General features: G+C 60.4%; 50 protein-coding genes. 24 read left to right on the forward strand and 26 right to left on the reverse strand.

All coding sequences use genetic code 11. From position 1 onward, the window contains the following. Positions 1 to 34 precede the first annotated feature (34 nt). The 5 genes from AC6CHO_RS00005 to AC6CHO_RS00025 all read right to left on the reverse strand — a co-directional run bounded on the left by AC6CHO_RS00005 (position 35) and on the right by AC6CHO_RS00025 (position 4,735). Positions 35 to 379: a metal-sulfur cluster assembly factor gene (locus AC6CHO_RS00005; RefSeq protein WP_060701823.1), complete on the reverse strand. Its 345-nt coding sequence runs from the start codon at positions 377 to 379 to the stop codon at positions 35 to 37. A 10-nt stretch (positions 380 to 389) separates the two neighbouring features. Further along, positions 390 to 1,148: a Fe-S cluster assembly ATPase SufC gene (gene sufC, locus AC6CHO_RS00010; protein ID WP_060701824.1), complete on the reverse strand. Its 759-nt coding sequence runs from the start codon at positions 1,146 to 1,148 to the stop codon at positions 390 to 392. A 61-nt stretch (positions 1,149 to 1,209) separates the two neighbouring features. After that, positions 1,210 to 2,490 carry a Fe-S cluster assembly protein SufD gene (sufD, locus tag AC6CHO_RS00015; RefSeq protein WP_498213051.1) on the reverse strand — a complete coding sequence of 427 codons (1,281 nt, stop codon included), beginning with the start codon at positions 2,488 to 2,490 and terminating at the stop codon, positions 1,210 to 1,212. 2 nt (positions 2,491 to 2,492) lie between these two features. Beyond that, on the reverse strand, positions 2,493 to 3,953 hold the full coding sequence (gene sufB, locus AC6CHO_RS00020) for a Fe-S cluster assembly protein SufB (RefSeq protein ID WP_060701825.1): 1,461 nt from the start codon (positions 3,951 to 3,953) through the stop codon (positions 2,493 to 2,495). After that, complete coding sequence (locus AC6CHO_RS00025) at positions 3,950 to 4,735, reverse strand: helix-turn-helix transcriptional regulator (RefSeq protein ID WP_444663536.1); 786 nt, start codon at positions 4,733 to 4,735, stop codon at positions 3,950 to 3,952. The genes sufB and AC6CHO_RS00025 overlap by 4 nt, the downstream gene beginning before the upstream one ends. Before the next feature lie 189 nt (positions 4,736 to 4,924). On the opposite strand from AC6CHO_RS00025, the gene AC6CHO_RS00030 reads away from it, so the two are divergent. From AC6CHO_RS00030 to AC6CHO_RS00040, 3 genes are read left to right on the forward strand one after another with little or no spacing between them, the layout of a single operon-like run. Further along, positions 4,925 to 5,881, forward strand: a complete 957-nt coding sequence (locus AC6CHO_RS00030) for an ABC transporter ATP-binding protein (protein WP_498213053.1) — start codon at positions 4,925 to 4,927, stop codon at positions 5,879 to 5,881. Further along, positions 5,878 to 6,639 (forward strand): ABC transporter permease, encoded by a 762-nt coding sequence (locus AC6CHO_RS00035; RefSeq protein ID WP_444663532.1) that lies wholly within the window; start codon positions 5,878 to 5,880, stop codon positions 6,637 to 6,639. The genes AC6CHO_RS00030 and AC6CHO_RS00035 overlap by 4 nt, the downstream gene beginning before the upstream one ends. A 30-nt stretch (positions 6,640 to 6,669) precedes the next feature. Then, complete coding sequence (locus tag AC6CHO_RS00040) at positions 6,670 to 7,608, forward strand: COX15/CtaA family protein (RefSeq protein ID WP_498213054.1); 939 nt, start codon at positions 6,670 to 6,672, stop codon at positions 7,606 to 7,608. A gap of 479 nt (positions 7,609 to 8,087) precedes the next feature. Here AC6CHO_RS00040 and AC6CHO_RS00045 read toward each other — a convergent pair whose 3' ends face one another. Further along, positions 8,088 to 9,035, reverse strand: coding sequence for a heme o synthase (locus AC6CHO_RS00045; RefSeq protein ID WP_498213778.1), 948 nt, complete (start codon positions 9,033 to 9,035; stop codon positions 8,088 to 8,090). Positions 9,036 to 9,820: 785 nt separating this feature from the next. Between AC6CHO_RS00045 and tkt the strand changes: the two genes are divergently transcribed. From tkt to AC6CHO_RS00115, 14 genes are all read left to right on the forward strand, one after another. Next, positions 9,821 to 11,935, forward strand: a complete 2,115-nt coding sequence (gene tkt / locus AC6CHO_RS00050) for a transketolase (RefSeq protein WP_146275290.1) — start codon at positions 9,821 to 9,823, stop codon at positions 11,933 to 11,935. A gap of 18 nt (positions 11,936 to 11,953) precedes the next feature. Further along, the gene (gene tal, locus AC6CHO_RS00055; protein ID WP_498213056.1) at positions 11,954 to 13,057 is read left to right on the forward strand and encodes a transaldolase; all 1,104 of its coding nucleotides are present in this window, start codon (positions 11,954 to 11,956) and stop codon (positions 13,055 to 13,057) included. After that, entirely contained in the window at positions 13,058 to 14,632 is a 1,575-nt protein-coding gene (locus AC6CHO_RS00060) for a phosphoglucose isomerase-related protein (protein ID WP_498213057.1), read from the forward strand. 7 nt (positions 14,633 to 14,639) lie between these two features. Beyond that, the gene (zwf, locus tag AC6CHO_RS00065; RefSeq protein WP_498213058.1) at positions 14,640 to 16,160 is read left to right on the forward strand and encodes a glucose-6-phosphate dehydrogenase; all 1,521 of its coding nucleotides are present in this window, start codon (positions 14,640 to 14,642) and stop codon (positions 16,158 to 16,160) included. Further along, positions 16,157 to 17,098: a glucose-6-phosphate dehydrogenase assembly protein OpcA gene (locus tag AC6CHO_RS00070; protein ID WP_498213059.1), complete on the forward strand. Its 942-nt coding sequence runs from the start codon at positions 16,157 to 16,159 to the stop codon at positions 17,096 to 17,098. The genes zwf and AC6CHO_RS00070 overlap by 4 nt, the downstream gene beginning before the upstream one ends. Beyond that, the gene (gene pgl, locus AC6CHO_RS00075; protein ID WP_498213060.1) at positions 17,088 to 17,828 is read left to right on the forward strand and encodes a 6-phosphogluconolactonase; all 741 of its coding nucleotides are present in this window, start codon (positions 17,088 to 17,090) and stop codon (positions 17,826 to 17,828) included. Before AC6CHO_RS00070 ends, pgl begins: the two co-directional genes overlap by 11 nt. Positions 17,829 to 17,908: 80 nt before the next feature. Then, entirely contained in the window at positions 17,909 to 18,895 is a 987-nt protein-coding gene (locus AC6CHO_RS00080) for an NAD(P)/FAD-dependent oxidoreductase (RefSeq protein ID WP_498213062.1), read from the forward strand. A 235-nt stretch (positions 18,896 to 19,130) separates the two neighbouring features. Beyond that, the gene (locus tag AC6CHO_RS00085) at positions 19,131 to 21,569 is read left to right on the forward strand and encodes a glycogen/starch/alpha-glucan phosphorylase (RefSeq protein ID WP_498213063.1); all 2,439 of its coding nucleotides are present in this window, start codon (positions 19,131 to 19,133) and stop codon (positions 21,567 to 21,569) included. Positions 21,570 to 21,679: 110 nt separating this feature from the next. Further along, entirely contained in the window at positions 21,680 to 23,866 is a 2,187-nt protein-coding gene (glgB, locus tag AC6CHO_RS00090) for a 1,4-alpha-glucan branching protein GlgB (protein WP_498213064.1), read from the forward strand. Then, positions 23,863 to 25,197 carry a glucose-1-phosphate adenylyltransferase gene (gene glgC / locus AC6CHO_RS00095; RefSeq protein ID WP_498213066.1) on the forward strand — a complete coding sequence of 445 codons (1,335 nt, stop codon included), beginning with the start codon at positions 23,863 to 23,865 and terminating at the stop codon, positions 25,195 to 25,197. Before glgB ends, glgC begins: the two co-directional genes overlap by 4 nt. 7 nt (positions 25,198 to 25,204) lie before the next feature. Then, positions 25,205 to 26,650 carry a glycogen synthase GlgA gene (gene glgA / locus AC6CHO_RS00100; RefSeq protein ID WP_498213067.1) on the forward strand — a complete coding sequence of 482 codons (1,446 nt, stop codon included), beginning with the start codon at positions 25,205 to 25,207 and terminating at the stop codon, positions 26,648 to 26,650. Continuing rightward, positions 26,650 to 28,746 (forward strand): glycogen debranching protein GlgX, encoded by a 2,097-nt coding sequence (gene glgX, locus AC6CHO_RS00105; RefSeq protein ID WP_498213068.1) that lies wholly within the window; start codon positions 26,650 to 26,652, stop codon positions 28,744 to 28,746. Before glgA ends, glgX begins: the two co-directional genes overlap by 1 nt. 304 nt (positions 28,747 to 29,050) lie before the next feature. Then, on the forward strand, positions 29,051 to 30,418 hold the full coding sequence (locus AC6CHO_RS00110; RefSeq protein WP_498213070.1) for a TrkH family potassium uptake protein: 1,368 nt from the start codon (positions 29,051 to 29,053) through the stop codon (positions 30,416 to 30,418). Beyond that, complete coding sequence (locus tag AC6CHO_RS00115; RefSeq protein WP_498213072.1) at positions 30,411 to 31,106, forward strand: potassium channel family protein; 696 nt, start codon at positions 30,411 to 30,413, stop codon at positions 31,104 to 31,106. The genes AC6CHO_RS00110 and AC6CHO_RS00115 overlap by 8 nt, the downstream gene beginning before the upstream one ends. 74 nt (positions 31,107 to 31,180) lie before the next feature. On the opposite strand, the gene secG is transcribed toward AC6CHO_RS00115, so the two are convergent. From secG to AC6CHO_RS00190, 15 genes are all read right to left on the reverse strand, one after another. After that, positions 31,181 to 31,432, reverse strand: coding sequence for a preprotein translocase subunit SecG (gene secG, locus AC6CHO_RS00120; protein WP_013349244.1), 252 nt, complete (start codon positions 31,430 to 31,432; stop codon positions 31,181 to 31,183). A gap of 22 nt (positions 31,433 to 31,454) precedes the next feature. Continuing rightward, positions 31,455 to 32,270, reverse strand: coding sequence for a triose-phosphate isomerase (gene tpiA / locus AC6CHO_RS00125; protein WP_444663502.1), 816 nt, complete (start codon positions 32,268 to 32,270; stop codon positions 31,455 to 31,457). A gap of 3 nt (positions 32,271 to 32,273) precedes the next feature. Then, positions 32,274 to 33,503 (reverse strand): phosphoglycerate kinase, encoded by a 1,230-nt coding sequence (locus AC6CHO_RS00130; protein ID WP_498213073.1) that lies wholly within the window; start codon positions 33,501 to 33,503, stop codon positions 32,274 to 32,276. A 16-nt stretch (positions 33,504 to 33,519) separates the two neighbouring features. Beyond that, positions 33,520 to 34,527 carry a type I glyceraldehyde-3-phosphate dehydrogenase gene (gap, locus tag AC6CHO_RS00135; RefSeq protein WP_060701847.1) on the reverse strand — a complete coding sequence of 336 codons (1,008 nt, stop codon included), beginning with the start codon at positions 34,525 to 34,527 and terminating at the stop codon, positions 33,520 to 33,522. 183 nt (positions 34,528 to 34,710) lie between these two features. Beyond that, complete coding sequence (locus tag AC6CHO_RS00140) at positions 34,711 to 35,340, reverse strand: superoxide dismutase (RefSeq protein WP_060701848.1); 630 nt, start codon at positions 35,338 to 35,340, stop codon at positions 34,711 to 34,713. A gap of 61 nt (positions 35,341 to 35,401) precedes the next feature. Further along, positions 35,402 to 36,382: a DNA-binding protein WhiA gene (whiA, locus tag AC6CHO_RS00145; protein ID WP_444663496.1), complete on the reverse strand. Its 981-nt coding sequence runs from the start codon at positions 36,380 to 36,382 to the stop codon at positions 35,402 to 35,404. A gap of 27 nt (positions 36,383 to 36,409) precedes the next feature. Beyond that, positions 36,410 to 37,432, reverse strand: coding sequence for a gluconeogenesis factor YvcK family protein (locus AC6CHO_RS00150; protein ID WP_498213075.1), 1,023 nt, complete (start codon positions 37,430 to 37,432; stop codon positions 36,410 to 36,412). A gap of 5 nt (positions 37,433 to 37,437) precedes the next feature. Then, positions 37,438 to 38,331 (reverse strand): RNase adapter RapZ, encoded by an 894-nt coding sequence (gene rapZ, locus AC6CHO_RS00155; protein ID WP_060701851.1) that lies wholly within the window; start codon positions 38,329 to 38,331, stop codon positions 37,438 to 37,440. Between the two features lie 9 nt (positions 38,332 to 38,340). Further along, a complete protein-coding gene (uvrC, locus tag AC6CHO_RS00160) occupies positions 38,341 to 40,287 on the reverse strand; it encodes an excinuclease ABC subunit UvrC (RefSeq protein ID WP_444663492.1) in 1,947 nt (648 codons plus the stop codon). Positions 40,288 to 40,290: 3 nt separating this feature from the next. Beyond that, positions 40,291 to 40,962 (reverse strand): lysophospholipid acyltransferase family protein, encoded by a 672-nt coding sequence (locus AC6CHO_RS00165; protein WP_444663491.1) that lies wholly within the window; start codon positions 40,960 to 40,962, stop codon positions 40,291 to 40,293. Continuing rightward, entirely contained in the window at positions 40,963 to 41,667 is a 705-nt protein-coding gene (locus AC6CHO_RS00170; protein ID WP_498213077.1) for an HAD hydrolase-like protein, read from the reverse strand. Between the two features lie 87 nt (positions 41,668 to 41,754). Then, positions 41,755 to 44,625, reverse strand: a complete 2,871-nt coding sequence (uvrA, locus tag AC6CHO_RS00175) for an excinuclease ABC subunit UvrA (protein ID WP_498213079.1) — start codon at positions 44,623 to 44,625, stop codon at positions 41,755 to 41,757. 107 nt (positions 44,626 to 44,732) lie between these two features. Further along, on the reverse strand, positions 44,733 to 45,590 hold the full coding sequence (locus tag AC6CHO_RS00180) for a hypothetical protein (protein ID WP_498213081.1): 858 nt from the start codon (positions 45,588 to 45,590) through the stop codon (positions 44,733 to 44,735). A 287-nt stretch (positions 45,591 to 45,877) separates the two neighbouring features. After that, positions 45,878 to 46,288: a hypothetical protein gene (locus AC6CHO_RS00185; protein ID WP_498213082.1), complete on the reverse strand. Its 411-nt coding sequence runs from the start codon at positions 46,286 to 46,288 to the stop codon at positions 45,878 to 45,880. Positions 46,289 to 46,410: 122 nt separating this feature from the next. After that, positions 46,411 to 46,788, reverse strand: coding sequence for a GntR family transcriptional regulator (locus AC6CHO_RS00190; RefSeq protein WP_146275308.1), 378 nt, complete (start codon positions 46,786 to 46,788; stop codon positions 46,411 to 46,413). Positions 46,789 to 46,871: 83 nt separating this feature from the next. Here AC6CHO_RS00190 and AC6CHO_RS00195 point away from each other — a divergent pair, with 83 nt between their 5' ends. Both AC6CHO_RS00195 and AC6CHO_RS00200 read left to right on the forward strand, forming a co-directional pair. After that, on the forward strand, positions 46,872 to 47,525 hold the full coding sequence (locus AC6CHO_RS00195; RefSeq protein WP_498213084.1) for an MBL fold metallo-hydrolase: 654 nt from the start codon (positions 46,872 to 46,874) through the stop codon (positions 47,523 to 47,525). A 55-nt stretch (positions 47,526 to 47,580) separates the two neighbouring features. Continuing rightward, positions 47,581 to 47,997 (forward strand): hypothetical protein, encoded by a 417-nt coding sequence (locus AC6CHO_RS00200; RefSeq protein WP_498213085.1) that lies wholly within the window; start codon positions 47,581 to 47,583, stop codon positions 47,995 to 47,997. Between the two features lie 70 nt (positions 47,998 to 48,067). Here the strand turns inward: AC6CHO_RS00200 and AC6CHO_RS00205 are convergent, their stop codons facing one another. After that, positions 48,068 to 48,859 carry a methyltransferase domain-containing protein gene (locus AC6CHO_RS00205; RefSeq protein ID WP_498213086.1) on the reverse strand — a complete coding sequence of 264 codons (792 nt, stop codon included), beginning with the start codon at positions 48,857 to 48,859 and terminating at the stop codon, positions 48,068 to 48,070. 77 nt (positions 48,860 to 48,936) lie between these two features. Here AC6CHO_RS00205 and AC6CHO_RS00210 point away from each other — a divergent pair, with 77 nt between their 5' ends. The 3 genes from AC6CHO_RS00210 (at position 48,937) to AC6CHO_RS00220 (ending at position 52,206) form a co-directional block, all read left to right on the forward strand. Further along, on the forward strand, positions 48,937 to 51,468 hold the full coding sequence (locus AC6CHO_RS00210) for a DEAD/DEAH box helicase (RefSeq protein ID WP_498213088.1): 2,532 nt from the start codon (positions 48,937 to 48,939) through the stop codon (positions 51,466 to 51,468). A gap of 4 nt (positions 51,469 to 51,472) precedes the next feature. Next, the gene (locus tag AC6CHO_RS00215) at positions 51,473 to 51,877 is read left to right on the forward strand and encodes an NUDIX domain-containing protein (protein WP_498213089.1); all 405 of its coding nucleotides are present in this window, start codon (positions 51,473 to 51,475) and stop codon (positions 51,875 to 51,877) included. Between the two features lie 134 nt (positions 51,878 to 52,011). Then, positions 52,012 to 52,206 carry a hypothetical protein gene (locus tag AC6CHO_RS00220; protein ID WP_171919689.1) on the forward strand — a complete coding sequence of 65 codons (195 nt, stop codon included), beginning with the start codon at positions 52,012 to 52,014 and terminating at the stop codon, positions 52,204 to 52,206. A 2-nt stretch (positions 52,207 to 52,208) separates the two neighbouring features. Here the strand turns inward: AC6CHO_RS00220 and AC6CHO_RS00225 are convergent, their stop codons facing one another. Further along, positions 52,209 to 53,150 (reverse strand): hypothetical protein, encoded by a 942-nt coding sequence (locus AC6CHO_RS00225; RefSeq protein WP_498213090.1) that lies wholly within the window; start codon positions 53,148 to 53,150, stop codon positions 52,209 to 52,211. 74 nt (positions 53,151 to 53,224) lie between these two features. Further along, on the reverse strand, positions 53,225 to 53,977 hold the full coding sequence (locus AC6CHO_RS00230; RefSeq protein ID WP_498213091.1) for a metal-dependent hydrolase: 753 nt from the start codon (positions 53,975 to 53,977) through the stop codon (positions 53,225 to 53,227). A gap of 62 nt (positions 53,978 to 54,039) precedes the next feature. Between AC6CHO_RS00230 and AC6CHO_RS00235 the strand changes: the two genes are divergently transcribed. Beyond that, the gene (locus tag AC6CHO_RS00235) at positions 54,040 to 54,525 is read left to right on the forward strand and encodes a GNAT family N-acetyltransferase (protein ID WP_498213093.1); all 486 of its coding nucleotides are present in this window, start codon (positions 54,040 to 54,042) and stop codon (positions 54,523 to 54,525) included. Next, positions 54,525 to 55,811, forward strand: a complete 1,287-nt coding sequence (locus AC6CHO_RS00240) for an alpha/beta fold hydrolase (protein ID WP_498213095.1) — start codon at positions 54,525 to 54,527, stop codon at positions 55,809 to 55,811. Before AC6CHO_RS00235 ends, AC6CHO_RS00240 begins: the two co-directional genes overlap by 1 nt. Before the next feature lie 63 nt (positions 55,812 to 55,874). Here the strand turns inward: AC6CHO_RS00240 and AC6CHO_RS00245 are convergent, their stop codons facing one another. Together AC6CHO_RS00245 and AC6CHO_RS00250 are read right to left on the reverse strand one after the other, a co-directional pair. Further along, positions 55,875 to 56,327 carry a MarR family winged helix-turn-helix transcriptional regulator gene (locus AC6CHO_RS00245; protein ID WP_498213096.1) on the reverse strand — a complete coding sequence of 151 codons (453 nt, stop codon included), beginning with the start codon at positions 56,325 to 56,327 and terminating at the stop codon, positions 55,875 to 55,877. A 99-nt stretch (positions 56,328 to 56,426) separates the two neighbouring features. After that, positions 56,427 to 57,467 carry a TerC/Alx family metal homeostasis membrane protein gene (locus AC6CHO_RS00250; protein WP_444663461.1) on the reverse strand — a complete coding sequence of 347 codons (1,041 nt, stop codon included), beginning with the start codon at positions 57,465 to 57,467 and terminating at the stop codon, positions 56,427 to 56,429. Positions 57,468 to 57,671 lie beyond the last annotated feature (204 nt).

Below are 57,671 nucleotides of genomic sequence, written 5' to 3' on the forward strand. Positions count from 1 at the left end.
GATGAAAGCGGCCTTTAGCGTTGATTCGTGGAGCTTAGATGTTGAAGCCGAGGGCTCGCATCTGATCGCGGCCATCGTCGGTAATGCGTTCCGGACCCCATGGCGGCATCCAGACCCAATTCAGGCGGTGGTCATCTACGACGCTCTCCAACGCCTTGGCTACCTGCTCCTCGATAATATCGGTGAGTGGGCAAGCCGCGGTGGTCAGGGTGAGGTCCAGCAGCAGTACGCCGTCTTCTGCGTACTTCAAGCCGTAGAGCAGCCCCAAGTCGACGATGTTGACGCCGAGCTCCGGGTCGATAACGTCCTTTAGCGCTTCCTCAACATCTTCCAGCGGAGTCGAGACGGCTCCCTGGCTTTGTTCGGTTGATTCACTCATGAAATTACCTTTAGGCCTTGACGTTCAGGTAGCGGTCGTAGCCTTCTTCTTCCAGGCGGTCAGCCAGTTCCGGGCCGCCCTGTTCAGCGACACGGCCGTCAACGAACACGTGCACGAACTCTGGCTTGATGTAGCGCAGGATGCGGGTGTAGTGGGTGATCAGCAAGGTACCCATGTCGTTCTCGGCCTGGGCGCGGTTAACGCCCTCGGAGACGACCTTCAGCGCGTCAACGTCCAAGCCGGAGTCGGTCTCGTCGAGAACCGCGAACTTTGGCTTGAACAATTCGAGCTGAAGGATCTCAACACGCTTCTTCTCGCCGCCCGAGAAACCTTCGTTGACGTTACGGCCAGCGAAGTCGGCATCGATCTTCAGCTTGCCCATGGCTTCCTTGACGTCCTTGGTCCAGGTGCGCAGCTTCGGAGCTTCTCCGTCGATTGCGGTCTTGGCGGTACGCAGGAAGTTGGTCATGGTTACACCCGGTACCTCAACTGGGTACTGCATAGCCAGGAACAGGCCGGCCTTGGCACGCTCGTCAACGCTCATCTCCAGAACGTCTTCACCATCGAGGGTGATGCTGCCGGAGGTGACGGTGTAGCGCGGGTGGCCAGCGATGGTCGAAGCCAAGGTCGACTTGCCCGAACCGTTGGGGCCCATGATTGCGTGGGTCTCGCCGGTGTTGATGGTGAGGGTTACACCCTTGAGAATTTCCTTCTCGCCCTGCTCGGTTTCAATCGAGACGTGCAGGTCCTTGATTTCCAGAGTAGACATACGTCGATCCGTTTCTTTCTAAAAAGCTCTGAGGCTAAAAAGCTGGTGAAGCGAGCACTACCTAGTTCTCGGTAGCAGCCAATTCTTCTTCGATGGTGTCGGTCAGTCGCTCCTGCAGAGCTTCGTCGCCGATTTGCTGAACGATCTCGTTCAGGAAGCCGCGGACTACCAAGCGGCGGGCGGTCTTTTCATCGATACCGCGAGCCATCAGGTAGAACAGGTGCTCATCGTCGAAACGACCGGTGGTCGATGCGTGTCCGGCACCATCAATCAGGCCGGTTTCGATTTCCAGGTTTGGAACCGAATCGGCGCGTGCACCGTCAGTCAGCACCAGGTTGCGGTTAGCTTCGTAGGAATCAGTGCCAACAGCGTCCTTCTGGATAAGCACATCGCCAACCCAGACGGTGTGTGCGTCCTTGCCCTGCAGCGCGCCCTTGTAGAGAACATTCGACTTGCAGTTGGCCACGGCGTGGTCAACGAACAAGCGGTGCTCCAGGTGCTGCCCCGCGTCGGCGAAGTACAGGCCGTACAGCTCGATTTCCGCGCGTTCGCCGGTGAAGCGAGCCGATGGGTTCACGCGAACCAGGTCGCCACCGAAGGAAACTACTATGTGCTTGAACGATGCGCCCTGGGCGACAAGAGCCTGCTGCGAGGACGCATGCACTGCGTCATCTTCCCAAGCCTGCAGGGACACGACGGTCAAGCGAGCGTTGGCACGAACGTCGAATTCAACGTTCTGGGCCAGTACTGCCGAACCAACATGGTCCAGGATCACGGTGGCTTCCGAGTTTTCCTCAGCCACAACGATAAGGTGCTGAGCTGCTGGAGCCATCGAATCACCGGTGATGCGAACGCTGGCGTTGGCGCCCTCGGCGTTCTTGGGAATGGTCAGCACCTGGGTCTCGGAAGCGAACTTCCAAGCGTTGGCCGAAACACGGTCATCCGGGGTGTGCGCAACGCCGTTCAGCGCGTCGTCTGCCGACACGACTGACAAAGTTGCGATGCCGTTGCCGGTCAACTCGACCTTGGGAGCTGCGCCAGTGAGCTCGTCACTGTGCAGGCCCTTCAGCCGCTTGAGCGGGGTGAAGCGCCAATCTTCTTCGCGACCGGTCAGCTTGGCGAAATCCTCAACGTTGGTGCTGGTCAAGCGACCGGCACGAGAGGAATCCGGCACGCCAACGCCGCCGCCATGGCTGTGCGCCTTGGCCGACGCTCCGCCCAGGGGCGAATTGTCATTGTCGTTGATCGGCGAAAGGTCTTCGCCCTCTTCGGTGAAACCAGGGATGGACGGAGCGCCAATGCGCACCTTCTCATCTGGGATATGGGTGGTGGTCTCCGACATTCTTAGCCGACCGATCCTTCCATCTGAAGTTCAATAAGGCGGTTCAGTTCGAGCGCGTATTCCATGGGGAGCTCACGGGCGATTGGCTCAACAAAGCCACGCACGATCATTGCCATCGCCTCGTCCTCGGCCATGCCGCGGGACATCAGGTAGAACAGCTGCTCTTCGGAAACGCGCGAGACGGTCGCCTCGTGGCCCATGGTCACGTCGTCCTCGCGAACGTCGATGTATGGGTAGGTGTCCGAGCGCGAGATCTGGTCAACCAGCAACGCGTCGCAGACCACCGAGTTCTTGGTGCCCTTGGCGCCTTCCTGAACCTGGACCAGGCCGCGGTAGGCCGAGCGCCCGCCGTTACGGGCCACCGACTTGGCCACAATGGCCGAGGAGGTGTTCGGAGCGATGTGAACCATCTTGGATCCGGTGTCCTGGTGCTGGCCTTCGCCGGCGAAGGCGATGGACAGGGTCTCGCCCTTGGCGCGTTCGCCAACGAGGTAAACCGCAGGGTACTTCATGGTGACCTTGGAACCGATGTTGCCATCGACCCATTCCATGGTTGCGCCCTCTTCACAGACGGCACGCTTGGTCACCAGGTTGTATACGTTGTTCGACCAGTTCTGGATGGTCGTGTAGCGAACGCGGGCGTCCTTCTTCACGATGATTTCCACAACCGCGGAGTGCAGCGAGTCCGACTGGTAGATCGGGGCGGTGCAACCTTCGATGTAGTGAACGTACGAGCCCTCATCGGCGATGATCAGGGTGCGCTCGAACTGGCCCATGTTTTCCGTGTTGATTCGGAAGTAGGCCTGCAGCGGGATCTCCACGTGTACGCCCTTGGGAACGTAGACGAAGGAACCGCCGGACCACACAGCGGTGTTCAGCGAAGCGAACTTGTTGTCGCCTGCTGGAATAACCGAGCCGAAGTACTCTTCGAAGATCTCCGGGTGTTCCTTCAAACCGGTGTCGGTGTCGAGGAAGATGACGCCCTGGGCTTCGAGGTCTTCGCGCAGCTGGTGGTAGACAACCTCGGACTCGTACTGGGCAGCCACGCCGGAAACCAGGCGCTGCTTTTCAGCCTCGGGAATACCCAGCTTGTCGTAGGTGTTCTTGATGTCTTCAGGAAGTTCATCCCACGTCGCAGCCTGCTTTTCAGTGGAGCGAACGAAGTACTTGATGTTATCGAAATCAATGCCCGAGAGGTCTGGACCCCAGGTTGGCATTGGCTTGCGATCGAAGTACTTCAGCGCCTTCTGGCGGCGCTCCAGCATCCATTCTGGCTCGGACTTGAGGGCGGAAATATTCGCCACAACGTCCTTGTCGACGCCGCGGCGAGCGTTTGCACCCGCGTCGTTCTTATCTGACCAGCCATATTCGTAATTGCCGATTCCGTGGAGTTCGGGGTTCTTCTCCAGAATTTCGGAAATTACACCTGGGTCGGCAGACTCCTGTGCAATCTGATCCGTCATCGCGGCCTCTCCTGCTTCGTGAACTGAATTCGAGTTCTCTTCTCGGCGCGCATTGGCGCCTTTCCACGTCCCACAGGGATGTGGGTCGTGCACACGTGTCCGCCGCCGGCCAAGGTCGACAATCGTCGAACATCGACACCCAGCAACCGGGCGAACATTTCAGTTTCGGTGTCGCAAAACACCGGAAACTCTCGTGCCAAGTCTTGTATCGGGCAGTGTCCCTGGCACAGCTGAACGCTGTGCATCAAGGCCGTTGCCACTTTCGTATCAACTTTTCGGGTGTACCCCACGAACCCATCGGAACTAAGCAAGTTGCTTAGCACTTCGGCTCGTGCTTCCAGCCCTTCAACCCCGGCCATCGCCTTGGCGTACCGGGTTTCCATTTCGGCGAATCGATTACGCGCGAACTTTCGGATCGCATCGTCACCGGCAGCATCGCCAAGCATCTTCAATGCATCGGTAGCAATTTCCAAATAGTCGTTGCCAAGCTTCGTCTGGCCGCGGTGCGAGAGCACGTAGCGACGAGACGGGCGCCCGGCGCCCGACTTCTGGTTTGCTACCAGTTTCACCTCAACGAGCCCTGATTTTGACAGCGCATCAAGGTGACGGCGAACCGCAGCTGGCGTGAAACCCAGCTTGTTGCCAAGCTCGGCGGCACTGACCGGCCCGTCCTCTAGTACTGCGTAAAGGACGCGATCGCGCGTGCGTTCCTCGGTATCCCCAACTGCACCAACCGTGTCGGCAGTGGAGCCACTAGGTGAGTCTAAATTTGATGAATACACAACACAATCATGCGTAAATTTTTGCGCCAGGTCTAGTAAGGAAGGACTTACTAAGGGAGAGCTTGCCCACTTATCGATCTACTCCTTATTAACCATTGGCACCTTTTTATTCTCCCGCTCACGCGCAACGGTGGCGAGTGTTGGTGACACAGTCCTCAAAAACAGGAGTTCGACATGTCGTAGAATGTTTTGGTGTCTTCCGTAACTCCCAGTCTCATCATCAATGAACTGGCCAAAGATTTAGGGCCAGTTCCCGCCTTGGACAACCGCATGCTGCGTGTCCTGGAGTCGGTGTCCCTGAAGGCTTATCCAGGCCAAGTCACCACTCTTCTCGGGGCCAATGGCGCCGGCAAATCGACAACCTTGGCCTGCGCCCAGGGCCTTCTGCAGCCAGAAGGCGGCACCATTGAGCTGCTGGGTCAAAACCCCTACGGCGACAACCCCGAACTTCGCTCGCGCGTCGGCGTCATGCTCCAAGATGGCGGATTGCCGCCATCGATGCGACCCGTCCCGCTCTTGCGGCACGTCGCATCCCTGTACCGAAACCCCATTGACATCGATGCGCTGATCACCCGCCTGGACCTCGAATCCTTTGGGACGCGCACCATCCGCCGGCTCTCCGGCGGCCAAAAGCAGCGGGTCGCACTGGCCCTGGCTCTCGCCGGGGACCCCGAAGTCGTCTTCCTCGATGAACCAAGCGCCGGCCTCGACCCGCAATCGCGCCAAGTCGTCTTCGACTTGATCGCCGAATTGCGCGACGCCGGCAAGGCCATCATCCTCACCACGCACCTTATGGATGACGCGCAGCGCCTCAGCGACTACGTGTACATCATCGACAAGGGCTGCACGGTAGCGCAGGGAACGGTGGCCGAACTGACCGCTCGTGCCGCCGAAGACCAGGATGCTCGCCCGATATCCTTCGCAGCTCCGGCCAACCTGGTTCTGCCCGAACCGCCAGCCGGGTTATATCTCTCAGAGACCTCAGCCGGTGAATATCGATTGGACGGTGTCAGCTCCCCCGATCACCTGCATTGGCTTACGAGCTGGTGGCTCCGAGAAGGCATCCTGCCATCACAACTGAGCCTGCAGTCACGAAGCCTCGAAGACGTATTCCTCGAATTCGCACAAAAGGAGGAACGCGCATGAGCGAACAAGTAACAGCAAGCAACGCCGTGTCGCCACTTAAACGCATTCTCATCCAAGGCAAGTATGAGTCTTTGCAAATGCTGAGCAACGGGGAACAGCTGATCCTCGCGGTGGTCATGCCGATGATCGCGCTAGTGGTACTCACGCTCACCGATCTTCTCGACGGAGTAGCTGAGCGAAGCATTGATGCTGCAGTTCCAGGTGTACTGGCATTGTGCGTGATTTCAACGGCGTTTACCGGCCAAGGAATTGGCACCGGATTTGATCGGCGCTACGGCGTACTGAAAATGTTCTCCACAACGCCATTGGGCAAGACTGGCCTGATTTTCGGCAAGGTCATTGCAGTGCTGACGGTCTTGCTGATTCAAGTCGTGCTCATTACGGTGGTCGCACTCTTCATGGGCTGGCAACCGAATCCTTGGGGCATTGCTCCCGCAATCCTCTTCCTGCTGCTCGGCGCGGCAGCATTTACCTCGCTCGGCCTGCTCATCGCGGGCACAGTCCGCCCAGAAGCGACGCTGGCCATTACCAACCTGGCCTGGATCCTCCTGGCCGGCGCAGGGGGCGTGCTGTATCCACTGAGCATGGCGCCAGCATGGATTCAGCCAACACTCAACGCTTTGCCATCAGCAGCGCTCGGAGATGCCATGCGCGAGGCACTAATCTCGGGCCACTTCAGCATCGCTGGACTTATTTTCCTGGTTCTCTGGTCGGCAGCTGGCTCATTTGCCGCCATCAAGCTCTTCAAATGGAACTAACCACAACACACATCCTCAAGGGAGATTTCCATGACTGCAGACCTGGCCACTAAAAGCTGGGCCGACAAGCTGCCAACGAAGGTCACCCGCCTTGTGCACGGCCTCGCGATTGCTTCGCTGATCTCCCAAGTGGGCATCATCGTGACCGGTGGCGCAGTTCGCCTCACCGAGTCCGGCCTCGGTTGCTCGCATTGGCCTAATTGTGTCCCCGGTTCCATGACGCCGGTTCCTGCGATGGGAATCCACGGCATCATCGAGTTCGGCAACCGCACTTTGACGTTTGTGCTCTTGGCGATCGCTATCGGGTTCCTGCTCTCGGTTTGGTCGATGCGGCGCACGCACTCGACCGTTTTCAAGCTGGGACTGGTTCTTCTGCTAGGCATTCCAGCGCAGGGTGTCATCGGTGGCATCACGGTATGGACCGGGCTGAACCCTTGGGTCGTGTCCTTGCACTTCCTGCTTTCTGGAACCCTGGTGATCTTGGCTACCTTGCTGGTCAACCGCACACGCACAGAAATCAAGGCCCAGGAGAATCCGCCAACGACCAAGACCATTCGCCAGACTGCGACTGCTGCGTGGATCTTCGGCATTCTGGCAGTCATCATGGGCACGATCGTCACCGGAACAGGACCGCATGCAGGTGACGCGACGACTCCGCGGCACATGTTTGATCCACTGCTGGTCACCCGCATGCACACCGCTCCGGTATACCTGCTGATCATCGCCACCGTCGCCTTGCTGGTTTTGGCCTACAAGACCGGTGGCAATGCCCGCTTGCGCGCATCCGCCTGGTGGCTCGTGGCCGTCATTCTTATCCAAGCAGCTATCGGATATACCCAGCACTTCACCGGACTGCCAATCGGTTTGGTACTACTGCACATGCTTGGGGCCAGCCTGCTGCTGGTATCCAGCACTGATGCCTGGGATAGAGCTACGCTTCTTCCCAAGTACCAGCGGGTCGATAACTAGTCACAAATTAGAGCACGCGCGGCCAGGCATTTTCATTGCCTGGCCACGCGTGCTTTTTAGCGCCCGAACGCAGCTGATATCAGCTGAGATCTAGCTCAGTATTTTCCGTCGGCAGTACTTGCAAGGACGCTGAACAGCACTGCTTCAAGGGTCTGCTGCTTTGATGTCCTCGGTTGACGGCGAAACCTTGCAGCAAGAATTCTGTGCGGACCTCCCTCATGAGCACTTGACGCACCTTGGGCACCAAAAGGTCGTCAGGTTCACGCGTCCTGCACGGGAAATTTCGTTTGCCTCCCGCTGTCCCCTGCCTTGCTAGCTCAAGAGGATGCAACGTCCACGAGGAATAATAGACTTTCGAAGATTCCCTATAGCCGACCTGCGGGCCTCGGTTGAGTTGCCACCGGCACCAAAAACCCGGCCACCCGATCCAGGGGATCGAGTGGCCGGGCAGGTTAAGAGTTCTGCGAATTATTCGGTGGCTAGCCGAAGAGCGGGCTTCCCACAAAAGGATCAATGGCGAGAGCCAAAAAGACAATCGACAGGTACGTGATGGAGATATGGAAGACCTTCATCGCCTTGCGGTTGACTACCGCCGGCTTGTGGTCGCCCTGTGCTTCGCGGTAGAGGACATGCGATTCGTAGATGAACCAGATGCCAGCACCGCCGGCAATGGCCGTGTAGACGATGCCTGCGTGACCCAGTGGCACCAGCAGAAGCGAGCAGACTACGGTGGCCCAGGCATAGAGAACAACCTGAACAGATACGCGGCGGGCGTTGGCAATTGCCCCGAGCATCGGCACCGATGCGGCGTTGTAGTCGTCTGCATATTTCATGGACAGCGGCCAGTAGTGCGGTGGCGTCCACAGGAAGATGACCAGGAACAGGATGATTGCCGGCCATTCAATGGTCTCTTTGACAGCAGCCCAGGCGATTAGCACCGGCATGCAGCCTGCGATACCGCCCCAGACGATATTCTGAGCCGTGCGTCGCTTCAGGATGATCGTGTAGAAGACCACGTACAGAAGGATTGCTGCCAGACCGAGGGCGGTGGTCAGTGGGTTTGTTCCGACCCAAAGCACCACCAGCGAAGCAATCGCCAGTGCCCAGGAGAAGATCAGCGCTTCCTTGGGAGTCAAGTCGCCGGTGACCAGAGGACGCCCCTTGGTGCGCTTCATCAACTTGTCCATATCGCGATCGATATAGCAGTTGAAAGCGCCTGACGCTCCAGCAGCCATTGCACCACCTACAAGGGTGGAAATCATCAGCCACAACGAAGGGAATCCGCGTTGGGCAAAAATCATGGTCGGGAAGGTGCTCACCAGCAGCAACTCGATGACACGAGGCTTGGTCAACGCCACGTAGGCGCTGGCCTTGCGCTTCATATAGTCTCCGGTGCTTTCACCAGGCTGACGCGAGGCGCGTGGCACTGATGCTCCGGCGACACTTTGAGTCTTCAATTAAACGCACTCAGTTCTTCACGGGTACAAGACAGACACAATCATTCTACGCCTGATAGAAATTCTTTGAAACTCCCCCGCGTATAGTTCACCGGCAAAAGTTCGTGACCTTGGTCAACCCCTCATTTCCCATTCCGCAACAGCGAAAATTCCCGGCCTAGTCGAAAATGACTTGTGCGCCATCCGCCTCCGGGCCCACGACCAACTACTCACCTAACAGCGAACACCGTCATCTGATATCAACATTTGGACATCTGAGCCATTCCGTTTTCAGCATCGAATAATTGAAGGATGAACAATATTCTCACGGCTGATTTCGAATCGGAGCGAGATTCCCACCGCAACACTCACTACCAAAATAACAGCACCTGAACTTGATTTACCGCATCACTACAAATTTTCAATCTTGTTCAAACCCGCAGTAGCGCGCATGTGCCGCAGGTCTCAAGAGGATTCTGGGCAATGGATGTTGATTCCCAGCCGAGCACCGAACTATGCCCGGCACCGAAGGCGGCAGCCACCGTCTTTCTCTCCGGAACGAATCAACCGTTACATGGCGGAAATAAACTTGCGCGTCATCTTGCTATAACCATCACCTCACACATCGTTTTCGCGATAGAGTTGGACGAGATTGCGCCGTCGCAACCTACATATTTCTGGTCTTCAATGAGCTCAGGAACATATAGGAGGCGACGGCGTATTGCGTGTCAGCGGGAGATATCTCCCGTCCGAGCCTGAATGGAAGGAACGCCGCTGTGGCGACTGAATCCTTAGTAGAAGAGTTTTCACTGACCGAGTTGGATCGTAAGGCCATCGACACCACCCGTGTCCTGGCAGCCGACGCTGTTGAAAAAGTTGGCAATGGCCACCCCGGTACCGCCATGAGCTTGGCCCCGGCTGCCTACCTGATTTTCCAGAAGCACCTGCGCCACGATCCGAAGGATCCGAACTGGATCGGTCGCGACCGTTTCGTTCTCTCCCCTGGTCACACGTCATTGACCTTGTACCTGCAGCTGTTCCTCTCCGGCTACGGCTTGGAAATGGAAGACATCGAAGCACTGCGCACCTGGGGCGCCAAGACTCCGGGCCACCCGGAGTACGGCCACACCGCCGGCGTCGAGATCACCACCGGCCCGCTGGGCCAGGGACTGGCCTCCGCCGTGGGCTTCGCCTACTCGCAGCGGCGCATGCGCGGCTTGCTGGATCCAGCTGCTGAAGCCGGAACCAGCCCATTCGACCACACCGTCTACGTCATCGCTTCCGATGGCGACCTGCAGGAAGGCGTCACCTCCGAGGCCTCCTCGCTCGCCGGCCACCAGGAACTTGGCAACCTCGTAGTGATCTACGATGACAACAAGATCTCCATCGAGAACGACACCGACATCGCCTTCACCGAAGATGTGCTGGGTCGCTACGACTCCTACGGCTGGCACACCCAGCGCGTTGACTGGACCGTCACCGGCGAATACGTCGAGGACATGGCAGCACTGGATGCAGCTATCCGCGCAGCCAAGGCCGAGACCTCCCGCCCATCGATCATCGCCTTGCGCACCGTCATCGGCTGGCCAGCGCCAACCAAGCAGAACACCGGCGGCATCCACGGCTCGAAGCTGGGCACCGAGGAAGTTGCAGGCCTCAAGGAGGTCCTGGGCTTTGATCCAGCAAAGAACTTCCACATTGACCAGGAAGTCCTGGATCACGCTCGCGAAGTCGTCACCCGCGGTGCAGACCTGCACGCCTCGTGGAACAAGGACTTCGACTCGTGGAAGGCAGCCAACCCTGAACAGGCCGCCCTGCTGGAGCGCCTTGAGTCGGGCAAGCTGCCTGAGGGCTGGACCGAAAAGCTTCCAGTCTTCGAGCCAGGCTCCACCATGGCCACCCGCTCGGCTTCGGGCAAGGTCATCAATGCCATTGCCGATGAACTGCCAGAACTCTGGGGCGGCTCGGCCGACCTCGCCGGTTCGAACAACACCACCATCGACACCGCCAAGTCCTTCGCGCCTGAACGCCGCTCCACCGCTTCGTGGGACGCCAGCCCGTACGGCCGCGTACTGCACTTCGGCATCCGCGAGCACGCCGCCGCGTCGATCGTCAACGGCATCGTGCTCTCCAGCCCCACCCGCGCCTTCTCCGGCACCTTCCTGATCTTCTCGGACTACCAGCGCCCAGCCATCCGCTTGGCTGCGCTGATGGGCGTTCCATCGATCTTTGTATGGACCCACGACTCGATCGGCCTGGGCGAAGACGGCCCGACCCACCAGCCGGTAGAGCAGCTCGCCAGCTTGCGCATCATCCCGAACTTCGACGTGGTCCGCCCGGCGGACGCCAACGAAGTTGCCTACGCATGGCGCGGCATGCTGGAACTGACCGATACCCCATCGGGCATCGTGCTCTCCCGCCAGAACCTGCCAATCTACGACCGCGCGGCAACCGGCTTCCGCGGTGCCGAGGGCACCCTGAAGGGCGGCTACATTCTTGCCGAAGCTGTTCGCGACGGCGCAGAGGTCACCCCAGACGTGATCCTGCTGGCTACCGGCTCCGAGGTGGAGCTGGCAGTTGAGGCTCGCGAGGAACTGGCTGCCAAGAACATCGCCGCCCGCGTGGTCTCGCTGCCATCGCTGGAATGGTTCGCCAAGCAGGATGCAGCCTACCGTGAAGAGGTGCTCCCGGCAGCCATCACCGCCCGCGTGTCCGTAGAGGCAGGCGTAGCCCAGGGCTGGCGCGAGCTGGTTGGCGCCAACGGCGAGATCATCTCCCTGGATCACTTCGGCGCTTCCGCCGATTACAAGAAGCTGTACTCGGAATTCGGCATCACCACCGCGGCCGTTGTCGCAGCCGCCGAAACCTCCGTGCAGAACGCCGCAAAGTAAGGAACCGAAGCAAATATCATGAGCAACCCAAATACCCAGGCCCTCTCCGACGCCGGCGTTTCAATCTGGCTCGATGACCTCTCCCGCGAACGACTGACCAGCGGCTCGCTGGCCAAGCTGATCGAAGAGAAGAACGTTGTTGGCGTGACCACCAACCCTGCCATCTTCGCTGCATCGCTCTCCAAGGCCGAGGTTTACGGCGAGGCGATCGCCGAACAGCGCGACAAGTCCGTTGAAGATGCGATCACGGAAATCACCAGCGACGACGTGGCTGCAGCCTGCGACCTGTTCAAGGGCATCTACGAATCCTCCAAGGGCTTCGACGGCCGCGTGTCCATCGAGGTTGATCCCCGCCTGGCCCACGAAACCGCACCAACCATCGCCCAGGCCAAGGCCCTGTACGAGCGCGTGAACCGCGAAAACGTGCTGATCAAGATCCCAGCCACCCTTGAGGGCCTGGAAGCGATCACCGAGACCATTGCCGAAGGCATTTCCGTCAACGTGACCCTGATCTTCTCGCTGGAACGCTACCGCGAAGTGATCAACGCCTACCTGATCGGCTTGGAGAAGGCCCATGCCAAGGGACTGGACTTGTCCAAGATCCACTCGGTCGCCTCCTTCTTCGTCTCCCGCGTGGACAGCGAAATCGACAAGCGCCTGGCTGCCATCGGCACCGAGGAAGCAGCCGCATTGCGCGGCCAGGCCGGCGTGGCCAACGCCCGCCTTGCCTACCAGGTCTTCGAGGAATCCTTCGCTTCGGCGCGCTTCGAGGTGCTGGCTGCTGCCGGCGCCAACGTGCAGCGTCCGCTGTGGGCTTCGACCGGCGTCAAGGACCCTGCCTACCCATCCACCCTGTACGTCACCGAATTGGTGGCACCGCAGACCGTGAACACCATGCCGGAAAAGACCCTGGATGCCACCGCAGCCGAGGCAGAAATCCGCGGCAATGCAATTGCTGGCAGCTACGATGCCGCCAACCGCGTGCTGGACAAGCTCGCAGCCCAGGGCATCGACTACAACGAGATCGTCAACCTGCTTGAGGTCGAGGGCGTTGACAAGTTCGAGGTCGCTTGGAACGAGCTGCTCGAAGACATGTCGGTCGCACTGAAGGGAGCCAAGTAAATGGAACTAGGTTTGGTGACCTCAGGCGAGGCACTGGCCTCGGTGGATGCGCTGCTTCCAAAGCTCATTGAAGCAAAAGTTGGCAGCCGCATCGCAGCTCAGGACCCCACTGTCTGGGGACCTGCGGCCGAGGCTGAATCCGCTATCCGCCTGGGCTGGGTCAACCCCTTCGAGGCAGCTGGCAAGCTGATTCCAGCCATTCTGGAACTGCGCGAAGAACTGCAGCAGGAGAACCTGACCCGCATCGTTTTGTGCGGCATGGGCGGATCCTCCCTGGCCCCCGAGGTCATTGCCGCGCACGACGAAGTGGATCTGGTCATCTGCGACACCACCGATCCATCGATGGTCAAGCAGATCGTCGAGACCGACTTGGAGCGCACCGTAGTGGTCGTTTCCTCCAAGTCCGGTTCCACCGTGGAAACCGACTCGCAGCGCCGCGCCTTCACGGCCGCCTTCCAGGCTGCCGGAATCGACCCGGCCACCCGCCTGGTGCTGGTGACCGACCCGGGATCGCCGATGGACAACCCCGAGGGTGTTCGCGCGGTCTTCAACGCCGACCCGCATGTCGGCGGGCGCTACTCGGCGCTGACCGCCTTCGGCCTGGTGCCTTCGGGCCTGGCCGGCGCGGACATCGAAGCCCTGGTGGAAGAATCCGGGCTGGTCAATGACGTGTTGGCCTCGGACGACGAGGACAACCTGGCATTGCACCTGGGTGCCGCCATGGCTACCGCAGGCCGCGACAAGCTGCTGATCGCCTGTGTTGGAGACGCGCTGCCAGGCTTTGGCGACTGGGCCGAGCAGCTCATCGCCGAGTCCACCGGCAAGGACGGCAAGGGCGTCCTGCCCGTAGCCGCCCATGTTGATGCACCGGAGCTGAAGAACCTGCCTGCCGACGTGGTGCCGCTGTTCGTCTACGACGAACTGCCCGAAGAGATCGACGAGGAAGCCACCGCGGTGCATTTCAGCGCACCACTGGGCACCGCGTTCATGATCTTCGAGTACGCCACCGCCGTGGCCGGCTACCTGCTGGGCATCAGCCCCTTCGACCAGCCTGACGTTGAGGCGGCAAAGGTGGCAGCCCGCTCCATGCTGGAGGCCCCTGCGGTCGCCGAGCCTGATGCCGTTGACGGATCGGTGCAGCTGTATGGCACCACCGCCAGCACCCTGGATGCAGCCCTGGATGAGCTGACCGCGAAGCTGCCAGAGGACGGGTACTTCGCCATCCAGGCGTACCTGAACCGCACCTCGGAGAGCCAGCTGCAGGACCTGCGCGACCTCTTCGCCGAAAAGACCGGACGCCCGGTCACCTTCGGCTGGGGCCCGCGCTTCCTGCACTCCACCGGCCAGTACCACAAGGGCGGCCCGGCCCAGGGCGTGTTCCTGCAGATTACCGCCGATCACCAGGACGACCTGGACATCCCGGATCGTCCGTACTCCTTCGGCTCCCTGATCACTGCCCAGGCCATCGGCGATGGCGCAGTGCTTTCGGATGCCGAGCACAACCGCCCAGTGCTGCGCGTGAACCTCACGGACCGCGCAGCCGGAATCGCTGCCCTGCTTGAGGCAGCGAAGTAAGGCACCAATGAGTAATCCACTACGCGATGCCCGCGACCGGCGGCTTAACCGCATTGCCGGTCCGGGCGCGCTGGTGTTCTTCGGAATCACCGGCGACCTTGCCCGCAAGAAATTGATGCCAGCGGTCTACGACCTGGCCAACCGCGGGCTGCTCCCCCCAAATTTTGCCATCGTCGGCTTCGGCCGCCGCGACTGGAGCGCCGAGGACTTCGCGAACCAGGCCCGTGAATGGATCCTGGCCAGTTCCCGAACCCCGTTCAATGAAACGGTGTTCGCCCAGCTGGCCTCCGGCATGCGCTTCATTTCCGGCGCATTCGACGATGACGACGCCTACCAGAAGCTCGCCGAAACCCTCGACGAGCTGGCGGAGTCCCGCTCCACCGGGCGCAACCACGCCTTCTACCTCTCGATCCCGCCCAGCTGGTTCGAAATCGTCTGCCAGAAGCTCTCCGAGCACCACCTGGCCAACGATTCAAACCCGGGCTGGGAACGAGTGGTCATCGAAAAGCCCTTTGGCCACAACCTGCAAAGCGCCCGCGAGCTGAACCAGATCGTGGAATCCGTCTTCCCTGCAGACCAGGTGTTCCGCATCGACCATTATCTGGGCAAGGAAACCGTGCAGAACCTGCTGGCCCTGCGCTTCGGCAACCAGATGTTCGAGCCGCTGTGGAATAACAAGTACGTGGACCACGTGCAGATCACCATGGCCGAGGACATCGGCATCGGCGGACGTGCCAGCTACTACGACGGGGTGGGCGCGGCCCGCGACGTCATCCAGAACCACCTGCTCCAGCTGCTGGCGCTGACCGCCATGGAGGAGCCCATCTCCTTCAATGCCGATCACCTGCGCAGCGAAAAGGAGAAGGTGCTCACCGCCGTCCAGCTGCCTGAGGATCTGGGCGCTGCCAGCGCGCGCGGCCAGTACACCTCCGGCTGGCAGGGTGCCGAGGAAGTCGTAGGCTTCCTCGATGAGGAAGGCTTCAACCCGAAGTCCAAGACCGAAACCTACGCTGCGGTGCGCTTGAACATCAACACCCGCCGCTGGGACGGCGTGCCGTTCTACTTGCGCGCCGGAAAGCGCCTGGGACGACGCGTCACCGAGATCGCGGTGGTCTTCAAGAAGGCTCCGAACCTGCTGTTCACCGATCACGAGGATGACGAGTTCGGCCAGAACGCGTTTGTGATCCGGGTTCAGCCCGATGAGGGCGCGACCATCCGCTTCTCCTCCAAGGTGCCCGGCACCCAGATGGAGATCCGCGATGTCACCATGGACTTCGGCTACGGCAACGCCTTCACCGAATCCTCCCCGGAAGCCTACGAGCGCTTGATCCTGGACGTGCTGCTCGGCGAGCCGCCGCTGTTCCCGCGCCATGAAGAGGTGGAGCAGTCCTGGCGCATCCTCGATCCGTTCGAGGAATACTGGGCAGCGCAGCCAAACCAGCCCGATCCCTATGCTCCGGGATCCTGGGGCCCAGCCAGCAGCGATGAGCTGATGGCCAAAGATGGAAGGACGTGGCGACGCCCATGATGATCGATCTTCCCAACACCACCACCTCCAAGGTGGCCAAAAAGCTGATCTCCTCGCGCCGCACCCACGGCGTGGTAGCCCTCTCCCGGGTATTGACCCTGGTGGTCATCACCCGCGAGGGGTTTGCGGAGAACGCCATCGAGGCCGCCAACTTGGCCAGCCGCGAGCACCCCTGCCGCATCATCGTGGTGGTGCGCGGCAATGCCAGCGAGAAAAACCGCCTGGATGTGCAGATCCGCGTGGGCGGCGACGCCGGCGCTTCGGAGGTCATCGTCATGCGCACCTACGGCCCGGATGTGGTGGCCGACGAGGCGCTGATCTCGGCCCTGCTGCTGCCTGACGCCCCGATTGTGGCCTGGTGGCCACATGGCGTGCCGAAGGATCCTTATGGCACGGCCTTGGGCAAGCTCGCCCACCGGCGGATCACCGACTCCGCCGAGATGGACGACCCTACCGCCTCGCTCTTTGGCCGCATCGACACCTACCAGGCCGGCGATACCGACCTGGCATGGACCCGCCTGACCTTCTGGCGCGCCCAGCTGGCCAGCATCATCGACCTAGTGGGCACCGAGGGCCTGACCGGCATCACCGTGAAGGGCTCAGAGAATTCTCCCTCCACCACGCTGCTGGCCGCCTGGCTGACCATGTGCCTGGATGTTCCGGTGACCATTGCCGCGGACAAGACTACCGGTGGCCTGTCCAGCGTGCGGCTGTCCCGCGAAGACGGGGACGTGGAGCTCTCGCGCCCTTCCGGCGCGGTGGCCCACCTGTACCTGCCTGGTTCCGCCCCGCAGCGGATCTCCCTGCCGCGGCGCTCGGTGGCCGAATGCCTCGCCGAGGAAATGCGCCGGCTGGATGCCGACGACGTCTTCGGCGAAGTCATCACCAAGGGCCTGAACCTCACCAACCTCAGGAGCGTTGTCCCCAGTGATCGCTAGGCAAATCACCATCCATGAAGATGTCGCCTCCACTGCGCACGCCATCGCCGCCCGGCTGATCACCTCGATCACCGACGCGATCGCTGCCCGTGGAGTCGCGCATGTTGTCGTCACCGGCGGCACCCTGGGCATCGCTTCGCTCGTGGCTCTCGCGCAGAACCCGGCCAGGACTTCGGTGAACTGGTCCCAGGTGCACTTCTGGTGGGGTGACGAGCGCTTTGTCGCCAGCGACAGCGCCGATCGCAACGTGCTGCAGGCCGAGCCGCTCTTTGCTGCCTTGGATGAGCTGGGCCTGGACCGCGGCACCGTGCACGCCATGGGCGCCAGCGACCAGTTCGACAGCGCCGAGCAGGCCGCCGCCGCGTACACGCAGCTGCTGGCGCAAGAAGCACCGGAAGGTTCGGCCTCGCCCGCCTTCGACGTGCTGATGCTGGGCATGGGGCCGGATTCGCATGTGGCGTCGCTGTTCCCCAACCACACGCGCTCGGATGAGCTCGGGGCCATCGCGGTCCACGACTCCCCCAAGCCGCCACCGCATCGGGTGACCCTGACCATGGGCACCATCAACACCGCTCGCGAGGTGTGGCTGGTGGTAGCCGGCGCCGACAAGGCTCCGGCCTTGGCCGCGGCCTCCCATGAAATCAACGAGTCGGCCGTGCCGGCCAGCGCCGTGCACGGCACGGAAGCAACCCGCTGGATCGTGGATCGCGCCGCATCAACACTGCTCTAGCGAGCACCGCAAGGCCGGCTCCTGGAACCCCTGGTTCCCGGGGCCGGCCTTTGCGCTAAACACCGTCATCAAGGATCTTCATGCCTGAATTGCCCTCCCCGCTCAAGGTCACCGTCATAGGCTCCGGAGTCATCGGCCTGTCCACCGCACACGAGCTGGCCTCGCACGGCCACAAGGTGCGCGTGATCAGCGACCAGGAACCGCTGCAAACCGTCTCGGCCATCTCAGCTGCCATTTGGTTCCCGTATCATTCGGAGAACTCCCCCGCCGCCGACGTGCTGCTGGCTCGAACCCTGGCCCGCTTCAAGGCCCTTTCCCTGATTCCGGAGACCGGCGTCGACCTGCGCTTCGGCATGGATATCGAACGCCGCGCGGACGCTGATCGTTCCTGGGCCAAGCATGTGGCCGACTCCGCCGTGGTCGACGCCGCCTTGCTGCCCGAAGGCGCGCTCAGCGCCACCAGCGGCACGGTCCCGGTCATCACGATGCCCACCTACCTTTCCTGGCTGCAGGACCAGTGCCAGCGCCACGGCGTGGAATTCGAGCAGCGTACCGTGAATGCCATTGGCGATCTGCGGGCCGGCGCCGATGCAGTGGTGCTTGCCGGCGGGATGCGCTCAGGCGAGCTGCTGGGCGATGACCACAGCGTGTATCCGATTCGCGGCCAGGTGATCCGGCTGACCAATTCCGCGGGACTGCGCAACTGGCTCAGCGACGACGACCACCCAGGGGGCGTCTGCTACATCATTCCGCGCCGCGATGACATCATCGTGGGCGGCACCGATGCCGCCCACGACACCAACCTCGAAGTTGATGCGCAAACAGCTTCCGACATGCTCGCCCGAGCCATCAGCCTGGTTCCGCAACTGGCCCACTGCGAGGTTCTGGAGCACAAGGTCGGACTGCGCCCTGCGCGGGAAACGATCCGCCTGGAACGGGTTTCCGGCCAGGATATGACGGTGATCGCGGCCTATGGCCACGGTGGCGGCGGGGTCACCCTCTCCTGGGGCACAGCGCAACGCGTGGTGGAATTGCTCGACGCCCCGGCGCAAAGCACACATCAGTAAATCCGGACTTCACGCCCTGTCAACACCACGTTTTCCACCGCAGGATATATTCGGCACAGCGCACCGGCTTCCCCGATGCATCCACGAGGCAAAACACCAGCACCAGTGGTGCATGGGATTTTCGATGACGCTTCAACGTCATGGGCGAGGACAGATAGCCTGCCTTAGAGTAATGTCACCTTTCACGCACCACCAGTGGAAATCCATATCCGTCCGAAGACCAGGAGAGCAGCACATGTCGCACCCCATCGACGCCTTCGAACTCCGCGATGCTGCAGCCGCACAGACTGCGCCAACGCCTGTACAGTTTCGCCAAGCCCTGCTGCGCCATCTGCAGTACACGGTCGGCAAGAGCCCGCAAAAAGCTTCGCTCTTCGACTGGCGGATCGCCTTGTCCCACGCGGTGCGCGACCACGCGGTCGACCCGTGGTTCAACGCCACCCGGCGCACCTGGGACGAAGACCGCAAACGGGTCTACTACCTGTCGATGGAATTCCTGATCGGCCGGCTACTGGAGGACCAAGCCATCAATTTGGGACTGCGCGAGGTCGTGGTGCAAGTACTGGGCGAATTCGGCTTGAGCTTTGCCGAAGTGGCTGAGGGCGAGCCTGACGCAGCCTTGGGCAATGGCGGTTTGGGCCGCTTGGCCGCCTGCTATCTGGAATCCATGGCCACCATGGGATGCCCGGCCTACGGGTACGGCCTGCGCTACGAGCATGGGCTGTTCCGCCAGCACTTCGAAAATGGGCAGCAGATCGAAACCCCGGAAAACTGGCTGGCCACGGACAACCCCTGGGATTTCACCCGCCCCGAGGTCACCTACCCGGTGGGCTTCGGCGGCGCACTGACCGAGCACAACGGCGCATGGATCTGGTCGCCGGGCTCCCAGGTGCTCGCTTCTGCCCATGACACTCCAGTTGTCGGCTACGGCGGGAAATGGGCCAACACTTTGCGGCTTTGGGCGGCCATGCCCAGCGCCGACCTGTTCGATCTGAACCGCTTCAATGCCGGGGACTTCGCCGCGGCCTCCGAGCCGGAGGCGCTGGCGCGCAGCCTGAGCCGGGTGCTCTACCCGAATGACACCACCGACGGCGGCAAGGAGCTGCGGCTCTCCCAGGAATACTTCCTGACCTCTGCTTCCGTGCAGGACATCCTGCGCCGCTACCTCGCGGCCCATCAGGATCTGCTCAAGCTGCCCGAGTTTGTTGCCATCCAGATGAACGACACCCACCCGGCCATCGCCGGCCCCGAACTGATCCGCCTGCTGGTCGACGAGCACGGCGTCAACTTCGACACGGCAGTGCAGACCGTGACCGAAGTGCTGGGCTACACCAACCACACCCTGCTGCCCGAGGCCCTGGAACGCTGGAGCGTGGGCTTGATGCGCAAGGTCCTCCCGCGCCACCTGCAGATCATCGAAACCCTGGACACCCAGTTCATCCAGTTGCAGGGCTCTGTCCCCAACCCGGTGCGCCTGGTCAGCAACGACCAGGTCAGCATGGGCGATCTGGCCTTCGCCACCAGCCACAAGGTCAACGGGGTCTCGGCACTGCATACCGAGCTGGTCAGCAAGGACTTGTTCCCGGTGCACAACGAGCTCCATCCGGGGCGCATCGTGAACATCACCAACGGCATCACCCCGCGCCGCTGGCTCAAGCAGGCCAACCCGTCGCTGGCCTCGCTGATCACCGACACCATAGGCGCAGGCTGGGAAACCGACCTGGAGCGGCTTCGCGAATTGGAGCCTAATGCCGATGATCCGGCCTTCCGCGATGCCTTCGGACGCAGCAAGCGCCAGGCCAAGGAGCATTTCACCGGCTGGCTTGCCCAGGAGCACGGAATCGAGCTGCCTGCCGACGCGCTATTCGACGCCCAGGTGAAGCGGCTGCACGAATACAAGCGCCAGCTGCTCAATATCCTGTGGACCATTGCGCACTGGCAGCGGATCAAGCGCGACCCGCAGGCCGGCTGGGCTCCGCGCGTCAAGATCTTCGGCGGCAAAGCCGCCCCGAGCTACCATATGGCCAAGCTGATCATCCAGCTGATCAACGACGTCGCCGAGCTGGTCAACAAAGACCCGGAGACCAGTCATTTGCTGCGCGTGGTCTACCCGCCAAACTACGGCGTCTCCATGGCGGAGAAGCTGATCCCCGCAGCGGATCTCTCCGAGCAGATTTCCACGGCCGGAATGGAGGCTTCGGGCACCGGCAACATGAAGTTTGCGCTCAACGGCGCGCTGACCATCGGCACCCTGGACGGGGCCAATGTCGAAATCCGTGAGCACGTTGGAGCGGAGAACTTCTTCCTCTTCGGACTCACGACCGAACAGGTCGCCGAGCGCCGTGCCCAGCCCGGTCACGCACGCACCGCGCTGGAAGCCAGCCAAACCCTGCGCGATGTGCTCCAAGCCATTGCGGAGGGCGTATTCAGCCCCGATGACCGCCATCGCTACGATGGATTGCTTGATGCGATGTGGAACAGCGACTGGTTCCTGGTGGCCTCGGACTTCGAGGACTACGACCGTGCGCAAAGCGAAGCGGCTGCCTGCTATGGCGACCCTGCACGCTGGCAGCGGATGGCCATCCTCAACGTCGCCCGCATGGGATATTTCAGCTCCGATCGCTCAATTCGCGAGTATATGTCGCAAATTTGGAACGTGGAATCCGCTCTTTAGCCCGGCACACTCGGTCACGGCAAGTCATACAGCTTTGACCTGCGTCATCTTAAGGTCAGGGTGCCCCGATTGTGCTTGGATGAGAGCAATCGAAACAGCAAGGAGTCCCAATGAAAGACGAGGACAAGACGCTTTCGGTGCTCAACGCCCAGCAGGTACGCCTGTTGGCCCAGGGGCGGCACCCGGATCCCTTCGCTGCGCTCGGCCCCACCAACGACGGCAAAAATGTGGTCGTGCGCCTTCCGGGAGCCGAGCAGCTATGGCTGTTCAACGCCACCGATGAAGTCCAGCTTCTTGCAGATGCAACCGACCCGGCGCTGTTCACCGGTCCGGCCTTGCCCTACTACCGGTTGCGCATCCGCTGGGCTTCGGGGCAGCTGGAAGAACGCGACGACCCATACCGCTTTGGCCCAGTCATGGGCCAGCTCGATGAGCATCTCATCGGCGAGGGCGGGCACCAGAGCCTCTGGAATGCGCTCGGCGCCCACCTGGTCACCCACGAAAAAGTGCCCGGCGTGCACTTTGCGCTCTGGGCACCCAATGCCCAAAGGGTCTCGGTAGTCGGCGATTTCAACGCCTGGAACGGCACCGCGCACCCGATGCGGTCGCGCGGCGCCACCGGTGTCTGGGAGCTCTTCCTGCCCGGGCTGGATGAAGGCGTGGTCTACAAGTACGAGATCCTTGGCCCAGACGGCACGCTGATGCCGCTGAAGGCCGACCCCGTCGGCTTCGGCTCCGAGCACCCGCCAGCCACCGGCTCGGTGGTGCGGCACCTGGGCGCCCACCAGTGGCAGGACCAGCAGTGGGTGGCCCGGCGCGAGGAAATCAACTCCGTCGACGCCCCGATCAGCATCTACGAGGTGCATCTGGGTTCCTGGCGCCGCAGCGACAACGAATCGCTGAGCTACCTGCAGCTGGCTTCGCAGCTCGTGGACTATGCCGCGGATCTGGGTTTCACCCATATCGAGGTCATGCCGGTCAGCGAGCACCCCTTTGACGGGTCCTGGGGCTACCAGCCCATTGGGCTCTTCGCCCCGACCATCCGCTATGGTAGCCCGCAGGACTTCGCCGCCTTTGTCGACGCCGCGCACGCCCGCGGGCTCGGGGTGATCGCCGACTGGGTGCCCGGGCACTTCCCCACCGACCAGCACGGCCTGGGCCGTTTTGACGGCACCGCCCTGTACGAGCATCTCGATCCGCGCGAGGGGTTCCATCCGGACTGGAACACGCTGATCTACAACTACGGACGGCCCGAGGTGCGCAACTTCCTGGTGGCCAACGCGCTGTACTGGCTCGGGGAATACCACCTCGACGGGTTGCGCGTGGACGCGGTCGCCTCGATGATCAACCGCGACTACTCGCGTGCCGAGGGCCAGTGGATCGCCAACAAGGACGGCGGCAACGAGAACTACGAAGCGCTCGACTTCCTCAAGCAGACCAACGTGGCCAGCTATGGGCAGCATCCGGGCATCGCGATGATCGCAGAAGACTCCACCGCCTATCCCGGGGTCACCCGCCCGGTGGATGCCGGGGGCCTGGGCTTTGGCTACAAGTGGAACCTGGGCTGGATGAATGATTCGCTGGAGTACTTCGGCAAGGATCCGGTCCACCGCAAGCACCACCATAACCAGCTGACCTTCGGCATCACCTACGCCTTCAGCGAGAACTTCCTGCTGCCGATCAGCCATGACGAGGTGGTGCACGGCAAGGGGTCGATGTACTCGCGGATGCCCGGCAGCCATGCCGACAAGCTCGGCAACCTCAAGGCCTTCTATGGCTACATGTGGGGCTACCCCGGCAAGAAGCTGCTGTTCATGGGCCAAGAATTCGGGCAGCACAGCGAATGGAACTACAAGGGCGAACTCGACTGGGGCGTGCTCGATGATCCCGGCCATGCAGGGGTGCTCGCACTGGTGCGCGACCTGAACCGGCTCTACCGCGAACAGCCCGCCCTGCACCGGCGCGACACCCAATCCGAAGGATTCCAGTGGCTGCTCGTCGACGACGTGGAGCACCAGGTCTTCGCCTGGCTGCGCCGCGGCGAGCCTGGCGACCCCCATGTGGTCATCGTCCTGAACCTGACCCCGGTTGAACGCACCGGATTCCGCATCGGGTTCCCGGTGGCTGGACGCTGGGTCGAGGCCTTGAACACCGATTCCGAGTGCTATCACGGGGCCAATCGCGGCCACGGCGGAGCCATCGAAACCGAAGCTGTCCCCGCTGGCGGCGAGGCACAGTCAGCACTACTTACGCTCCCACCTTTATCGGCAATCTATTTTGTGGAGGAACGCTCATGAATACTGCTCCCGATACCCGCCACCTGATCGGGGCGCCGCCGCGCCTCTCCAGCCAGGCGATGGCCTTTGTTCTGGCCGGCGGCCGAGGCAGCCGGCTCGAAGAGCTCACCGACCGCCGCGCAAAACCGGCGGTCCATTTCGGCGGCAAGTCGCGCATTATCGATTTCCCGCTCTCGAACGCCCTGAATTCAGGGGTTCGCAAGATGGCCGTCGCCACCCAATACAAGGCGCACTCGCTGATCCGCCATATGCAGCGCGGCTGGGGCTTCTTCCGGGCCGAGCGCAACGAGTACCTGGACATCCTTCCTGCCAGCCAGCGCGTCCAGGAAAACAAGTGGTATCTGGGCACCGCGGATGCTGTCACGCAAAATATCGATATCGTCGACGACTACGACATCGAGTACGTGATCATCCTGGCCGGGGACCATGTCTACAAGATGGACTACGAGATCATGCTGCGCCAGCATGTGAACACGCAGGCTGATGTGACCATCGGCTGCCTGACCGTTCCGCGCGCCGAAGCCACCGGCTTTGGCGTCATGCACGTGAACGGCAACGGCCGAATCGTTGATTTCCTGGAAAAGCCGGCGGATCCTCCCGGGATGCCTGACGATCCGGAGATGGCACTGGCCTCTATGGGCATCTACGTATTCAACTGGAAATTCCTGCGCGAGTTGCTGCTGGACGATGCCGAAGACCCGAGCTCAAGCCACGACTTCGGCCACGATCTCATCCCCGCCATCGTGAAGAACGGCAGCGCCTACGCCCACAAGTTCACCGACTCCTGCGTCATGAGCGGGCTGGAGACCGAGCCATACTGGCGCGATGTGGGCACCATCGATTCGTTCTGGCGGGCGAATCTTGACCTGACCGAGGTCGTCCCCTCGCTGGATCTGTACGACAACAGCTGGCCCATCTGGACCTACGCGGAGTTGACGCCTCCGGCAAAATTCATCCACGATGACGAGGCCCGGCGAGGGCATGCGATCGAATCGCTGATCTCGGGCAATTGCATCCTTTCCGGTGCCGAAGTCCACAAGTCGCTGTTGTTCACCGGGAACCGGGCCCACTCCTTCTCGAAGCTGGACCAGGTCGTGTCGCTGCCGAACGTCGATGTGGGGCGCAATGCCGAGCTGGCCAGGTGCGTGATCGACAGCCGGGTGCGCATTCCCGAGGGCCTGATCGTCGGCCAGGACCCGGTCGAGGATTCGAAATGGTTCCGCCGCACGGATTCCGGCGTGGTGCTCATTACGCAGCCCATGCTCGACCGCCGGGCCGCGGTGCTCGACGGCCGCCTGGAATTGGGCGCCGATGCGCTGGAGGGGAAGTAGGAACCCGATGGCTAAAAGACAACTCCGCGTGCTGTCTGTCGCCTCGGAATGCGCTCCGCTGGTGAAAACCGGCGGACTCGCCGATGTGGTTGGCGCCCTGCCGGCGGCACTGGAACCGCTGGGATGGCGCAGCCGCATCCTGTTGCCTGCCTATCCGGGCCTGCTCGAGCGGGTGGGCCGCACCCGGCGGATTTGGCGCGAAGAGAACCTCTTCGGCGGCCCAGCCTCGGTCCGTTCCTGCCGCTACGAGGGGCTGGACCTCCTGCTGCTGGATGCCCCGCATCTCTACGACCGGCCCGGCGGACCATATATGGTCGATGGGCACGACCACCACGACAACCACGTGCGTTTTGCTGCGCTGTCCTGGGTGGGTGCCCGCCTGGCCATCGAAGGGACCTCCGACCGCTGGCGGCCGGATGTGGTGCATGCCCACGATTGGCAGGCCGGGCTGGTGCCCTCGTACCTGAAGTACGCCGGCGCCCAAACGCCCAGCCTGCTGACCATCCACAATATCGCCTTCCAGGGAATCTTCGGCCCTGACCAGCTGGATGCTTTGCACCTTCCGACATGGGATTTCCATCCGGACGCCTTGGAGTACCACGGACTGGTCAGCACCCTGAAGGCGGGACTCGTCCATGCCTCGAAGGTGAGTACCGTGAGCCCGAGCTATGCCCAGGAGCTGACCCGCGAGGAGTTCGGCTTCGGGCTCCAGGGGGTCGTGTCCATGCGCGGCGAACGCGGGGAACTGAGCGGGATCCTCAACGGCATCGACACCGAGGTCTGGAACCCTGCCACTGATCCGGCGATAGCCAATTATTCCGCGGCAGATCCTGGTGCCAAGGCCGCAAACCGGCAAGCGCTCATCGAGGAATTCGGCCTTGAAGAACCTGCCGGCCCGCTGGCGGTGGTGGTCACCAGGCTCACCCATCAAAAGGGCGTGGACCTGCTCCTGGAGAAGCTGCCGGCGTTCATCGAATCCGGTGGCGCCGTGGTGGTGCTCGGCTCCGGGGACCCCGGCTACGAGTACGCGCTGGGCGAGCTGGCGGCCCGCTATCCGCAATCGGTGGGCCTGCACATCGGCTACGACGAGCCAATGAGCCACCGGTTATATGCCGGCGCCGATTTGGTGCTGGTGCCCTCCCGATTTGAGCCTTGCGGGCTGACACAGCTCATCGGGCTGCGCTACGGCGCCATCCCCCTGGTGGCCGCCACCGGCGGGCTGCGGGACACCGTGGTGGACGCTACGCCCGAGCATCTGGCGGACGGGTCCGCCACGGGCTTCACCTTCAGCGACATTGACGCGGGCGGCCTGGGATTTGCCCTCGGCCGTTCGGTGGACCTGTATGCGGATCGCGAAGCATGGGAGCGGCTGCGCGCCCGGGCCCTGAAGACCCCAGTGGACTGGGGCACGTCGGCGGCCATCTATGCCCAGCTGTTCACGGAGCTCATCTGATGGCCGGAGCCCCGGCGGGGGCGACTTCCGCCGGCCGTCCCTGGCCGCTGGGTGTCACCGTGGATTCTGCCGGGGCGAACGTTGCCGTCTATGCTCCTGCGGCCAGCGCTCTGTACTTTTGCCTGTTCCCGGAAGGGGACCAGCAATCCGAACAGCGCCTAGCCATCCCCTATCGCCAGGACGGCATTTGGCACGCCCATTTTTCCGGCCTGGGCGCTGGGACTCGCTATGGGCTGCGCGCCGACGGCGAGTTCCGCCCGGCCGATGGCCTGTGCTTCAACGTCAACAAGCTGCTCATCGACCCTTACGCCCGGTCCTTGGACCGCCCGGTGCGCTATCACGAGCTGATGAAAGGCACCCAGCGCGCAGACAACGAAGACCACGGCTCCCAGTTGGATCCGCGCGACAGTGCAGCGGTGGTGCCCAAGGGCATCGTTGCCGGACCGCCGGCAGGGCCGGACCCAGTGAGCAACCGACCCGGACACGACCTGCCTGATCTGGTGATCTACGAAACCCATCTGAAAGGAATCTCGGCGGCGCATCCCGAGGTTCCGGCCCAGCTGCGCGGAACCTACGCCGGCATGGGCCATCCGGCGGTCATCGAGCACCTCCGCCACCTGGGGGTCACGGCCGTTGAGCTTTTGCCGGTGCAGGCCTTCTTCGACGACGAGCATATTGTGAAGAAGGATCTGCATAACTACTGGGGCTATCAGCCGGTGGCCTGGTTCGCCCCGGAACCCCGCTACGCCCAGCACGATGCCGTGTCCGAGCTTCGCCAACTGGTTCATGCCCTCCATGAAGCCGGCATCGAGGTCATTCTCGACGTGGTCTACAACCATAGCGGCGAAGGCGGGGCCGATGGTCCTACCCTGAACCTGCGCGGCCTTGATAACACCGGGTATTACCGCCTGCTCGAGGACAAAGGCCACTATGCCAACGACAGCGGCACGGGCAATACCCTGGCAGTCCATTCCCCCATGGTGCTGCGCATGGTGCTGGACAGCCTTCGCTATTGGGCGCAGACTTTCGGCGTCGACGGCTTCCGCTTTGATTTAGCCACAGCGGTCGCCCGCGGCCCGCAGGGCTTCGACGCGCAAGGCGCCTTCCTGCAGGCCATCGCCCAGGATCCGGTGCTCGCCACGCTCAAGCTGATCGCCGAACCCTGGGACCTGGGCCCGGGCGGCTACCAGCTGGGGAATTTCCCTGCCCCTTTTGCCCAGTGGAACGACCAGTTCCGTGACGGGGTGCGCCGGGCCTGGCGCGGCGACGTGCTGGGACAAGCCAATTTCGGTGCGTTGCTGCTTGGATCCGCGAACCTCTTCGAGAACTCCGGGCGCAGCACCGCGGCAGGTATCAACTTCATCAGCGCCCATGACGGGTTCACGCTGCACGACACGGTCACCTACTCGCACAAGCACAATGAGGCCAATGGCGAGGACAACCGGGACGGCCACGATGAAAACCACTCCGATAATTTCGGGGTGGAAGGCCCCGCCAACGACCCAGCCATTGCTGAGGCCCGCGGCCTGCGCGTCCGCGGCATGCTCGCCACGCTGCTCCTTGCCCAGGGCGTGCCCATGCTTTTGGCCGGCGATGAACTGGGCAACAGCCAGTGCGGCAACAACAACGCCTATGCCCAGGACAATGAATTGGGCTGGCTCGACTGGTCGGCCACGGACCGCGAGCTGATGGACTATGTGCGGCGGCTCGTTGATGTGCGCCGCCGCCTCCCGCTGCTACGCCAGCGCGGCTTCCTGCATGGTCAGGTGCGCGCCGACGGTCTGCCCGATGTGGCTTGGTTGTGCCCGGATGGATCCACACCTGATGCCGAGCACTGGCAGAATCCGGGCTTTCGTTCGCTGGCCCTCCAGCTGCGCGGCGGCGCCCGCGACCCGCGCGGTGAAGCCCTCGACGGAAGCGTCCTGATCATTTTCAACCTCGGCGGGGACTGCGAATTCCAATTGCCCGGCACTGGCGGCGCAGCCCCCTGGCAGCTCGAATTTGATAGCGCCGCGCCCGGACAGCCAGCAGGCACCGTATCAGAACGATATGCCGCCAAGGCCCAATCTGTTGTGGTGCTCAACTGCGGCGGGTAGCGCACAGGATTTGAACTGGATCCGAGTGGGGCATCCCCCTGGCGCAACTCCCCCGGTCATTCCCGCCTGGTCCGGATACGCGTAGCTCAAGACGTGCCGAGATCCATGAAGCTGCTTGCCATGCCACCCCGGCCCAGCTTGCGGAAGCTGGGCAGTTGCGCCGCCTGCGTCCGCAAAAACGCGAGATCGAACACAAAATGTGCGGGACATCACCATTGACTGGTCTTTGCGTGGGCGTAGTATTTCAATTCGTACTACGCATCCCGCACTTTCGCGAGACGCTGCTTCTATCATTGCGACGTAAATGCCCTTCATCAAACTTCGGCCCCTGGCTCCGCTGGGCCACAACGCCTCGGCCAAGCCTGCGCGCTTGGTCGCATTCATGTTTGCTGCCGCAATTCTCCTCGGCGGCCTGCTGCTTTCCTCGCCGCTGTCCAGCGCCAACGGCGAGTTCACCCCGCTGATCGACGGCATCTTCACCGCCACCTCGGCAGTCTGCGTGACCGGCCTGACCGTGCTTGACACCGCTACCGACTTCACGCCCTTCGGCCAGATCGTCATTCTGCTGCTGATTCAGGTCGGCGGGCTCGGCTTGATGCTGATTGCCTCCTTGCTCAGCATGCTGGTCATGGGGCGCATCGGGTACCTGACCAGGCTCTCAACCCAGCGTGAAAGCAATGCGGTCAGCGGCTCAGACGTCCGTTCCGCCGCCATGGTCATCATCAAGGTATCCCTGATCATCGAGTCGATTGTGGCCCTGCTCCTCGGGGTGAGGTTCTGGGCCGGATACGGCTATGACCCGCTCAAGGCCTTATGGCACGGCGCCTTCCATGCGGTCTCCTCGTTCAACAACGCCGGTTTCGCGCTGTATTCGAATAACCTGATGGATTTTGTTGCGGACCCCTGGCTGTGCCTGCCGATCAGCCTGGCCATTATCCTCGGCGGGCTGGGATTCCCGGTGCTCGTCCAGCTCAGGCGCCATTGGAACAACTCCTTGAAGTGGAGCATGAATACCAGACTGGTGCTGCTGATGACGGTCCTGTTGCTGGTCCTGGGCACCGTGTTCATCACGGCCATGGAATGGAACAACCAGGACACCCTCGGACGGCTCGACCCGCAGGAGCGGATCCTGGCTGGCTTCTTCCAATCCGTGCAGACCCGTACGGCCGGATTCAACTCCATCGACATCGGTGCCATGCACCCTGCCTCATGGCTGGGGATGGATGTCCTGATGTTCATCGGAGGCGGTCCGGCCGGCACCGCCGGCGGCATCAAGATCACCACCGCGGCCGTTCTGCTGTTCATCATCATCACCGAGCTGCGCGGCGAGACGGCCGTGAATGTGCTGGGCAAGAGGCTGTCTCGTTCGGTGCACCGCCAGGCAATCACCGTGGCCCTGATGGGCGTGGCAGCGGTGTTCACCGGAACCATGGGGCTGCTGCTGCTCACCGGGTACACGCTGGATCGCTGCCTCTTCGAGGCCACCTCCGCTTTCGCCACAGTGGGACTGTCCACCGGAATCACCCCAGACCTGCCCGATGCCGCCAAGGGGATTCTTATCGCCCTGATGTACCTGGGCCGCGTCGGCGTGCTATTGCTCGGGTCGGCCCTGGCCCTGCGCGACCGCAAGGCCCTATTCGAACTACCTAAGGAAAGGCCAGCCATTGGCTAAGCTACTGAATTTTCGCAATGACACCAGAGGACTGGCCAACGCCGATTCCGTTGCGGTGATCGGCTTGGGCCGCTTCGGCGAGTCCCTGGCCTTGGAACTGATGAAATCCGGCACGAACGTGCTGGGCATCGATACGCTGGAACAGAATGTCCAGGCCCTGAACGGGGAGCTGACCCAAGTGGTGCGTGCCGACGCATCCAATCGCGAAACACTGGAACAGCTGTCCATCCAGGAATTTGACTGCGTAGTGGTAGCCGTGGGCAGCCACCTGCAATCATCCATCCTGTGCTGCTCGCTATTGGTGAGCATGGGCATTCCGCAGATCTGGGCGAAGGCGCAGGATGACCGGCATGGGTTGATCCTGGAGCAGCTGGGCATCCACCACATCGTGTATCCGGAAAAGGACATGGGCAAGCGGGTGGCCCACCTGGTCCGCGGCTCGCTGATGGATTATTTGGAGGTTGATCCGGGGTATGCCATGGTGAAGATGACTGCGCCCGCGCAGCTGCACGGCGTCAAGCTCAGCGATGCCGGGGTGCGCAACAAGTTCCGGGTGACCATCGCGGCCACCACCAACGCCGCCGGGGAATGGGTCAATACCGATGGCAACACGGTGCTGCATACCGGGGACCGGATCCTGGTGCTCGGTTCTATTGCCGATACGGAGAATTTCGGCCGCCTGCCCTGATCCGGGATATGGCAATGGGCGCCTTCCACTTGATGTGGAAGGCGCCCATTGCCGTTGCTGCTGAAGACCGCGAATCAGCCTTCGGCGCTGAATCTCAGGACCAGGGCCAGGCCGATAATCACGGCGCCCCAGATAAGACCGAGAATAATGGTGATGCGATTCAGGTTGCGCTCGGCAACACCTGAAGAGCCCATTGAGCTGGTCATACCGCCGCCGAACATGTCCGACATACCGCCACCACGACCCTTATGAAGCAGGATCAGGAGGGTGAGCAAGACACTGGTAATGCCCAGCAATACCTGCAAAATGATCTTGATGATATCCAAGTCGACGGTTCCTTAGCTAGATTCAGTCGGTCACGAGGTGATGCTCGAACCTGACAATATTAGCAAACTCCTCGGCGTCGAGGCTGGCTCCGCCAACCAACACGCCGTCAACGTCACGCTCGCGCATGATCGCTGCCGCGTTTGCTGCCTTAACACTACCGCCATAAAGCAGTTGGGTCTTCTCGGAAATTGCTTCGCCGAAGCGTTCAGCCAATGCACCGCGAATCGCCGAGCACATTTCCTGCGCGTCGGCCGGACCAGCAACTTCACCGGTACCGATGGCCCACACTGGCTCATAGGCGATGACCAGGTTTTCAGCCTGCTCAGCGCTCACGCCTTCCAGCGATTCAGCCAACTGGTTCAAGGTGAAAGCGACATGCTCGCCAGCCTTGCGAACCTCCAGGCCTTCGCCAACGCAAAGCATTGGAGTCAGCTCGTGTCGGTATGCGGCTGCCAGCTTGGCTGCAATCACATCGTTGGTTTCGTTGTGGTACTCGCGGCGTTCCGAGTGGCCGACCAGCACGTAGGAGCAACCCAGCTTGTTCAGGAACTGACCGGAGATTTCTCCGGTGTAGGCACCCGAATCATGTGCCGACAAATCCTGGGCGCCGTAAACGACCTCCAGCTTGTCGCCCAGGACCAGGGTCTGAACACCACGAATATCCGTGAATGGCGGGAATACTGCCACTTCAGCACGATCGTAGTTGTGCTCGTGGTCCTTGAGGGTCCAGGCCAGCTTCTGGACGAGGGTGATGCCCTGGACATGGTCCATGTTCATCTTCCAGTTGCCAGCGATCAGTGGCTGGCGCACGTAGGCGCCGTTCTGCGAAATGGTCATTTCCTAGCCTTCCAATGCGGCAACGCCCGGCAGGGTCTTGCCTTCGAGGTACTCCAATGAAGCGCCGCCACCGGTGGAGATATGACCGAAGTCCTCCTCCGAGAAGCCCAATGCGCGGACAGCCGCAGCGGAATCGCCACCGCCGACAACGCTGAATGCTTCTGAGTTTGCCAGTGCCTGCGCAACGGTGCGGGTACCTTCAGCGAACGCCGGGATCTCGAAGACGCCCATAGGGCCATTCCAGAACACGGTGTTGGCGCTGGTGATGTAGCTTGCAAACTGCTCGGCCGACTTTGGCCCGATGTCCAGGCCCAATCCGGTGGAGCCGAAGCTTGCCTCTTCGATCTTGTCAGCAGGCAGGATCTCGTGTGCCGCGTCGGCGCCGAACTTCTCGGCGACAACAACGTCAACGGGAACGATGATCTCGCAGCCCAGCTGCTCGGCGCGCTTGAGGTATTCCTGGCACACAGCAATCTGGTCTTCTTCGAGCAGCGAGCCGCCAATGGCGTAGCCCTGTGCCTTCAGGAAAGTGAAGGCCATGCCGCCGCCGATCAGCAGCTGATCGGCCTTGCCCAGCAGGTTGTCGATCACTGCAAGCTTGTCCGATACCTTCGAACCGCCAAGCACCACCACGTAGGGGCGCTTTGGAGCTTCGGTCAGGGTCTTGAGGACCTTGACCTCGGTAGCCACCAGGTCGCCCTGGTAGCTGGGAAGCAGGCTGGCAATGTCGTAAACGGATGCATGCTTGCGGTGCACAGCGCCAAAGGCGTCGTTCACGTAAGCGCCGTTCTCGCCGGTCAGAGCTGCAAGCTCCTTGGCGAACTCTTCACGCTCTGCGTCGACCTTGGAGGTCTCGCGAGCGTCAAAGCGGACGTTTTCAAGGACAAGAACGGAGCCTTCTGCAAGTTCTGCCGCGGCCTTGCGAGCGGATTCGCCCACAACATCCTCGGCGACCGTTACGTCGAAGTCAGCCAGTTCGTTCAAGCGCTGTGCTGCAGGTGCGATCGAGTACTTCGCATCAACCTGCCCCTTGGGGCGGCCCAGGTGCGCCATCACGATGACCTTGGCACCTGCTTCAACCAGCTTGGTGATGACCGGCAAAGATGCGCGTACGCGGCCGTCATCGGTCACAGTTTCACCGTCGAGCGGCACGTTCAGGTCGCTTCGGACCAGAACGTGCCGTCCGCGGACACCGTTGTCAGCGATCAATTCGTCAATAGTGTGAGAAGACATATCTCTAGGTTATCGACTAGAGGCTTGATCCCACGAATCCAACGAGGTCAACAAGTCGCGAGGAGTAGCCCCACTCGTTGTCGTACCACGAAACAACCTTCACGCTGTTGCCCATGACGGTGGTCAGGCCGGAGTCGAAGATCGACGAGTTCGGGTTGGTGACGATGTCCGAGGAAACCAGTGGATCGGTCGAGTACTCCAGAACGTCCTTCAATGGACCCTCGGAAGCGGCCTTCTCGAATGCAGCGTTGATTTCCTCAGCGGTTGCGGTGCGAGCCAGGTTGACGGTCAGGTCGGTTGCCGAACCGGTTGGAACTGGAACGCGCATGGCGTAGCCGTGCAGCTTGCCCTTGAGCTCTGGCAGTACAACGCCGATTGCCTTGGCGGCACCGGTCGAGGTAGGGATCAGGTTCAGTGCGGCTGCACGAGCACGACGTGGGTCGCTGTGCGGTGCATCCTGCAGGCGCTGGTCGGCGGTGTATGCGTGGATGGTGGTCATCAGGCCGTCAACAATGCCGAATTCGTCGTTCAGCACCTTGGCCAGTGGGGCCAAGCAGTTGGTGGTGCACGAAGCGTTCGAGATGATGTTGTGGTTTGCAGGATCGTACTTGTCCTGGTTCACGCCCATCACGATGGTGATGTCTTCATCGGTGGCTGGAGCCGAGATGATGACCTTCTTTGCACCGGCGGCGATGTGCTTCTTGGCATCTGCTGCCTTGGTGAAGAAGCCGGTCGACTCGATGACTACGTCGACGTTCAATTCCCCCCATGGGAGGTTTGCTGGATCGCGCTCGGAAAGGACCTTGATGCGGCGCTCTCCGACGACGATGGTGTCGCCTTCTACGGAAACTGCCTCGCCGACTGGGCCGAGTACAGAGTCAAACTTCACAAGGTGAGCAAGCGAATCGATTGAACCAAGGTCGTTGACGGCGACAATCTCGATGTCTGCCTTATGGGCCAATACTGCACGCAGGAAGTTGCGTCCGATACGACCGAAACCATTGATTCCAACACGGGTTGTCACGTGACTATCTCCTCTAAACGGGATGATTGCGCCACGTCCGCACGTAGACGGAAGTGGCCTTCTTTGTGAGGACACTCCGTTGTGCCGTGCTTTGCGGATCCCAGTGGATCACTGGGATCCGCAACACACTTGAAACATTCTACGCTATTTTGGCGCTGAATGTGAGCTAACTTACCAGATTAATTATTTACCCGGAACGATCAGCGATGCTGCACCGTTGCGGGCAGCTTCAAAGCGAGCCTGGACGTCTGCCCAGTTCACGATGTTCCAGAAGGCCTTGACGTAGTCAGCCTTCACGTTCACGTAATCCAGGTAGAAAGCGTGCTCCCACATATCCAGCATCAACAGCGGGGTGGTTGCCACTGGGATGTTGCCCTGCTGATCGTATAGCTGCTCGATAACCAGCTGGCCGCCGAGTGCGTCGTACGCCAGGACAGCCCAGCCCGAGCCCTGCAGGCTCATGGCTGCTGCGGTGAAGTGGCCGCGGAAGGCATCGAAGGAACCGAAGAAGTCGTCGATGGCTGCAGCCAGCTCGCCCTCTGGCTTGTCGCCGCCCTCTGGGGACAGGTTGTTCCAGAAGATCGAGTGGTTGGTGTGGCCACCGAGGTGGAATGCCAGGTCCTTGGACAGCTTTGGAATGTTGCCGAACTCGCCCTTTTCGCGAGCGTCAGCCAACTGCTCCAGCGCCGAGTTTGCACCTGCAACGTAGGCTGCGTGGTGCTTGGAGTGGTGCAATTCCATGATGCGAGCCGAGATGCTTGGCTCAAGTGCGGCGTAGTCGTACTGCAGTTCTGGCAGTGAATAAACAGCCATGATTCTCCTCAATCTTCTCAATTGGTTGAATCTCCGCGGGAGGTCTCCCACGGGGACATTTTTAGTGTTCCAGTTCGTCTAATGGAACGCTGGACTCCGTACCTGGTATTCCCAGATCACTGGCTTTTTTGTCCGCCATGGCCAAGAGGCGGCGGATTCGGCCAGCAATGGCGTCCTTGGTCATCGGAGGTTCGGCCATGCGGCCAAGCTCATCCAACGAGGCCTGCTTGTGCTCCAGGCGCAGCAGCCCGGCATAACGCAAATGCTCGGGAACCTCATCACCCAGAATGGCAAGCGCACGCTCAACGCGGGCGCCGGCAGCCACCGCTGCCTGCGCGCTGCGGCGCAAGTTGGCATCATCAAAGTTCGCCAACCGGTTGGCCGTAGCGCGTACCTCTTTTCGCATGCGGCGTTCTTCCCAGACCATCAAAGCATCGTGGGCACCCATGCGGGTCAATAGTTGCGCGATTGCATCGCCGTCGCGAATGACTACGCGGTCAACACCGCGCACCTCGCGCGCCTTGACAGTCAGGCCCAATCGACGCGCCGCACCCACCAGAGCCAACGCGGCTTCTGGACCGGGGCAGGTAATTTCAAGCGCTGAGCTTCGGCCAGGCTCGGTCAATGAACCGTGAGACAAGAATGCGCCACGCCAGACGGCTTCGGCGTCAGCTGTTGAGCCATTGACAATGACCGAGGGCAGTCCGCGCACCGGCCGCCCGCGCTGGTCGAGAAGTCCCGTCTGCCGGGCTAGAACTTCACCGTCTTTTGCCACGCGGACAATGTATCGACTGCCCTTGCGGATGCCAGAGCCGGAGACCATTACGATCTCTGCTTCGTGGCCATATAACTCGCCAATGGCAAGCTTCAGGCGGCGGGCCGTCGCAGCCAGATCCACCTCAGCTTCAATGACAATTCGCCCGGAGACAATATGCAGTCCCCCGCTGAAGCGGAGCATCGTCGAAACCTCGGCCTTGCGGACCGATGGCTTGCGAATCTCAACCCGCGACAGCTCGTCTTTGACGGAAGCCGTCAATGCCATGAATCAAACTCCCTTACTTGGATCTTCCTAAGATCCGATCGCGGTAAACACCTCATGATAGGCCGCCGCTAGTCGCAACGGGTCGTGCACTGCACGACCGTCAGATACTCCTACTGTACTAAAAAAGACCCGTGCGCCGAGTTTTTGCGCTGCCAGCTCAAATCTCTGGCGATTGTGAATCTTGGACCCATCGGCAATGATCGCGTCAAAAGTCACATCCGGTGCATACCGGCCGAGCACCTCCAAGTGAGCGGCCGCATCCATGCCGGTGGTTTCTTCCGTTTCCATCGACAGGTTCATGGTCAGTAGTTTCTTCGCTGTTGTCGATGCAATGGCCCGCCGCATGTCCGGCAAGAGCAAATGAGGCAGTACCGAGGTGTACCAAGAGCCCGGGCCAAGGATGACCCAATCGGCAAGCTCGATGGACTCCAAGGCTTCAGAACAGGCCGGCGCATCCGATGGTTCCAGATGAACATTCGTGACCAGTCCCCCGGAGCCAGCGCGCGCCAATTTTGCCTGGCCGTCGATCCGCCGGCGTACCAGCGAATCGCTTTCGTCGGACTCGAGCACTTCACCATGAATGGACAGCGGGACAGTGCTCATCGGCAGGACCTGGCCGCGAGCGCCAAGCAATGCGCCGGCCCACCGCAGGCCTGCCACGGGGTTGTCCAGCAACTCCCACAAGGCCAGGATCAGCAGGTTGCCCACGGCGTGCCCGTTCAGCGGCTCGTCCTGGTTCGCGTCGGATTCGAAACGATGTTGCATGACATCGCGCCATGTACGGCCCCAATCGTTGTCATCGCACAACGCGGCTAATGCCATGCGCAAATCCCCTGGGGGCAAGACGTCGAAGGACCCGCGCAAGCGGCCCGAGCTGCCGCCATCATCAGCTACCGTAACCACAGCGGTCAGATCGGTGGTCAACCTGCGCAGCGCGGACAACGAGGCATAGAGGCCATGTCCTCCACCGAGCGCCACCACTGACGGGTTGCGCTGGTCATTGCCCCGGGATAGGCCTTGTATCGAAATTGGACCTGTTGCAAAAGCCATGGCAGCTACTCGCGTCCCAAGTCGCGATGGCTGATGCTCACGCGAACATTCGGGAACTGCGCAAGGCGCCGTCCAAGTTCGATGGTTGTTGCCACTGAACGGTGCTTGCCACCGGTGCAGCCCACCGCGATGGTGGCGTAATGCTTGTTTTCCCGGCGGTAGCCTTCGAAGACAGGCTCCAAGGCCTTGAGATAGTTCTCAATGAAATCCCGGGTGCCTTCCTGGCTGAGCACATACTCCGAAACTTCTTTGTCCTTGCCGGTCTGTGGACGCAGCTCGGGAACCCAGTGCGGGTTCGGGATGAATCGAACGTCAGCCACGTAATTGGCATCGGTCGGCAGGCCGTATTTGAAGCCGAAGCTCATGACGTTGATGCGAAGAATGATTGGGCCGGATTCGCTGAACAATTCGTTGATCGAGCGCGCCAGGTCGTGCACCGACATCGAGGAGGTGTCCAAGATGATCTCGGCGGCTTCGCGAAGCTGTTCGGTGATGCCGCGTTCGCGGGTAATCCCGTCAACGATGCGCCCGTCACCCTGCAGCGGATGCGGGCGACGCCCCTGCTCGAAGCGGCGGATCAATACGTCGTCGCTGGCGTTGAGGTAGACCAGCCTGAATTTCACGCCGCTGGAGGTCAGGTGTGCCAGGGCATCTCGGATCTCCGGGAACATTTCCTTCGAGCGAACGTCCATGACAACGGCCATCTTGGGAATGGAGCCCTGAGAACGGCTCATCATTTCGGTCAATGGTCCAAGCATGGCCGGTGGCAGGTTCTCCACCACATACCAGCCCTGGTCTTCCAGAGCATGGGCGACCGTGGTACGACCGGCACCTGACATGCCAGTTACGATCACTAGTTCAGACTCAGGCGGTTTTACAGCTTCATACTCAGCGCTCATATTCCAAGGCTAGTCGACAATTTCGCCTGTCGTCATATTCACGCTTGGACGTGAAGCATCCTCAAGGCTTTCTTTGATGACGGTGGCAAGCTTCTGACCGATGCCAGGAACTTGAGTCAGCTCGTCGACGTTCGCAGCACGAATCTTTTTCATTGAGCCGAAGTGCTTGCGCAATGCCGCCTGCTTGGCTTTCCCGAGTCCGGGCACCGCGTCCAGCTCGGAGGAAATCATTGACTTCGCCCGCTTCTCGCGATGGAACGTGATGGCAAACCGGTGCGCCTCATCGCGAAGCCGCTGCACAAGGTACAGGGACGCCGAAGCACGTGGAAGGATGACCGGGAAGGGATCATCGGGAAGCCAGAGCTCTTCCAAGCGCTTGGCGAGTCCGACCACTGGAATGTCGTCAATTCCGAGATCGTCCATGGCCTTCTGGGCCGCGGCGACTTGCGGCGGCCCGCCGTCCACGATGACCAGTGAGGGCGGATATGAGAACTTCTTCTTTTCGACCTCGCCGATCGAGCCATCCTCGACGGCCCCGGTTACGAAGGCCGATGGATCGACTTTTTCTTTCAAGTACCGACTGAAGCGTCGATATATTACGTCGTACATGCTCGCGGTATCATCGCGTGCCGCATCGCCGGTGATGGAAAACTTCCGATACTCGCTCTTTTTTGGGAGCCCGTCTTCGAATACCACCATTGACGCCACAACGTTCGTGCCTTGCGTATGCGACGCGTCGTAGCATTCAATGCGCAGCAAGGCCTGTTCGGCGCCGAGTGCTTCTTGCAGTTCCTGCATGGCCAATGAACGGGTAGTGATGTCGCCAGCCCGTTTGGACTTGTGCAATCGCAAGGCCTGTTCGGCGTTTTCCTTCACGGTTCCGGCCAGCGCCGCCTTGTCGCCGCGTTGCGCTACGCGTAGCGAGACCTTGGAACCGCGCAGATCCGAGAGCCAGGTGGTCACATCGTTGATATCCTCGGGCAGTGTCGGAACCAGGATCTCGCGAGGGATCCGATCGGCGTGATCCGCATAGATCTGGGTCAGCAGCTGCTCGACGAATTCAGCATCGGAAGCGTCGGATACCTTTTCAACTACCCAGCCTCGTTGCGAGCGAATTCGGCCGTCCCGCACGTGGAAAACCTGCACCGCAGCTTCCAATTCGTCCCCATGGACCCCGAAGATATCGGCCTCAGTGCGATCGTCCAAGACAACGGCATTCCGTTCAAAAACGCGGTTCAGCGCGGAAATGTCGTCTCGATAGCGAGCGGCTTGTTCGTATTCGAGTTCGGCGACGGCTTCCTGCATTTTTACCGTGAGCGCCTTGGTGAACTTGGTTGCTTCACCGCTCATGAAGGTGCACAGGTCGTCAGCCAGTTGACGGTGGTCTTCTTCGCTTATGCGCCCTACGCAGGGTGCCGAGCACTTGTCGATGTAGCCGAGCAAGCATGGGCGCCCGGACGCTTCGGCACGCTTGAAAACGCCGGGGGCGCAGCTGCGGACCGGGAATACGCGTAAAAGGGTGTCCAGGGTTTCTCGAATGGCTTTGGCCGGATAGAAAGGGCCAAAGTACTTGACGCCCTTGCGCTTGTCGCCTCGCATGACAAGAGCACGGGGGTACTTTTCATTCAAGGTCACCGCAAGATATGGGTACGTTTTGTCATCGCGGAAAACGATGTTGAATCTGGGGTTGTATTCCTTGATCCATACGAATTCCAGCTGCAGAGCTTCCAACTCGGATCCAACAACGGTCCACTCGACACTGCCCGCAGTGAAGACCATGGCTCGCGTTTTGGGCGTGAGGCGGTCGGGGTTAGCGAAGTACGAAGTGAGTCGATTGCGCAAAACCTTGGCTTTGCCAACATAGATCACACGGCCATGTTCGTCGCGGAACCGGTACACGCCGGGCTTTGTTGGAATATCCGAGGTCTTCGGACGGTAACTTGCTGGATCAGCCATAGGTTATTTCGCGTCTGGAGGTAACTGATTATATGAGTCCACGCGCTGCTGGCCAGAAAGCTCAGCAATTGCATCAACGATGCGGTCGGTCGCTTGGCGACGTTGCGGCAGCGGATGCTTTCGGCCCAGCTGGTCAAAGTGCAGTGGTTCACCATAATGGATATGGAATTTTGCCGGCCTGAAGCCCTTGGAGCCTGCTGGCTGCAGCTTTTCAGTCCCGATGAGGCCAACAGGGACTACAGGTACGCCAGTGGTCAATGCCAGCCAGCCTACGCCAGTGCGTCCCCGGTAGAGCTTTCCGTCGCGGGAACGGGTTCCTTCGGGATAGATTCCGATTCCGCCGCCCTCCTCAATGATGCCGACCAAGGAATCCAAGGCGGCCACAGAAGCAGCCTGCTCGCCGCGCTGTACAGGAATTGATCCAACGGACTCGAAGAAGGTTTTCATGAGCTTGCCCTTGACGCCTGGTGTGGTGAAGTACTCCGCCTTTGCGAAGAAGGCAACGTCGCGAGGGGTCAGGGCCTGGATAATCAAGGAGTCGAAAAAGGAGAGGTGATTGGAAGCGACAATGAATCCGCCCTCTTTGGGCACATTTTCGAGGCCGGTAACTTCGGCGCGGCATACTCCATTGATAACTCCGCGAATCGAGGCTCGGGTCATGGTGTAGATGCTCATCTATTTCGCACCTTCCTGCATGACGCTTGCTTCAATTTCGAAGGAACGGGCCATCTGCTCCCCCAGGATCGCCTTTGCTAATTCACTGACGTTTTCGACTTGAAGGTCGGCGCTGGCCAGTTCGTCGCCTTGTGCGAATCCCCAAGCCACACCGATAGAAGCAACAGAATTGTCACGCGCCGCATCCAGATCGTAATACCGGTCCCCCACGACAACGCTGGAACTCGCCTCAAGATCCCCATGGGACAAGGCTTCAGCAACGATATGCGTCTTGCTCGAACCAGTACTGCCGTGCTCGTCAGCGTTTCCATGGATCGCGTCGAGGTGCTCAGTCAGGCCTTTGCGTTCCAGAAGGAGGCGTGCGATGTTCACCGGTTTTGCGGTGGTCACAGCAACGTAGATGTTCTCCTGGCGCAGTGCCTCAAGGAGTGAGACGATCCCCGGATAAATCAGCGAATCGTCCATGCCCACCTCTTCGTACCGGGCACGGTACGTCGCGATGATGGAGTCGATATTTTCGTCGGTCACCCCGTCAAGGGTGCGCAGCCCAACTTGCAGTGGCGGACCCACCAGCGCTTCAACACGTGCCTCGCCTGGATCCGGGAGACTGTGGGCCACGAGGGCATGACGAATACCCGAGGTAATAGCACCTGCGGGGTCAACGAGGGTCCCGTCAAGATCAAAGAGCACACTTGTTACCGACATATTCACTTAGCTATCTTCCCATGAAGCGGGCGCGGGTCAGGAATCCATGACCGAAATGGCATATTTCCCCGATCCGCGACGATGCTTCTACAGGATTTCGGCCAAGAATCTCCCGGTGTGCGATTCGCCGACCTTGGCGACCTTTTCAGGTGTTCCAGTCGCCAGAATGGTGCCACCGCCGGAACCGCCTTCGGGACCAAGATCAATGACCCAGTCGGCCGACTTGATCACGTCGAGGTTGTGCTCAATCGTCAAGACGGTGTTGCCCTTGTCCACCAGGCCTTGCAAGACCTTCAGAAGCTTGCGGATGTCCTCAAAATGAAGACCTGTCGTCGGCTCATCCAGGACGTAGATGGAACGGCCGTTCGAGCGCTTCTGCAATTCAGCGGCAAGTTTAACGCGCTGGGCTTCGCCACCGGATAGCGTCGTCGCCGGCTGGCCCAAGCGGACATAGCCCAATCCAACATCGACCAAAGTCCGCAGGTGGCGTGCGATCGGCGTGAAGGCGCTGAAGAATTCAGCTCCCTCGGCAATTGGCATGTTCAAGACATCTGCGATGTTCTTGCCCTTGTAAAGCACCTGCAAAGTTTCGCGGTTGTAGCGTGCGCCATGGCAAACCTCGCACGGCACGTAGACATCAGGCAGGAAGTTCATCTCGATCTTGAGCGTTCCATCGCCAGAGCATGCCTCGCAACGTCCCCCCTTGACATTGAACGAGAATCGACCCGGCTGGTAGCCGCGCAACTTGGCTTCGTTGGTCTCCGCAAAGAGCTTGCGAATGTGGTCGAAAACTCCCGTGTACGTAGCAGGATTGGACCGCGGCGTGCGGCCAATGGGCGACTGGTCCACATGTACGACTTTGTCCAGGTGCTCAAGGCCGAGCACCCGGGTATGCCGTCCCGGTACTTGCTTGGCCCCGTTGAGCTTGTTGGCTAGCACCTTGTACAGGATGTCGTTGACCAAAGTGGATTTGCCCGAACCTGACACGCCAGTCACTGCGGTAAGCAAGCCCAGCGGGAATTCCACGGAAACATCCTGCAGGTTGTTTTCGCTGGCGCCGACTACCTTGAGCTTGCGGTCCTTATCAACCTTGCGGCGCTTCGCTGGGACATCAATCTTCTTGCGCCCCGAGAGGTAGTCTCCGGTCAGCGACTTGGTGTTGGCCTTCAATCCTTCGACCGACCCCGAGTGCACTACTTCGCCGCCGTGCTCACCGGCGCCTGGCCCAATATCCACGATCCAGTCAGCTTCGGCGATGGTGTCTTCGTCGTGTTCAACAACGATGAGCGTATTGCCCAACGAGCGCAGATGCAGCAAGGTGTCGATCAAGCGGCGGTTGTCGCGCTGATGCAACCCGATAGATGGCTCGTCTAGGACGTAGAGGACACCTACCAGACCGGACCCGATCTGAGTTGCCAGGCGAATGCGCTGGGCTTCTCCACCGGACAGGGTGCCGGCAGCGCGCTCCAGGGTGAGGTATTCCAGGCCCACATCCAAGAGGAACTTCATGCGGGCGTCAATTTCCTTCAGCACCTGGGCTGCGATCTTCGCCTCACGGGACGAGAGCTCAATGGTCGACAGGAAGTTGGCAGCGCTGCGCAAATCCATCGCCGACACTTCAGCGATGGAACGTCCGCCGATAAGGACCGACAGCGACGCAGGGTTCAGGCGCGCTCCGCCGCACGTGGGGCAAGGAATCTGGCGCATGTACTGTTCATAGCGATCACGGGCATGATCGGACTCTGTTTCTTCATGCTTGCGGTGAACGTAGGAGATGACCCCTTCGAAACCGGTGGAGTACTTGCGCTCACGACCAAAGCGGTTCTTGTACTGGACCACAACCTTGTGGTCTTTTCCGTTAAGGATCGCTTCGCGGGCCTTGGCAGGCAGGTCCTTCCACTGGGTCTCCATGGTGAATCCGAGTTCGTGGCCCAGGCCTTCGATCAGGCGATTCCAGTATTCAGTGGTTGCCTTGCCCAACGACCATGGGGCGATTGCTCCGTCTGCAAGGGCCACTTCTGGATCGGGCACGATCAGGTGTTCGTCAACTTCCAGCTTGGTGCCGATGCCCGAGCATGCCGAGCACGCGCCGAAAGGATTGTTGAAAGAGAATGTGCGTGGCTCGATTTCATCGATGGCCAGTGGATGCTCATTAGGGCAAGCCAGGTTTTCCGAGAATGCCCGAACTCGTTTCGGGTCATCTTCGGCAAGGTCGACAAAGTCGGCCAGCACGCGGCCGTCGGCGATCCCCAGCGCAGTTTCAATCGAATCGGTCAGGCGCTGGCGTGCATCTTCCTTGATGGCCAAGCGGTCAACGACGACCTCAATGGTGTGCTTCACCTGCTTGGCCAATTTCGGCGGATCATTCAACTGAACGGTGGTGCCATCAACACGGGCGCGCGAGAATCCCTTCGAGGACAGCTCGGCGAAGAGGTCGACGAACTCGCCCTTTCGTGCACGAACCACGGGGGCGAGAATCTGGAAGCGAGTCTTTTCGGGCAGCTCCATGAGCTGGTCCACGATTTGCTGTGGAGTCTGCTTGGAGATCGGCTCATGGCAAATGGGGCAATGCGGGCGTCCGACACGAGCCCACAACAGACGCATGTAGTCGTAGACCTCGGTGATCGTGCCTACTGTTGACCGGGGATTCCGGCTGGTGGACTTTTGGTCAATCGACACCGCCGGAGACAATCCCTCAATGAAGTCAACGTCTGGCTTGTCTACCTGCCCGAGGAACATGCGGGCGTACGCAGAAAGCGACTCAACGTAACGACGCTGGCCTTCAGCGAAGATCGTGTCGAATGCCAGGGAGGACTTGCCGGATCCGGAAAGTCCCGTGAAGACGATCATCGCGTCGCGGGGCAGATCGATGTCCACATTTTTCAGGTTGTGCTCACGCGCTCCCTTAACGACCAGGCGAGTGAGATCTGTTTTCTTGCTCTCTGCAGTAATAGCCACGAAGCCATACTAATCGAAAACTGCTTCGAATAAGTGTACGAATGGACCTATCTCACAGAAATTTTTCTCGAGGCGCATTCGCAGTCCCGGCGAGCGCCAATCCGGGGCTAGTTTCCACTGGCATCGGTCAAGCGATATGCCACCATGCCTTGAAGCGTGCCAACTACAACCAACTCTTTTTCGTCATAGCCGACACGTCCAAATTCCTGAACGACAGGAATTGAATTAGTAGGTTTCCACGAACCGCGCTTGCAGACTCCCTGGACTTCTTGGAACAAAGTATCGCCTGATGCATTATGGTCCCACGGTGCTGTTGTGCCCAATGTCGCGGAATAGATGTAATACGGCTCTCGGTCAGAACTGCAAATCGTCGTTTCCCCCAGCACCTGTTGCATCTCGATAGTTCTTCCTTCTTCTGTAGTGACCGCTTGGTCGCCACCAGCAACTGGAAGTAGTGTCGTCGCTTTTCTCTTTAGAGGAATACCGGCATCCTCACGTCGTTCATCGCAAGCGTATGGGTCTGACAGTTCGAGCTGCCACTTTCTGGCGCCTGTTTTTATATCGATCGCACTCGCGGTCCATGTGACGTTGGTTCTCTCGGCGTAGATTCGACCGCGTTTCCTCGTCAGCACCTGCGTTCCTGCATCGTAGTGGCACACGACTGCAGTTTCTTCGTCGGCCATGAAACCTTGCCCAGTTAGGTCTCCACACGCATAAGCGATTCCTTGTAGTTGCCAAAGGGAACGTCCGGTTTTTGCGTCCATCGCGACAAGTTTGCCCAGGTCGGCCATCCGGCATTTGGCCTTTTTCTTTTCAGAACCGATGAAATCATCCTGCGTTTGAGACCCAAAGCCGATCAGGATCTCTTTGATCTTCCCCACTGAATCCCAATGCCATCCGCCGGTGAACCATACCCTTTGGCAAAGATTTTTTCGTAAGGTCGTTCTCACAAGAGTTTTTGCCATGCGAATAGCTCAGGATTTCCTGGTCATTCTCGTTCCAATAGGACGTGATGCCTTCGCCGAGGCTCCTGCCACCTTCCCGGATTCCTTTTCAAGATCGCGTTCGGGAACGACTTGCCATTGCCTCGAAGCCCATTGGAACTTGAGGTGCACACGTTCGAGCAAGTTCTCGCCACGAGATTTTCGTTCTTCAGTACAGAAGGTGTCGCCACAGACCGACGGTCGATCGCCCCAAGACTCGAAGTTGTTTTTGATCCTGTAAGGCTTGCCCGTGGCGACATTGGTGATTTTCAGCTGGCATAAGCCCCGGTTTTAGTCCCGAGGTATTCGGCATACGTCTTTCCGTTGTACTCGGCGGTAATTACTTCCGGAACGATGCCTCGAGCATCGGCCGCCCCGAGCGCTTCATCTTTCCAAAGCTGCTTGCCGTTGTTCAGGTTTCTGGCAATGACTTCCAACTGCGGTCCCTGGAGCCGATAGGCGATGGCTACCTCTCCGAGAACTGTTACGTCAGATACGAGAACTTCTTCGCTTTCCCAGGCAACAGTCGCGGACACGGGCACCTGCTCTTGTGGCGTCTTTGGGCTTGATTCCGCCTTGTTCGCAGTACAGCCTGGCAGCCCAAGAGCGAGAATTAGCGCTCCTGCAGCGATGACCGCGAAACTCGCGTAGTGCGTGCGACCATTCCTATTCGAGTTCATGGTGGTTTCCTGCCTCCGGGAACGTTAGTTAGTTCCAGAGTCTGAACCGGGATCTCGAACTTTCAGGAGAGTCATCCACAAGTCTTTCAATCACTCATTCGTGGGCCCAAATGCCTAATCGCTTAGCGAGGCAAAGAGCTGAAGGCGGCACGCAGGTACTTTACGGCCGTGGCTTCATCGACTGACCACAGCTGCGCAATCCGGGCCAAATCTGCTGCCGCATCGCTAACTTCTTGTTCGGCTCGGTTCTCTGCAGCCTGTACTACTGTTCCGTGGCGCCCTCGCGTTACAACTGCACCCTGCAGCTCAAGTTCTTTATATACCTTGGCGACAGTATTTACTGCCAGGTTCAGTGTGCCCGACAGCGCCCGTACCGAGGGAAGCTTACTTCCTGGCGCTAATTTGCCTTTGGCGATCGCGGAGAGAATTTGTTCACGGACCTGCTGGTACGGCGCCACGGTGGACTTGGGGTCGATCTTGATGAAACCTAGTTCACTCATGCTTTGCTCCATTCTCCAGGACTATGACTTCTACTGTCCCGAGCCTATCGCGTTGAGCATATATTCCAACGTAGTGTGATGGTATGAACGAACTATTGCTAGATGATGTGACCATCCGCTGGATTTCCGTTTCCGACATGTCGAACAATGTCTATCTCATTACCAACCGCCGGTCGGGCGAACAGCTACTGGTTGATGCCGCAGATGATGCAACGGCCATCGCGAGGCTAATCGATGAGGCAAGAAACGACGCGGATCATCCGCGGATTTCAGGAATCGCGACAACGCACCAGCACTGGGACCACGTACGCGCCTTGGCCGAGCTCGTCGAGCAATACCCGGTGACGACCTACGCGGGCGCCGACGATATGGCAGGCATCAAGAAAGAATCAGGCGTCCAGGTAACGAATGGTTTGAATCATGGCGACCAGCTCAAACTGGGCGATGTCATCATCGAAGCCATCCACCTGCGCGGGCACACTCCTGGTTCCATCGGATATGCGCTGGTGGACTCCTCCGGTCAGCCAGTCATCTTCAGCGGCGACAGCTTGTTCCCCGGTGGCGTAGGAAACACCTGGAAAGATCCGCAGCGCTTCCTATCGTTGATCACTGACGTATCGGAACGAATCTTCGACCGCTTCCCGGATGAAACCAAGGTGCTACCTGGACATGGCGACTCGACCACTCTGGGAGCCGAGCGTCCGCATTTGGAGGAGTGGCGTGAACGCGGCTGGTAACCCCCGGCCAAGGGCATGCGGCCACGCCGCATCCCAGGCCGTATAATCACCACTCGTGAATTCTAGCTCTCCCCGGCGCTATGCCATCCGGCCTTCTCGGCCGGCCATCTTCATCGCGGTCCTGGCACTGATTGCGGTCGTGTCCTACCCGTTGCGCGATGTCCTGTATCTGGGCCTATCAGGATCTGTAAGGGACTCCGCGGTGTTGTCCGCGGCGGCTGCCTTCTGCTCGGAAACCCTGCTCAAGTTCTTGATGCTCGGAGCCATTCTGCTCACGGTGGCTATCTGGTTCCGGGACCGCAACGCCTTCTGGCGTCTGATCTGCGGTGCCCTCGGGGCGGTGCTGGCCTACGCACTGAGCGAATTGCTCAAGGCGCTGGTCGCAGAACAACGCCCCTGCCGAACCCTTGAAGCGGTTACAGCGATGGCCTGCCCGCAACCCGGGGATTGGTCCTGGCCCTCGGCGCGCTGATCGTGCTGGTTTGCATCCATGTGCTGCCCGGGTTGCCGCGCAGATTCCGTCCTTCGGCTGTTCGCTGACCTCAGCCGAGCTTATGGCCGATCATGAAAATGCGGCGGAAGGGGAAATTCGTCAGCTTTGTGCCATCCCGGGTTTCAAAAAGCGGGTAATGCTTGGAGACCTGAATCCGGTAGTCGTTTTCAAAGCTGAGATAGTCCTGCTCGTTCAGTGCGTGGCGCACCGGTAGCAGCGCTGTGCCGCGGACCCAATCCAAAATCGGGTCCTCGCCCAGCAGCAACTGCTGGAAAGTCGTCTCCCACACATTTGCCTGGAACCCGACGTCGAGCAGGAGCCGCTGATAGTCTTCCGGCTCCCCCACAACATTCCCGTCACGCAGAACGCTGCCGAGCTTGCCAGCCCACTTCGCGCTTTCAGCTACCTGGCGCATGAGCGCATGCGAAGGTGAACCGAAGTTGCCCGGCACCTGGATCGCTACATACGAGCCGGTTTTCATCTTCCCAAGCCACGCAGCCAGCAATTCACGATGATCCGGCAACCACTGCAGCATTGCATTGGAAAACAGCAGATCCAGGTCCTCCTCTGGTTGCCATTGCGTTGCATCTGCCAAAGCAAAATCCAGATTCACTTCATGCTCGGACGATACGGCCTTGGCGATCATTTCCTGCGAGGAATCCAGCCCTGTCACCTGCGCTTGCGGCCATCTTTGCGCGATGAGCCGAGTCATGTTACCCGGACCGCAGCCCAGATCCACAACCTTCTTCGGCTCCAGGCCGACTAGCTGGCCGAGCAAATCCTTGTAAGGGCGCCCACGGTAATCAGAGAATTCGGTGTACTTTGCTGGATCCCATTTCATGCCCTAAGCCTAAACCTTTGAACTGCACCCCGATCAGGCGCTCAGTCACACTTCTCAACCGATAGGCTAGTACCATCATGTTGCTCACCGAATATTTGCCAGCAGACAGCAAGAACGTATCCGACGACGAAATCTACGAGTCGTTCGGCCAATGGGTCACCGCCCGCGGCATCACCCTCTACCCCGCGCAGGATGAAGCGTCGATGGCACTGGCCGGCGGCAACAACGTCATCCTTGCCACGCCCACCGGCTCGGGCAAGTCCATGGTGGCCATTGCCGCGCATTTCTACGCCATGGCCCGCGACCAGATCAGCTTCTACACCGCTCCTATCAAAGCGCTGGTATCGGAGAAGTTCTTCGACCTGTGCAAGATCTTCGGCGCAGAAAATGTCGGCATGGTCACCGGCGACTCGTCGGTGAATGCGGACGCGCCGATCATCTGCTGCACCGCGGAAATTCTGGCGAATATCGCGCTTCGCGAAGGCTCAAAGGCCGATGTAGGCTGCGTCATCATGGATGAGTTCCACTTCTATGCCGACCCGCAGCGCGGCTGGGCCTGGCAGGTGCCTCTCATTGAGCTTCCCCAGGCGCAGTTCCTGCTGATGAGCGCCACCCTCGGCGATGTCACCCGCTTCGAGAAGGAACTCGAAGAGCGCACCGGCACCCCGACGGTCACCGTCGCGCATACCGAGCGCCCGATCCCGCTGCACTTCTACTACTCCATGGAGCCGGTTCAGGAAGCGGTCGAGGAACTGATCAAGACCAAGCAGGTCCCGATCTACATCGTCCACTTCTCCCAGCTCGACGCGATCGACCGCGCTACCGGGTTGATGAGCGTTAATGTAGCCACCCGCGAGGAGAAGGAAAAGATCTCGGAGATGATCGGCGGCTTCCGTTTCGCCGCAGGCTTCGGCAAGACCTTGAACCGCCTGGTGCGCCACGGCATCGGCATCCACCACGCGGGCATGCTGCCCAAATACCGCCGCCTGGTCGAGCAGCTGGCCCAGGCCGGCCTGCTCAAGGTCATCTGCGGCACGGACACCCTGGGCGTGGGCATCAACGTGCCGATCCGCACCGTGGTCATCACCGCGCTGTCCAAGTTCGACGGTACCCGTACCCGTATCGTGAACGCCCGCGAGTTCCACCAGATCGCCGGCCGTGCCGGTCGTGCGGGCTTCGATACCGCAGGCACCGTGCTGGTCCAGGCGCCCGAGCATGCGATCGAGAACCACAAGGCCATGGAAAAGGCGCTGAAGAAGCACGGCGAGGGCTCGTCGAAGCTCAAGCAGATCCCGAAGAAGAAGCCGCCGCAGAACTTCGTGACCTGGGGCGAGAAGACCTTTGAGAAGATCGTCGAGGCCTCCCCCGAGACGCTGAAGTCCTCCTTCCAGGTCTCGCACTCGATGCTGCTGAACCTGCTCGAGCGCGAAGACAATGCCTTCGAAGCCGCCCAGCGCCTGCTCTCCGAGAACCATGAGACCCCGGCTTCGCAGCGCAAGCTGAAGCTGCGCGCCCTGGGCATCCTGCGAGAGCTGATCGCCACCGAGGTTGTGGTACGCCGCGATGAGCCTGACGAGTACGGCAACTACTACGAGCTGACCGTGCACCTGCAGCAGAACTTCGCGCTGAACCAGCCGCTCTCCCCCTTCGCCCTGGCCGCCTTGGACCTGCTGGATCCGGAATCCGCCAGCTACGCGCTGGATGTGGTTTCGGTGATCGAAGCGACCTTGGAAAAGCCGCGCCAGGTGCTCTCGGGCCAGGAGAAGAAGGCCCGCGGCGAAGCCATTGCCGCGATGAAGGCCGAAGGCATGGACTACAACGACCGGATGAACGCGCTGGACGAAATCACCTATGCGATGCCGCTGGCCGAGAAGCTGGAATCAGCGTTCGAGCAGTACCGCTCCGGCGCCCCCTGGCTTTCGGACTTCGAGCTGGCGCCGAAGTCCATCGTGCGCGACATGTACGAACGCGCCATGGGCTTCTCCGATTTTGTCCAGTACTACCAGCTGGCACGCTCCGAGGGCGTCTTGCTGCGCTATCTGACCGATGCCTACAAGGCGCTGCGCCAGACCGTCCCGCAGGACGCCCTGCGCGAGGACCTTGAAGACCTGATCGAATGGCTCGGCGAGATGATTCGCCAGATCGACTCGTCGCTGCTGGACGAGTGGGAGGAGCTCTCCCGCGGCGAGCTGAGCGAAGAAACCGAAACGGCCCCGCCTCCGGCACCGGAAAAGCTGACCAGCAACAAGCGCGCATTCCGCGTCATGGTGCGCAATGAGATGTTCCGCCGCGTCAAGCTATTTGCCGACGAACAGGATCAGGCCCTGGGCGAGCTCGATGGACATAACGGCTTTGACGCAGATACGTGGGCCGATGCGATGGATGGCTACTTCGACGAGCATGAGGACATCGACGATGGCCCGACCGGCCGCAGCTCGAAGCTGTTCATCGTCAATGAGCTGCCCAACCGCGTTTGGGAAGTCCGCCAGATCTTCGCCGATCCTTCTGAACACCACGACTGGGGTATCAGCGCAACGATCTCCCTGGACGACTCAGATGAAGTAGGCGCACCAGTGGTGACCGTGAATTCCGTGGGACGAATGGACTAGCCCGATGACCGCCATCAGCTACGTGGTGCTCCGCCGGGGCAACGAGGTGTTGTTGCAGCTTCGGCAGGGCACGGGCTTCATGGACGGCTGCTGGGGTATTGCTGCTGCTGGACACCTCGAGCCTGGCGAATCAAGCGAGGCCGCGGCGATCCGGGAAGCTCGGGAAGAATTGGGCGTGAGCATTGCTCTGGCCGATCTTCGAGCGTTGGCCATTGTGCCGCGGCGGCAACCGGTGGCAGGTGACGATGGCATGACCGATCATTTTTATCTGGCCACCGCTTGGGCTGGAACACCTCGCATCATGGAACCGGATAAGGCCTCGGATTTACGCTGGTTCCGGGATGATCTGCTTCCCGAAAATCTGGTACCCCACGAGAAAGCAGTGCTCTCGGGGATTCTTCGACGATAGAGGCCAAAGCGCACGGCTGCCCGATCAAGGCAGCTTCGCATCAATAGCCGATTTGATCTCACATGGATACTGCCCGTTGCAGGGTTATCGATTAATCGATAGCCAGGCTGCGGGCAGCGTCGTAGGGTATGTCCATGAACGGATTACAGCTGCGCCTGGCAGGTGCTTGCGTCATACTGTTTGTCCTGATCGTCCTGCTCAGCGGCTGGTCGGCACTTTTTGCCGCCGAAGCGCTGCTCTCCACGTTGCTCCAGGCTGGGCTTTTGGTGCTCGGGCTGGCATTGGTCTATCAAGGCGAAAACCTTCGTGCGGCTCAAGCCAAATACTGAAGTTATCGACCGGCGAGCTCCTTGAGCCAACTGGAGCAGGCGACGGCCTGCTGTGCGTGATAATCGCACAAAGTCGGCATCGAAGGTATCGGCGGTCTGCGGGCAGCGTCCCAGTAAAATCCAGTTAACCCTGCCAGCACAGCAACCAGTGCCTCAGGAGCTATTGACTCGAAAACAGCGTGTGTGTCGACGATAGCCTGAACGTCGAGTTCAGGAGCGTGTAATCTGGCCTCGATCAACACTGTCAAAGCGTCGTACCACGAGGCACCGCGAGATGCCCACGGCCAATCCACGAATGAAATATCTCCACTCTCACTAATCAGGATATTGTCGGCGCGCAAGTCTGAATGAACCAAATCGTTCCCCGATAGTGAAACAGTTCCGAGCTCCGACAACTTATTAAGATGCTCAAGATTCTGTGCAATCCAACGATCGTCAGGTTCAAATCCGTCTTTGATCATCCTGGCGAAACCTGCAAAGTCCTCTCGAAGCTCCTCTTCAAGGATTGGAAGACTCTCGACTGCTTGCACTTCAACGGTTGACCTAATGCTCACCAGCGTGTCCAGAACCATACGAAGTTCCTCGGTTTTCCACGGGACACTGGGGCAGGTGCCCTCAGCTGCGGCAAAGATCAGCGCTTGCCACCCATGCCATCGAACACCTGACAAGAATTTCGGGGCCGGAATAGTTGCTGGCAAGATAGCGGCAATCTTTGCCTCACTCGCGTGTAATGAGGCCGCATGCTGATTAACGCCAGCATCCACTGCTTTAACAAACACCGAACGTCCATCTCGTAGCTTCAGCAGGTCGGCGCTTCCAGGCGAGAAGCCACCTACTCGGCTCACTGAGCCAACCACAGGGGTGCCTAGTTGGCGTTCAATGATTGAACGAAGTTCCTGCGGAAGTTCAGGCCACGAAACCCGCCTCGTGAATTCAATTCGCATGAAATGCGATACTGCCAGATCGCTGCCTAGTTAACAAGCGCTGCTGCAATGACAAGTGTCCGGAGGAATGCGGGTCAGGCAACAATGAGCGCGACGCCGACGTAGGTCGTCAACAAGGTCGCGAAAAGCCACTCCGCCGTGGATCCCGTCTCTGCAAGGACAGGGACAGCCACGCGTCCGTTGGCTTTCCAGCAACCCCCAACCAGCGGCAGCTTGCGGAACCAGCGTGGCGAGCCAATCTTGATCGGCCAAATGAGATTGCAGCCGCCGACGGTCAGCATGTCCCCGAGCACATGCACGATGACTCCCAAGGCCACTGCCAGCAGGAACCAGGTGTTTTCTTCGGGAGCGTTCACGCCGACAAAGGCTCCGGTGGCCAAGGCAATGACCCAGCACAGCACCGGCGGCATGAACTTCACGGACTTCACGGCAAAGGAGATCAGCAGGACTGCGAAGAGGGCCGCTCCTGGATAGACCGTGCCCAGCGCCGCGGTATGAACGTCCCAGCCATTTGCAAGCCACGCAATAAAGATAAAAAAAGCCATGCCCAAAATGGAATGCGTGCCGTTGCGGTGTCCCCCGGAAACTTCACCGATGACTCGGGCAAAAATACTGGAAAAGGGCGGCAGGGCGCGGGCGATGGTTGCACCGTGATGATCTGCATCGGGAAGCAATGCTGCACCAGCACAAACGATCGCCCCAGCGAGCGTCTCCCAGCGGTCCATCTGGAAGGTACCCAGCCCCAGGTCAACCGACCCCACGGTGACCGGAGTAGTAATTGCCAACCATGCGGCTGCGCCGCTCACCGCGTGGTGTCCACCCATCATGCATTCAACCTTAGGACTGGTCACCGACGTTTTAGCGATACGACAGCGGTAAGCTAGGACACATGAGTATTGTGCGTGAAGCTGTCATCGATGATTGCCCTCAAATTCTGGAATTGATCCAGGAACTCGCAGACTATGAGAAGGAGCCGGACGCGGTGCGCAACACCGTTCAGGACCTTGAGCAGCATCTGTTTGGCAACAGCCCCCGGGCGTTCGCTCATGTGGCTGAGGACGAATCCGGAGTCGTCGGCATAGCCATTTGGTATTTGACCTATTCCACGTGGGAAGGCCGCTACGGAATTCACTTGGAGGACTTGTACGTTCGAGCAAACCAGCGCGGCTTGGGCACCGGAAATGCCTTGTTGCGCACGCTGGCAAAGATCTGCGTTGAACGAGGATACAAGCGCCTGGAATGGCAAGTTCTTGACTGGAACGAACCAGCCATCAAATTTTATGACGCAATCGGCGCGGGTGCACTGACCGGGTGGACCACCCGGCGCCTGGACAGCGACGCGCTACAGGCCCTCGGAACGCAAGGAGCAAAGTAATGGCGCATTACCGCGGCATGGACGTCACCGATCACCGGATCGAGGTCCCGCTGGATCACTCGCATCCAGAAGGCGAAGAAATCTCGGTGTTCGCCCGAGAGGTCAGCACCGATTCGACGAAGCCCTGGCTGCTGTTCCTGCAGGGCGGTCCGGGAGGAAAATCGCCAAGGCCCGGTTCGTTGTCGGGCTGGCTGGCCGAAGCGGTGAAGCACTTCCGTGTTCTCTTGCTTGATCAGCGTGGCACCGGCCTATCAACGCCGGCCAACCGAAAAACCTTGCCGCTGCGCGGAGACTCAGCGGCCCAGGCACGCTATCTGGAGCACTTCCGTGCTGACTCGATCGTGCGTGATGCAGAGGCCTTCCGTGAATATCTGGGCATCGATCAGTGGAGCACCCTGGGGCAAAGCTACGGCGGGTTCTGCACCCTGACCTATCTCTCGCTCTTCCCGCAGTCCCTCACCCGCTGCCTGGTCACCGGAGGTCTGGCATCGCTGGATCAAGATGCGAAGACCGTATACCGGGCCACCTACCAGCGCATGACCGAACGCAACCGCGAATACTTTTCCTGGTATCCGCAGGACTTCGAAACCCTGCACCGGATCTACGAGCATGTGCGCGAGAACCGCGACGAGCGATTGCCCAACGGCCAGCAGGTCACCGTCCCGCTGGTGCAGATGCTCGGCATGTACTTGGGCGGCAATACCCGGGTGCACCTGCTGCACCACATTTTCGAGGAAGCCTTCAACCAAACGCCAGGCGGGCCGCGGCTTTCCGATGCCTTCCTCGATGCGTTGCAGGCTCAATCCTCATTCGCTTCAAACCCGCTCTACGCGCTGATGCATGAAACGATCTATGCCCAGGGCGAGGCAACAAACTTCGCCGCCGAACAGGTACTCCCGGAATACCCCGACTTCACCGTGCATGCGGCAACGCCGCTGTTGACCGGTGAAATGATCTTCCGATGGCATTTTGCCGAGGATCCGGCCTTGCGCCCGTTGGAAGATGTGGCCCGAATTCTGGCCGAGCACGAGCATTTTGCTCCGCTCTACGATCTGGACGTGCTCGCAAAGAACACCGTGCCGGTGGCCGCAGCTGTGTACCACGATGATGTCTATGTCGATCGTGAGCTGTCGCTGCGCACCGCATCCCAGGTCGCCGGGCTTCAGGCCTGGGTTACGGACGAATATCATCACGATGGCATCGGTGACGAAGGACCGGCGATCTTCCGCCGGCTTTTGGCCATGGCCAACGGCGAGGATCCCGAGGCCGCTGCCAAGGATCAGTAGGGTTCAAAAGCAAAGTCGCGCTGCTCCTCTGAAGGAGCGGCGCGACTTTTCAATATCCAGAACCTAGCCGTCCAAGTCGGCGGCGATCCGATCGTTGATTCGCAGCATCAGTGGAACCACGCGGGCCAGGGCCTGCTGTTCGGTGTCGCTGAAATCGTCCATGCCGCCGAGCAGCACGTTGATGGCCCGCTGGCGGTAGCCATGGATTTCTTCGCGGCCTGCCCCGGTCAAGCTGACCAGGCTTGCCCGTCCGTCCTTTGGATCAGGCTCGCGCTGCACCATATGATCGTTTTCGAGACGGATAATCAGTCCGGTCATCGTCGGCTGGGCGACACGCTGTTCAATTGCCAGGTCGCCCACGCGCTGGGCGCCCAGCCGGTCCAGCGACGAAAGCACCCGCCAAGCGGTGACAGAGCGCCCCTGCCCGGCGGCCTGCCCCAACAAGCGGGACATGGTTCCTGAAGCCAGGGCCAGATCGGTGGCTACGGCTCCTGCATCAAGCGGTGCATCACTCATTTGCTATCCCCCACGAGAAGTTCCATGAAATAGAAGCTGGCCAGAGAAAACCCGCCGTCCGGCCCCAAAGGGGCCAAGCGGCGGGCTTGCATCAGCTAGCTACTTTTCGGTTGGGTTGCTTGCTTTTTCCGACGCCTTGGTGACTTCTTCAGCCTCGGCGTTGGCTGCCGCGCGCTTGCCCCATGGGGTCCACAGCGACATGACGGTGGCAACAACGATGGCACCCAGGATCACCAGCAGGGACAGCCCCACGGAGATGTCCAGCCATGCGTAGTGCAGCGGCTCGCCGCCGTTGATGAACGGGAGGTTGTTTTCATGCAGTGCGTGGAAGACCAGCTTGACGCCGATGAAGGCCAGGATGAAGCTCAGTGCGTGCTTCAGGAAAACCAGTCGGTTCATCAGGCCGCCGAGCAGGAAGTACAGCTGGCGCAGGCCCATCAAGGCGAAGATGTTCGCGGTGAAGACGATGAAGGCTGATTTGGTCAGGCCGAAGATTGCAGGAATCGAGTCGAATGCGAACAGCAAGTCGGTCATGCCGATGGTCACGAAGACCAGGACCATCGGGGTGAACAGCTTCTTGCCGTCGATCACGGTGCGCAGCTTGGCGCCATCGAAGTCCTTGGAGATCGGCAGCTTGCTGGTCAGCTTCTTGACCAGGCCGCTCTCTTCGTCCTCGTCTTCGTCCTTGAGCTGGTTCCAAGCGGTCCACAGCAGGAAGGCGCCGAAGATGTAGAAGACCCACGACCACTGCTCGATGATGGCAGCGCCGAGCACGATGAAGATCGCGCGCAGGATCAGCGCGATGATGATGCCGAACATCAGCACTTCCTGCTGATATTTCCGTGGTACCGAGAAGCGCGCCATGATGATGATGAAGACGAACAGGTTGTCGACGGACAACGCGTATTCGGTGATCCAGCCGGCGTAGAACTCCTGGCCGAGCTGCGGGCCGGACTGGGTCCAGATGACCGCGCCGAAAATCAGTGCCAGTGCGATGTAAATGCCGACAAAGATGCCAGCTTCCTTCATGGAAGGGATGTGCGGACGCTTGGTGACGTACAACAAGTCTGCAATGAGAACTGCGCACAGTACGATCAGCGCGATGATCTCGAATTGAATGGTTAACCCATGAGTGCCCACGGACGAGCGACCTTTCGTTGGAGGGTATGGAAAATCGCCGCAAGTCTCTCCGCCGTCGCCCCGGCCTTCGAATCGCTTCAAAGGCTGGCCTGGTGATCGGCTGCTGCGCCCGGCGAATCGCCATTGATTCGCGTGTTGACGTTCACAGCATTGGGATACTCCCCTACGTCCAAGCATTAAGTGTAGCGCACAGCATCTCCACAG

Source organism: Glutamicibacter sp. GQ173 (assembly GCF_059759215.1).

Bases quoted from the DNA above. Each gene is read 5' to 3' on its own strand.
- AC6CHO_RS00005 (WP_060701823.1), bottom strand. From the start codon at position 379: ATGAGTGAATCAACCGAACAAAGCCAGGGAGCCGTCTCGACTCCGCTG.
- sufC (WP_060701824.1), bottom strand. From the start codon at position 1,148: ATGTCTACTCTGGAAATCAAGGACCTGCACGTCTCGATTGAAACCGAG.
- sufD (WP_498213051.1), bottom strand. From the start codon at position 2,490: ATGTCGGAGACCACCACCCATATCCCAGATGAGAAGGTGCGCATTGGC.
- sufB (WP_060701825.1), bottom strand. From the start codon at position 3,953: ATGACGGATCAGATTGCACAGGAGTCTGCCGACCCAGGTGTAATTTCC.
- AC6CHO_RS00035 (WP_444663532.1), top strand. From the start codon at position 5,878: ATGAGCGAACAAGTAACAGCAAGCAACGCCGTGTCGCCACTTAAACGC.
- AC6CHO_RS00040 (WP_498213054.1), top strand. From the start codon at position 6,670: ATGACTGCAGACCTGGCCACTAAAAGCTGGGCCGACAAGCTGCCAACG.
- tal (WP_498213056.1), top strand. From the start codon at position 11,954: ATGAGCAACCCAAATACCCAGGCCCTCTCCGACGCCGGCGTTTCAATC.
- AC6CHO_RS00060 (WP_498213057.1), top strand. From the start codon at position 13,058: ATGGAACTAGGTTTGGTGACCTCAGGCGAGGCACTGGCCTCGGTGGAT.
- zwf (WP_498213058.1), top strand. From the start codon at position 14,640: ATGAGTAATCCACTACGCGATGCCCGCGACCGGCGGCTTAACCGCATT.
- AC6CHO_RS00070 (WP_498213059.1), top strand. From the start codon at position 16,157: ATGATGATCGATCTTCCCAACACCACCACCTCCAAGGTGGCCAAAAAG.
- AC6CHO_RS00080 (WP_498213062.1), top strand. From the start codon at position 17,909: ATGCCTGAATTGCCCTCCCCGCTCAAGGTCACCGTCATAGGCTCCGGA.
- AC6CHO_RS00085 (WP_498213063.1), top strand. From the start codon at position 19,131: ATGTCGCACCCCATCGACGCCTTCGAACTCCGCGATGCTGCAGCCGCA.
- glgB (WP_498213064.1), top strand. From the start codon at position 21,680: ATGAAAGACGAGGACAAGACGCTTTCGGTGCTCAACGCCCAGCAGGTA.
- glgC (WP_498213066.1), top strand. From the start codon at position 23,863: ATGAATACTGCTCCCGATACCCGCCACCTGATCGGGGCGCCGCCGCGC.
- glgA (WP_498213067.1), top strand. From the start codon at position 25,205: ATGGCTAAAAGACAACTCCGCGTGCTGTCTGTCGCCTCGGAATGCGCT.
- glgX (WP_498213068.1), top strand. From the start codon at position 26,650: ATGGCCGGAGCCCCGGCGGGGGCGACTTCCGCCGGCCGTCCCTGGCCG.
- AC6CHO_RS00110 (WP_498213070.1), top strand. From the start codon at position 29,051: ATGCCCTTCATCAAACTTCGGCCCCTGGCTCCGCTGGGCCACAACGCC.
- tpiA (WP_444663502.1), bottom strand. From the start codon at position 32,270: ATGACCATTTCGCAGAACGGCGCCTACGTGCGCCAGCCACTGATCGCT.
- AC6CHO_RS00130 (WP_498213073.1), bottom strand. From the start codon at position 33,503: ATGTCTTCTCACACTATTGACGAATTGATCGCTGACAACGGTGTCCGC.
- AC6CHO_RS00140 (WP_060701848.1), bottom strand. From the start codon at position 35,340: ATGGCTGTTTATTCACTGCCAGAACTGCAGTACGACTACGCCGCACTT.
- whiA (WP_444663496.1), bottom strand. From the start codon at position 36,382: ATGGCATTGACGGCTTCCGTCAAAGACGAGCTGTCGCGGGTTGAGATT.
- AC6CHO_RS00150 (WP_498213075.1), bottom strand. From the start codon at position 37,432: ATGGCTTTTGCAACAGGTCCAATTTCGATACAAGGCCTATCCCGGGGC.
- rapZ (WP_060701851.1), bottom strand. From the start codon at position 38,331: ATGAGCGCTGAGTATGAAGCTGTAAAACCGCCTGAGTCTGAACTAGTG.
- uvrC (WP_444663492.1), bottom strand. From the start codon at position 40,287: ATGGCTGATCCAGCAAGTTACCGTCCGAAGACCTCGGATATTCCAACA.
- AC6CHO_RS00165 (WP_444663491.1), bottom strand. From the start codon at position 40,962: ATGAGCATCTACACCATGACCCGAGCCTCGATTCGCGGAGTTATCAAT.
- AC6CHO_RS00170 (WP_498213077.1), bottom strand. From the start codon at position 41,667: ATGTCGGTAACAAGTGTGCTCTTTGATCTTGACGGGACCCTCGTTGAC.
- AC6CHO_RS00180 (WP_498213081.1), bottom strand. From the start codon at position 45,590: ATGGCAAAAACTCTTGTGAGAACGACCTTACGAAAAAATCTTTGCCAA.
- AC6CHO_RS00185 (WP_498213082.1), bottom strand. From the start codon at position 46,288: ATGAACTCGAATAGGAATGGTCGCACGCACTACGCGAGTTTCGCGGTC.
- AC6CHO_RS00190 (WP_146275308.1), bottom strand. From the start codon at position 46,788: ATGAGTGAACTAGGTTTCATCAAGATCGACCCCAAGTCCACCGTGGCG.
- AC6CHO_RS00195 (WP_498213084.1), top strand. From the start codon at position 46,872: ATGAACGAACTATTGCTAGATGATGTGACCATCCGCTGGATTTCCGTT.
- AC6CHO_RS00205 (WP_498213086.1), bottom strand. From the start codon at position 48,859: ATGAAATGGGATCCAGCAAAGTACACCGAATTCTCTGATTACCGTGGG.
- AC6CHO_RS00210 (WP_498213088.1), top strand. From the start codon at position 48,937: ATGTTGCTCACCGAATATTTGCCAGCAGACAGCAAGAACGTATCCGAC.
- AC6CHO_RS00215 (WP_498213089.1), top strand. From the start codon at position 51,473: ATGACCGCCATCAGCTACGTGGTGCTCCGCCGGGGCAACGAGGTGTTG.
- AC6CHO_RS00220 (WP_171919689.1), top strand. From the start codon at position 52,012: ATGAACGGATTACAGCTGCGCCTGGCAGGTGCTTGCGTCATACTGTTT.
- AC6CHO_RS00225 (WP_498213090.1), bottom strand. From the start codon at position 53,150: ATGCGAATTGAATTCACGAGGCGGGTTTCGTGGCCTGAACTTCCGCAG.
- AC6CHO_RS00230 (WP_498213091.1), bottom strand. From the start codon at position 53,977: ATGATGGGTGGACACCACGCGGTGAGCGGCGCAGCCGCATGGTTGGCA.
- AC6CHO_RS00235 (WP_498213093.1), top strand. From the start codon at position 54,040: ATGAGTATTGTGCGTGAAGCTGTCATCGATGATTGCCCTCAAATTCTG.
- AC6CHO_RS00240 (WP_498213095.1), top strand. From the start codon at position 54,525: ATGGCGCATTACCGCGGCATGGACGTCACCGATCACCGGATCGAGGTC.
- AC6CHO_RS00245 (WP_498213096.1), bottom strand. From the start codon at position 56,327: ATGAGTGATGCACCGCTTGATGCAGGAGCCGTAGCCACCGATCTGGCC.